At 52.9% G+C, this 57,671-nt stretch carries 48 protein-coding genes and 2 tRNA genes (2 of these 50 running past the window's edge); 23 read left to right on the top strand and 27 right to left on the bottom strand.

The features are described 5' to 3' along the window. From FH871_RS22165 to FH871_RS22155, 3 genes are all read right to left on the bottom strand, one after another. A protein-coding gene (locus FH871_RS22165) for a TonB-dependent receptor (protein WP_138993617.1) crosses the window boundary here: on the bottom strand, window positions 1-227 show its 5' portion. It extends 3,238 nt beyond the left edge of the window; the window shows 227 of its 3,465 coding nt (coding positions 1-227); the start codon lies at window positions 225-227; its stop codon lies off the left edge, out of view. Between the two features lie 247 nt (window positions 228-474). After that, the gene (locus tag FH871_RS22160) at window positions 475-1,548 is read right to left on the bottom strand and encodes a FecR family protein (protein WP_138993616.1); all 1,074 of its coding nucleotides are present in this window, start codon (window positions 1,546-1,548) and stop codon (window positions 475-477) included. A 93-nt stretch (window positions 1,549-1,641) separates the two neighbouring features. Continuing rightward, entirely contained in the window at window positions 1,642-2,205 is a 564-nt protein-coding gene (locus tag FH871_RS22155; protein ID WP_138993615.1) for an RNA polymerase sigma factor, read from the bottom strand. Between the two features lie 572 nt (window positions 2,206-2,777). Between FH871_RS22155 and katG the strand changes: the two genes are divergently transcribed. Continuing rightward, entirely contained in the window at window positions 2,778-5,051 is a 2,274-nt protein-coding gene (katG, locus tag FH871_RS22150) for a catalase/peroxidase HPI (RefSeq protein ID WP_138993614.1), read from the top strand. Between the two features lie 202 nt (window positions 5,052-5,253). On the opposite strand, the gene FH871_RS22145 is transcribed toward katG, so the two are convergent. The 3 genes from FH871_RS22145 to FH871_RS22135 form a co-directional block, all read right to left on the bottom strand. Then, window positions 5,254-5,339 (bottom strand) — tRNA-Leu (locus tag FH871_RS22145). A 49-nt stretch (window positions 5,340-5,388) separates the two neighbouring features. Continuing rightward, window positions 5,389-5,461, bottom strand: a tRNA-Gly gene (locus FH871_RS22140). A 118-nt stretch (window positions 5,462-5,579) separates the two neighbouring features. After that, the gene (locus FH871_RS22135; protein ID WP_138993613.1) at window positions 5,580-6,458 is read right to left on the bottom strand and encodes a UbiA family prenyltransferase; all 879 of its coding nucleotides are present in this window, start codon (window positions 6,456-6,458) and stop codon (window positions 5,580-5,582) included. Between the two features lie 113 nt (window positions 6,459-6,571). Between FH871_RS22135 and FH871_RS22130 the strand changes: the two genes are divergently transcribed. Beyond that, the gene (locus FH871_RS22130) at window positions 6,572-7,741 is read left to right on the top strand and encodes a type III polyketide synthase (protein WP_138993612.1); all 1,170 of its coding nucleotides are present in this window, start codon (window positions 6,572-6,574) and stop codon (window positions 7,739-7,741) included. Here the strand turns inward: FH871_RS22130 and FH871_RS22125 are convergent. Then, window positions 7,716-8,456: a glycosyltransferase family 2 protein gene (locus FH871_RS22125; protein WP_138993611.1), complete on the bottom strand. Its 741-nt coding sequence runs from the start codon at window positions 8,454-8,456 to the stop codon at window positions 7,716-7,718. The two genes, FH871_RS22130 and FH871_RS22125, sit on opposite strands and share 26 nt — an antisense overlap. A gap of 190 nt (window positions 8,457-8,646) precedes the next feature. Here FH871_RS22125 and FH871_RS22120 point away from each other — a divergent pair, with 190 nt between their 5' ends. Both FH871_RS22120 and FH871_RS22115 read left to right on the top strand, forming a co-directional pair. Further along, window positions 8,647-9,720, top strand: a complete 1,074-nt coding sequence (locus FH871_RS22120; RefSeq protein ID WP_138993610.1) for a TerC/Alx family metal homeostasis membrane protein — start codon at window positions 8,647-8,649, stop codon at window positions 9,718-9,720. Window positions 9,721-10,530: 810 nt separating this feature from the next. Further along, on the top strand, window positions 10,531-14,664 hold the full coding sequence (locus tag FH871_RS22115) for an AAA domain-containing protein (RefSeq protein WP_138993609.1): 4,134 nt from the start codon (window positions 10,531-10,533) through the stop codon (window positions 14,662-14,664). On the opposite strand, the gene FH871_RS22110 is transcribed toward FH871_RS22115, so the two are convergent. Together FH871_RS22110 and FH871_RS22105 are read right to left on the bottom strand one after the other, a co-directional pair. Continuing rightward, window positions 14,633-16,021 (bottom strand): APC family permease, encoded by a 1,389-nt coding sequence (locus FH871_RS22110; RefSeq protein ID WP_255516951.1) that lies wholly within the window; start codon window positions 16,019-16,021, stop codon window positions 14,633-14,635. The two genes, FH871_RS22115 and FH871_RS22110, sit on opposite strands and share 32 nt — an antisense overlap. Window positions 16,022-16,087: 66 nt before the next feature. Next, window positions 16,088-16,996, bottom strand: a complete 909-nt coding sequence (locus tag FH871_RS22105; protein ID WP_138993608.1) for a LysR family transcriptional regulator — start codon at window positions 16,994-16,996, stop codon at window positions 16,088-16,090. A gap of 95 nt (window positions 16,997-17,091) precedes the next feature. On the opposite strand from FH871_RS22105, the gene FH871_RS22100 reads away from it, so the two are divergent. Then, window positions 17,092-17,493, top strand: a complete 402-nt coding sequence (locus FH871_RS22100; protein WP_138993607.1) for a hypothetical protein — start codon at window positions 17,092-17,094, stop codon at window positions 17,491-17,493. 342 nt (window positions 17,494-17,835) lie between these two features. On the opposite strand, the gene FH871_RS22095 is transcribed toward FH871_RS22100, so the two are convergent. Continuing rightward, window positions 17,836-18,717 carry a hydroxypyruvate isomerase family protein gene (locus FH871_RS22095; RefSeq protein WP_138993606.1) on the bottom strand — a complete coding sequence of 294 codons (882 nt, stop codon included), beginning with the start codon at window positions 18,715-18,717 and terminating at the stop codon, window positions 17,836-17,838. Window positions 18,718-18,827: 110 nt separating this feature from the next. Next, a complete protein-coding gene (locus FH871_RS22090; RefSeq protein WP_138993605.1) occupies window positions 18,828-19,541 on the bottom strand; it encodes a DUF1080 domain-containing protein in 714 nt (237 codons plus the stop codon). A gap of 175 nt (window positions 19,542-19,716) precedes the next feature. On the opposite strand from FH871_RS22090, the gene FH871_RS22085 reads away from it, so the two are divergent. The 3 genes from FH871_RS22085 to FH871_RS22075 are packed head-to-tail and all read left to right on the top strand — an operon-like array spanning window position 19,717 to window position 22,012. Further along, the gene (locus FH871_RS22085) at window positions 19,717-20,271 is read left to right on the top strand and encodes a GNAT family N-acetyltransferase (RefSeq protein WP_138993604.1); all 555 of its coding nucleotides are present in this window, start codon (window positions 19,717-19,719) and stop codon (window positions 20,269-20,271) included. Continuing rightward, on the top strand, window positions 20,268-21,200 hold the full coding sequence (locus FH871_RS22080) for a hypothetical protein (protein ID WP_138993603.1): 933 nt from the start codon (window positions 20,268-20,270) through the stop codon (window positions 21,198-21,200). The genes FH871_RS22085 and FH871_RS22080 overlap by 4 nt, the downstream gene beginning before the upstream one ends. After that, window positions 21,197-22,012 (top strand): helix-turn-helix domain-containing protein, encoded by an 816-nt coding sequence (locus FH871_RS22075; RefSeq protein WP_138993602.1) that lies wholly within the window; start codon window positions 21,197-21,199, stop codon window positions 22,010-22,012. Before FH871_RS22080 ends, FH871_RS22075 begins: the two co-directional genes overlap by 4 nt. Before the next feature lie 53 nt (window positions 22,013-22,065). Here FH871_RS22075 and FH871_RS22070 read toward each other — a convergent pair whose 3' ends face one another. The 8 genes from FH871_RS22070 to FH871_RS22035 form a co-directional block, all read right to left on the bottom strand. Beyond that, window positions 22,066-22,584 carry a hypothetical protein gene (locus FH871_RS22070; protein WP_138993601.1) on the bottom strand — a complete coding sequence of 173 codons (519 nt, stop codon included), beginning with the start codon at window positions 22,582-22,584 and terminating at the stop codon, window positions 22,066-22,068. 45 nt (window positions 22,585-22,629) lie between these two features. Continuing rightward, window positions 22,630-23,403 carry an SDR family NAD(P)-dependent oxidoreductase gene (locus FH871_RS22065; RefSeq protein WP_305036507.1) on the bottom strand — a complete coding sequence of 258 codons (774 nt, stop codon included), beginning with the start codon at window positions 23,401-23,403 and terminating at the stop codon, window positions 22,630-22,632. A 99-nt stretch (window positions 23,404-23,502) separates the two neighbouring features. After that, the gene (locus tag FH871_RS22060; protein ID WP_138993600.1) at window positions 23,503-25,500 is read right to left on the bottom strand and encodes an FAD-dependent oxidoreductase; all 1,998 of its coding nucleotides are present in this window, start codon (window positions 25,498-25,500) and stop codon (window positions 23,503-23,505) included. Between the two features lie 107 nt (window positions 25,501-25,607). Then, window positions 25,608-27,365, bottom strand: a complete 1,758-nt coding sequence (locus FH871_RS22055; protein WP_138993599.1) for an FAD-dependent oxidoreductase — start codon at window positions 27,363-27,365, stop codon at window positions 25,608-25,610. A 295-nt stretch (window positions 27,366-27,660) separates the two neighbouring features. Further along, window positions 27,661-29,319 (bottom strand): RagB/SusD family nutrient uptake outer membrane protein, encoded by a 1,659-nt coding sequence (locus tag FH871_RS22050; protein WP_138993598.1) that lies wholly within the window; start codon window positions 29,317-29,319, stop codon window positions 27,661-27,663. Between the two features lie 42 nt (window positions 29,320-29,361). Continuing rightward, window positions 29,362-32,751, bottom strand: a complete 3,390-nt coding sequence (locus tag FH871_RS22045) for a TonB-dependent receptor (protein ID WP_138993597.1) — start codon at window positions 32,749-32,751, stop codon at window positions 29,362-29,364. A gap of 30 nt (window positions 32,752-32,781) precedes the next feature. Beyond that, the gene (locus FH871_RS22040) at window positions 32,782-33,777 is read right to left on the bottom strand and encodes a FecR family protein (RefSeq protein ID WP_138993596.1); all 996 of its coding nucleotides are present in this window, start codon (window positions 33,775-33,777) and stop codon (window positions 32,782-32,784) included. 49 nt (window positions 33,778-33,826) lie between these two features. Then, the gene (locus FH871_RS22035; RefSeq protein WP_229317471.1) at window positions 33,827-34,495 is read right to left on the bottom strand and encodes an RNA polymerase sigma-70 factor; all 669 of its coding nucleotides are present in this window, start codon (window positions 34,493-34,495) and stop codon (window positions 33,827-33,829) included. Between the two features lie 232 nt (window positions 34,496-34,727). Here FH871_RS22035 and FH871_RS22030 point away from each other — a divergent pair, with 232 nt between their 5' ends. After that, entirely contained in the window at window positions 34,728-35,318 is a 591-nt protein-coding gene (locus tag FH871_RS22030) for a hypothetical protein (RefSeq protein WP_138993595.1), read from the top strand. A gap of 46 nt (window positions 35,319-35,364) precedes the next feature. Here FH871_RS22030 and FH871_RS22025 read toward each other — a convergent pair whose 3' ends face one another. After that, a complete protein-coding gene (locus tag FH871_RS22025; protein WP_212768256.1) occupies window positions 35,365-36,771 on the bottom strand; it encodes a VCBS repeat-containing protein in 1,407 nt (468 codons plus the stop codon). A 308-nt stretch (window positions 36,772-37,079) separates the two neighbouring features. Between FH871_RS22025 and FH871_RS22020 the strand changes: the two genes are divergently transcribed. After that, a complete protein-coding gene (locus FH871_RS22020; RefSeq protein ID WP_306439248.1) occupies window positions 37,080-38,561 on the top strand; it encodes a gluconokinase in 1,482 nt (493 codons plus the stop codon). Window positions 38,562-38,585: 24 nt separating this feature from the next. Here the strand turns inward: FH871_RS22020 and FH871_RS22015 are convergent, their stop codons facing one another. Beyond that, the gene (locus tag FH871_RS22015) at window positions 38,586-39,140 is read right to left on the bottom strand and encodes an RNA polymerase sigma factor (RefSeq protein ID WP_138993593.1); all 555 of its coding nucleotides are present in this window, start codon (window positions 39,138-39,140) and stop codon (window positions 38,586-38,588) included. Between the two features lie 476 nt (window positions 39,141-39,616). Here FH871_RS22015 and FH871_RS22010 point away from each other — a divergent pair, with 476 nt between their 5' ends. The 10 genes from FH871_RS22010 (at window position 39,617) to FH871_RS21965 (ending at window position 48,618) form a co-directional block, all read left to right on the top strand. After that, entirely contained in the window at window positions 39,617-40,327 is a 711-nt protein-coding gene (locus FH871_RS22010) for a LytTR family DNA-binding domain-containing protein (RefSeq protein WP_138993592.1), read from the top strand. Between the two features lie 46 nt (window positions 40,328-40,373). Next, window positions 40,374-41,258, top strand: a complete 885-nt coding sequence (locus FH871_RS22005) for a trypsin-like peptidase domain-containing protein (protein WP_138993591.1) — start codon at window positions 40,374-40,376, stop codon at window positions 41,256-41,258. Beyond that, on the top strand, window positions 41,248-42,369 hold the full coding sequence (locus tag FH871_RS22000) for a M20 family metallo-hydrolase (RefSeq protein ID WP_138993590.1): 1,122 nt from the start codon (window positions 41,248-41,250) through the stop codon (window positions 42,367-42,369). Before FH871_RS22005 ends, FH871_RS22000 begins: the two co-directional genes overlap by 11 nt. A 3-nt stretch (window positions 42,370-42,372) precedes the next feature. Next, a complete protein-coding gene (locus FH871_RS21995) occupies window positions 42,373-43,350 on the top strand; it encodes a type I phosphomannose isomerase catalytic subunit (protein ID WP_138993589.1) in 978 nt (325 codons plus the stop codon). Window positions 43,351-43,431: 81 nt separating this feature from the next. Continuing rightward, window positions 43,432-43,875: a DMT family transporter gene (locus FH871_RS21990; protein WP_138993588.1), complete on the top strand. Its 444-nt coding sequence runs from the start codon at window positions 43,432-43,434 to the stop codon at window positions 43,873-43,875. 42 nt (window positions 43,876-43,917) lie between these two features. Next, window positions 43,918-44,496, top strand: a complete 579-nt coding sequence (locus FH871_RS21985) for a hypothetical protein (protein ID WP_138993587.1) — start codon at window positions 43,918-43,920, stop codon at window positions 44,494-44,496. A 93-nt stretch (window positions 44,497-44,589) separates the two neighbouring features. Then, window positions 44,590-45,228 (top strand): DUF1080 domain-containing protein, encoded by a 639-nt coding sequence (locus FH871_RS21980; RefSeq protein WP_138993586.1) that lies wholly within the window; start codon window positions 44,590-44,592, stop codon window positions 45,226-45,228. A gap of 67 nt (window positions 45,229-45,295) precedes the next feature. Next, window positions 45,296-46,552 (top strand): MFS transporter, encoded by a 1,257-nt coding sequence (locus FH871_RS21975; RefSeq protein WP_138993585.1) that lies wholly within the window; start codon window positions 45,296-45,298, stop codon window positions 46,550-46,552. Between the two features lie 104 nt (window positions 46,553-46,656). Further along, window positions 46,657-47,958 carry an argininosuccinate lyase gene (argH, locus tag FH871_RS21970; protein ID WP_255516952.1) on the top strand — a complete coding sequence of 434 codons (1,302 nt, stop codon included), beginning with the start codon at window positions 46,657-46,659 and terminating at the stop codon, window positions 47,956-47,958. A 48-nt stretch (window positions 47,959-48,006) separates the two neighbouring features. After that, window positions 48,007-48,618 carry a Uma2 family endonuclease gene (locus FH871_RS21965; RefSeq protein WP_138993584.1) on the top strand — a complete coding sequence of 204 codons (612 nt, stop codon included), beginning with the start codon at window positions 48,007-48,009 and terminating at the stop codon, window positions 48,616-48,618. Window positions 48,619-48,661: 43 nt separating this feature from the next. On the opposite strand, the gene FH871_RS21960 is transcribed toward FH871_RS21965, so the two are convergent. Continuing rightward, window positions 48,662-49,522, bottom strand: coding sequence for an SMP-30/gluconolactonase/LRE family protein (locus FH871_RS21960; protein ID WP_138993583.1), 861 nt, complete (start codon window positions 49,520-49,522; stop codon window positions 48,662-48,664). A 97-nt stretch (window positions 49,523-49,619) separates the two neighbouring features. Continuing rightward, window positions 49,620-50,864, bottom strand: coding sequence for an MFS transporter (locus FH871_RS21955; RefSeq protein ID WP_138993582.1), 1,245 nt, complete (start codon window positions 50,862-50,864; stop codon window positions 49,620-49,622). 146 nt (window positions 50,865-51,010) lie between these two features. Between FH871_RS21955 and FH871_RS21950 the strand changes: the two genes are divergently transcribed. Continuing rightward, entirely contained in the window at window positions 51,011-51,658 is a 648-nt protein-coding gene (locus tag FH871_RS21950; protein ID WP_138993581.1) for a phosphoribosylanthranilate isomerase, read from the top strand. Window positions 51,659-51,715: 57 nt separating this feature from the next. Here the strand turns inward: FH871_RS21950 and FH871_RS21945 are convergent, their stop codons facing one another. Next, window positions 51,716-52,153: an Hsp20/alpha crystallin family protein gene (locus FH871_RS21945; protein ID WP_138993580.1), complete on the bottom strand. Its 438-nt coding sequence runs from the start codon at window positions 52,151-52,153 to the stop codon at window positions 51,716-51,718. A gap of 398 nt (window positions 52,154-52,551) precedes the next feature. Between FH871_RS21945 and FH871_RS21940 the strand changes: the two genes are divergently transcribed. Further along, window positions 52,552-53,892: a tetratricopeptide repeat protein gene (locus FH871_RS21940; RefSeq protein ID WP_138993579.1), complete on the top strand. Its 1,341-nt coding sequence runs from the start codon at window positions 52,552-52,554 to the stop codon at window positions 53,890-53,892. Window positions 53,893-53,970: 78 nt separating this feature from the next. On the opposite strand, the gene FH871_RS21935 is transcribed toward FH871_RS21940, so the two are convergent. Continuing rightward, the gene (locus tag FH871_RS21935) at window positions 53,971-54,741 is read right to left on the bottom strand and encodes an AMP nucleosidase (RefSeq protein WP_138993578.1); all 771 of its coding nucleotides are present in this window, start codon (window positions 54,739-54,741) and stop codon (window positions 53,971-53,973) included. A 62-nt stretch (window positions 54,742-54,803) separates the two neighbouring features. Here FH871_RS21935 and FH871_RS21930 point away from each other — a divergent pair, with 62 nt between their 5' ends. Then, entirely contained in the window at window positions 54,804-55,247 is a 444-nt protein-coding gene (locus FH871_RS21930; RefSeq protein WP_138993577.1) for a type I restriction enzyme HsdR N-terminal domain-containing protein, read from the top strand. Here the strand turns inward: FH871_RS21930 and FH871_RS21925 are convergent, their stop codons facing one another. Next, window positions 55,248-56,966: an arylsulfatase gene (locus FH871_RS21925; protein WP_138993576.1), complete on the bottom strand. Its 1,719-nt coding sequence runs from the start codon at window positions 56,964-56,966 to the stop codon at window positions 55,248-55,250. It abuts the gene before it with no gap. Window positions 56,967-57,037: 71 nt separating this feature from the next. Further along, window positions 57,038-57,671: the 3' portion of a glycoside hydrolase family 2 TIM barrel-domain containing protein gene (locus FH871_RS21920; protein WP_138993575.1), read on the bottom strand. 428 nt of this gene lie beyond the right edge of the window; 634 of the gene's 1,062 nt are visible here — the last part of the coding sequence; its start codon lies off the right edge, out of view; its stop codon occupies window positions 57,038-57,040.

Raw genomic sequence — 57,671 nt, 5'->3', positions numbered from 1 at the left:
TTCTTAGCCTGGTAAGAGATTTTTCGTTTGGATTGGATAATCTCCCGGCTGAACAGAAACTGCACATCAGCCTGTTCTTCGATGCGTTTGATCACGGTCTCGACGTCCTGATTTTTGGCGGAGAGACTGATTCGTCGGTTCAGGATTTCCTGGCCCCGCACATCGAACGCCACGCTGATGTGAATGAAGGCGAGCGCAAGCAATAGTTGTAGGCTTGAAAATTTCATAATCCTGACCCAAGCATTGCGGTTTATAGAATAGGAATGCATAAGTTTGCGTGCTTTGTTGTTCTTCAATTAGTTAGGAATGGCAAAAGTGTTCCCGACCCCTCACCTAAAGGGATAATGTGTGGTGGAACGCACATGATTTGGGAAGCGTACAGGCGATGGTGTTGGAAGCACTGTCGCCTATTTCTGGCAGGAAAGAGATGGGTTTCTAGTTCATGTTACCTGGCTTTGGTTAAGAGTTAAAAAATCAATTACAACCCTGGCTGTGGATGACCACCTGATTGTCTACCAGTTCAAAGGTAGAAGCCGTCGTTAGGCAGATGAGCCGCACTTTTTCAAGGAAAGGCACATCATTGAGTTGTCCGGTAAAGGTGCAGTTTTTCAGCAGGCTCCGGTCATAGTGAATGGGCATGTGGTAACTCGCTTCCAACTGATCAAAGATCTCCGTAACGGGCGTGTAATTGAACGCGAATGGTTGAGCCAACGGGGCGGATGGTGGTTCTTTCTCCAAAAAGTGTTCGTGCCGGACCAACTTCTCCGCACTGGCATTCAGCCGAAGTTCTTCGTTTACCGTCAGCAGGACGGTTTTGCCCGGCGATTTAACGGAAGAAACCGCAACTTTACCCGTTTTCACTTTGACAAACGCCGTGGACTCTTTGTCAAAAGACCGTACCTGAAAACAGGTCCCCAGCACTTTGGTCGTTAGATTGGACGTGTAAACGATAAACGGTTTAGCCGGATTTTTGGCCACTTCAAAGAAACCTTCACCCTGAAGATACACTTCCCGAACCGCCGGATGTGTTTGTTTGCGAAACCGGATCTGGCTATCGGGCGACAGCAGAACCGAGGAATTATCGGGCAACACAACCACCAGCGACTGCTCCGTACCATTCTTCACCAGTTTCCAGTCATCCCCACTTGCCTGCTGTTTTTCCTGCCTGCCAACCACGCGGCCTGTCTGAAAGACGGGTTGATCCAATTGCCACCAGACCAGCAACATCACCACGGCCGCTGCGGTTGCCCAGCGCCCCCAGCGTCCACGAAAGAGCGGTTTGATAGCCGGGGAAGCGTCCGGCAATTGATCCAGAATTTCGTCCGCTTTCTCTTTCGCCTGCTTCCGCGAAGGCACAGCGGTTTTGCCCTGAATGGCCAGAAAAGTAGCCACGGCCTGCTCGTAGAGTTCCCGTTTATCCGGATTCTGAGCCAGCCACTCCCGCCAAAAAGCCTGATCTTCCGGTCGTTTTTCCAGCATCCAGCGCCGGAAAGCGTCGCTTTCCAGGAAATCCTCAACGGTCGAAAAACGTTCGAAAGGAAGGTACATTGGTACTATTCGGCTGTTTTTATTGATAGTATGAAGACTTGGCGCGTTGATACCCTTCTCAAAGCGAATTTTTTTGAGAAAAAATACAAAATCTCACGGCCATAGCTGGACAAACCACCGGCTCCGGAGTTTGCCGAGTGCTTTTTGCAAAAAATTGGAGACCGATTGCCGGTTTACGTGCATCACTTCGGCAATCTCGGGGATGGATAAGTTCTCGTAGTAGCGCAGATACAGGGCCTCCCGTTCACGGGCAGGTAGGGTAGCCAGTTGATCCTGAATGGTCTTTGTCATACCAGCCAGTGATTCCTGACGGATCAATAAAGTTTCGGAATCAACTTCGTCAATTCCGGAGTTGTCCCAATCCAACTCTTCGAATTTCCAGCGTTTCTGAACCCGTAAATACTGAAGGATGTGGTTCCGGAGGGCCTTCAATAAATAGTGCCTGATACAGCCCGTCTCATTGATCTGCAAGCGGTTTTGCCAGAGTTGCAGAAAAAGCTCCTGAATACAGTCTTCAACCACGGCTTCATCCACCATAAATTTCAGCCCATAGTGTTTCAGCGCGCCATAATAGCACTCGACCAACCGGCCCAAGGCCTGTTTTTCTCCCTCACGAAAGGATTGCCATAACGCTTGATCCTGGGCCTGAGAAGTCATGGAGCTTACTGAAATAAAGACTGATAAAGCAAAAATGAGTACGGGTTAGCTGAATCGTACGGTGGCGGCCTCACCCGTATCACGTGTCAAATTTCCTGCAGGAGATTTCCAGTCGATCCGGGAACTCCGGTAAATCATCCGACGGCGAGCAGCCTCATTCTGTTGAAGCGGAAAATTTAGCATGAGTAAAAGGTGTCGTACGAACGTAATTTAATAACTGTAAAGTTGACGTTTATTTTTTAATTGTCAATAAGACAATTAATGTTTTTGAAAAAAAATTTTCTTATTGGCACGAATAATAGAATTATACCAAGTTTTCCTGGGCGGCTTCGCAACGAATCAGGAATACCGTTCAACCAGGCAGGCACTGCATTTCACCCTCCATGATGCGGTAAAAAAAGCCTCTTCCGCTAGCTCCTTCTCCAGAATCGGCGGGGCAAATGCCGTAATAGATTTTACCTATGTAAATATAGAATATATCGATTGGTATTATTTCTCCCAATAACATAATTTTATCCCGCTGCACCCAATCCGGTGCAGGCATCTATCGATTAAACAAAGAATGTATCGAAATGGAAAAAGGATCAAACGACATCAGCAAGTGCCCGGTTCACAATGGCAGTCTGAAACACAACGTGGGCGGTGGTGGCACCCGAAACCGTGATTGGTGGCCCAACCAGTTGAAGCTCAACATCCTGCGTCAGCACTCGTCCTTATCCGACCCGATGGGTGAAGATTTCAACTACGCCGAAGCCTTCAAAAGTCTCGACCTGGAAGCCGTAAAAAGCGACCTTCACGCCCTCATGACCGATTCACAGGACTGGTGGCCGGCCGACTTCGGACACTATGGTCCTTTGTTCATCCGCATGGCCTGGCACAGCGCCGGAACCTACCGCGTGGGCGATGGCCGGGGTGGTGCCGGTGCCGGACAACAACGTTTTGCTCCATTGAATAGCTGGCCCGATAACGTGAGCCTCGATAAAGCGCGCCGGTTGCTTTGGCCGATCAAACAGAAATATGGCCGCAGCCTTTCCTGGGCTGATTTGATGATTCTTACCGGTAATGTGGCCCTCGAATCGATGGGTTTCAAAACCTTTGGCTTTGCCGGCGGACGGGCCGATGTCTGGGAGCCGGATGAAGACGTCTATTGGGGTGCCGAAACCACCTGGTTGGGCAACGACCACCGCTACGCCGATGGTTCGCCCGGTGTTGCAGACCATGGTGTCGTATCATCGGATGAAGATCCGGGACGCAACATTCATTCCCGCAACCTGGAAAAACCGCTCGGTGCCGCCCACATGGGACTGATCTACGTCAATCCCGAAGGTCCCGATGGCAATCCGGATCCCGTAGCGGCCGCAAGAGACATTCGCGAAACCTTTGGCCGCATGGCCATGAATGACGAAGAAACCGTTGCCCTGATTGCCGGTGGGCACAGCTTCGGTAAAACCCACGGCGCTGCCACTTCCGAGCACGTAGGCAAAGAGCCGGAAGCTGCCGATCTGGAATCGCAGGGATTTGGCTGGAGCAACAGCTATGGTTCGGGCAAAGGGGCCGACACGATCACCAGCGGGCTGGAAGTCATCTGGACCAAAACACCGACCCAGTGGAGCAATAATTTCTTCGAAAACCTGCTGGGTTTTGAATGGGAATTGACGAAAAGCCCCGGTGGTGCGCACCAATGGGTGGCAAAAGACGCCGGGAGCATTATCCCCGATGCGTATGATCCCTCCAAAAAGCATGCACCAACCATGCTGACGACCGACCTGGCGCTGAAGTTCGATCCGGCTTACGAAAAAATATCCCGCCGGTTTCTGGAAAATCCCGACGCCTTTGCCGATGCGTTTGCCCGGGCGTGGTTCAAACTAACGCACCGCGACATGGGCCCCCGCGCCCGGTATCTGGGTCCTGACGTACCGGCCGAAGTATTGATCTGGCAAGACCCCATTCCGGCGGTGGATCATGCCCTGATCGACGAAAATGACATAGCGGCCCTGAAAGCAAACATACTGGCCTCCGGCCTGAGCGTTTCGGAACTGGTTTCCACCGCCTGGGCTTCGGCTTCTACCTTCCGGGGCTCCGACAAACGCGGAGGTGCCAATGGCGCCCGCATTCGCCTGGCTCCCCAAAAAGACTGGAAAGTCAACAACCCCGTGCAGTTGCAAAAAGTGCTGGGCATTCTGGAAAGCATTCAGCAGGAATTCAACGGGACGCAGTCGGACGGCAAAAAAGTTTCACTGGCCGATCTGATCGTGCTGGCCGGTTGTGCGGGCGTTGAAAAGGCAGCGAACGATGCCGGACACCCCATCAGCGTTCCTTTCACCGCGGGTCGTATGGACGCGTCGCAGGAACAAACCGACGTGGAATCGGTCGGGTACCTGGAACCGATTGCAGACGGTTTCCGCAACTACCGCAAAGCAAAGCTTTCGGCTTCTACCGAAGAGTTGCTGATCGACAAGGCGCAATTGCTCACCCTGACAGCACCAGAATTAACCGTGCTGGTGGGCGGAATGCGGGTCCTGAACACGAATTTCGATGGTTCCAAAAACGGTGTGTTTACGCAACATCCGGGCAAGCTTACCACCGATTTCTTTGTGAACCTGCTCGACATGAACACCGCCTGGAAAGCCATTTCCGAAGACCGGGAATTGTATTTGGGCAGCGATCGGAGTAGCGGTCAACCCAAATGGACTGCCACCCGTGCCGATCTGGTCTTTGGCTCCAACTCCGAACTGAGAGCCATTGCTGAAGTGTATGGCAGCGCCGATGCGCAGGGCAAATTTGTCCGGGACTTCGTAAAAGCCTGGAATAAAGTGATGAACCTGGACCGGTTTGATCTAGCCTGATTTAAGTCCTAACGCTTCGAAAAAGCCCGTCTCAGGTGATCTGAGACGGGCTTTTTCTTGTTTTTCCAGGTCTGCTTTCCAGCGTCAAAAGAGTCGGAGTTATGCTTCCGGATGGTGGAGGCATCGCTGATTATGTCGCAGAAGAAAATCAAAAACACCTTATAAATAACTGGTAATTAGTCATTTGTAAGGTGTTTCAATGTACCGGGAGCGGGAATCGAACCCGCACGAACATTACTGCTCACAGGATTTTAAGTCCTGCGCGTCTACCTATTCCGCCATCCCGGCGTGGTAGCAACCACATTCTACAAAAAAAGCACCGCGGTGGGTGCTTTTGAGCGAAAGACGGGGTTCGAACCCGCGACCTCGACCTTGGCAAGGTCGCGCTCTACCAGCTGAGCTACTTTCGCGTTCTATGCCAGAACGTTGGCGTTTTGTGGATGCAAATATAAGGGGTCTGCGCCGTTTGGCAAGTACTTTCCTGAAAAAAAATTAGCATTATCATCAATAATGCCACTTAGATTCTGATTATGAATCGGTTAAAACCAACAAAAAAAGAAAGAAAACATTCAGCCCCGTGCCCGCCAGCAGCGTCATGCGCATCGCCGACCGAAAATCAGCCTGCCGCTCGTCCCGAAAAACCCGGTTTGCCCAGAACAGAAAATACAACACCCCCGGCAACAAACAGACGGGCAACAGCCAGAATACCGTCTCGCCCCGGAAATACACGTAAAAACCGGCCAGCGACAGCGTGAACCAGATCAGCGTATTCAGAAAGGTACAGCGAACCCCGAGCAAACGGCTCATCGTCAAATCGCCCCGACGGCCGTCTTCCTCGTGCTGATACACCTGCGTGATCGGGTAAATGGCCAGCAGGTTCAGCGTGCAAAGGAGAGCCGCCAGCAGAGGCCGGAAGGTCAGCAGGTTAAAAACCGGTAGCGCATCGATGGCTTGCAGGGACATCAGGTAGGTAAAACCGCCCTGAAACAATCCGATCACAAGCCAACTGGCAATGGGGTACTTTTTTAAGCGAATAATTGGATGACTATACGCTTTGGAAATCAATCCGTAAATGAGTAAATAGGCCACGAATGCCCACCCGATCCAGACGCCAATCGCCAACGCCAGCAGGTCCAGCGCCCAGGCGACGTAAAACAGGGTTTTATCGACCGGCGGGGGCGTTTCCAGAATGCCGATACTGCCTTCGTCTTTGTCGAAATAACTGTTGTAGGCATTGCTGGCCGGATAGAGCAAAAGGTGAATAACCGCCCCGATCACGGTCACCCGCCCCCAATCCAGCGTACCCTGACGAAGACTTTCCGACTGACTCAGCGCAAAGAGAAAAACCGGCAATAGAAAAAACGAAAACGGCACCCGCAAATGGAGCCAGACAGTCCGAAAGGTCATACCGGGAGAGGAAGGATAGAGGGTACAGATTTCATCATGCAAAGTCTAACATTCAAGTGAACCTTTGGTTATAGAAAAGTCCGGATCGCTCCGGCAACCCTGAATAGGACTAAATGGATAGCTACATTACTGCCATCGGCACGGCCGTTCCGTCATACGGCTTCTCGCAGTTGCAAATTGCTTCGTTCATGGCGCAGGCTCTCCAGCTCGATGAACACAACCGGCGAAAATTACAGGCCCTCTACCGACTGACCCGCATCGACCGGCGGCATTCGGTGCTGCCCGACTACGGTGCTTCACCGGGTGAATATACATTTTTTCCGAATACGCCTGATCTTGAACCGTTTCCGACCGTCGGAACCCGGATGGAATTGTACCGCCAAGAAGCCCTCCCGCTGGCGGTGGCGGCTATTCAGGATTTATACCGCGACGAAAAACGAACCGTGCAGCCCACGCACCTGATCACGGTGAGTTGCACGGGTATGTATGCGCCGGGGCTGGACATCGACCTGATCGAAGCCCTCGGGCTACCCACCACCACCCAACGCACCGCCATCAACTTTATGGGCTGCTACGGTGCTTTCAACGCGCTGAAAACCGCCGACGCCTTCGTCCGCGCCGATCCGTCGGCCTGCGTGCTGATCGTTTGCCTGGAATTGTGTACGATTCATTTTCAGAAAAAAACCGACGAAGATCATCTCCTGTCCAACGCGCTCTTCGCCGACGGAGCCGCTGCGGTGTTGGTGGAAGGTCGACCCCACCGGGAAAAACCGGCTCCCTCCTTCCGGATGCGGACGTTCTTCTGCGATTTATTACCCGATGGAAAAAACGACATGGGTTGGATCATCAACGACCATGGGTTTGAAATGACGCTGACGTCGGACGTGCCGACGGTGATCCGGCAGGGCATCGGCCAGGCACTTTCCCGCTTACTGGAACGCAGTGGACTGGCCATTGAAGACATCACGCAGTATGCCATGCATCCCGGCGGACGCAAAATTCTGGAAGTGATTGAGCAACAGTTGGGCATCGAACCGCACGAAAACCGCTTTGCCTACGAGGTGTTGCGAAAGTACGGCAACATGTCGTCGGCCACGGTTCTGTTTGTGCTGAAAGAAATCCGGAATCACCTGCTTTCGGAGTCGGGGGCGGGAAACATCCTGAGTTGCGCTTTCGGGCCGGGCCTGACGCTGGAGTCGATGATTCTGGAAATTATACCGGCGGTTTTGCCGGTCACCGATCAGGCAGTGCCCGAATCTACTGCAATACCTTCCAACGCATAAGCCCCCAGCGGTGCAGCCGGTAGCGTATCGACACTGCCAATACGCCCAAACCGTAGATGCTGCTTCGCCGGAAATTGATCGACGACGCTTCCTCAAAGTATTTCGTCGGGCAGGTCACCTCGGCAATTTCAAAGCCTTTGTGAAAGATTTGGGCGATCATTTCATTGTCAAAAATGAAATCGTCGGAGTTGTGCGTAAAATCCAGACTACGCAGCACTTCGCCCGAAAACGCCCGGTAACCGGTATGGTATTCCGACAGTTTCTGGTTCATCAGCACATTTTGCGTCAGTGTCAGGAAGCGGTTGGCCACGTATTTATACAGCGGCATTCCGCCTTTCAACGCCCCTTTGCCCAGAATCCGGGAGCCAAACACCACCGGGTACAAATCATTGCCAATCAGGCTGACCATTGCCACAATCAGCTTGGGCGTGTACTGATAATCAGGATGTAACATCACAACAATGTCGGCCTTCAGTTCCATCGCCTTGCGGTAACAGGATTTTTGATTGCCGCCGTAGCCTTTGTTTTTTTCGTGCCGGATCACATGCCGGATGCCCAGGCGCTTTGCTTCATCGACGGTATTGTCCGGACTGGCATCATCGACCAGAATGACCTCATCAACGATATCGAACGGGATTTCACGGTAGGTACGTTCCAGCGTCAGGGCGGCCCGGTAGGCCGGTAATACAACTACGACTTTCTTATCATGATACATATTTGCAAAAATAAGGAATCAACCGAAATCATAACCTGTTACTTAATAGAGCTATATTGCAATCAGTTTCACAATCCGATTTGTTTGGTTCTGCAACTCTCCGATCTTCCGGCGAATTTTGTGCCAAAAGCCAATTAAACAGTTCTATTTAAACACTCGTTATACGCTAAATTTCATTGTTTTTCGACTCATGAGTTACGAAACCATATTTTTCATCTGCTTTGCGCTCTTCGTTCTGTTGGTGATGGCCTTCGATTTGGGGGCATTTACGAAGCAGAAAAGCCATATTGTCAGTTTTAAAGAAGCCGGTACCTGGAGTGCGGTTTGGGTGGCGTTATCGATTGGCTTCTATTTTTTCATTAAAAATTTCGGTTACCTCGTTCACGGCATTACCGATATGGCGCGGCTGGAAGAAGTCCGCAGCCTGTATGCCGATCACCTCAAATTGATTCCGGGCAATTTCGAGCAGAGTCTGGCCATTTTCCAGAACAACATGGCGCTGGAATACATCACCGGTTATCTGGTTGAGTATTCCCTGTCGGCCGATAATATTTTCGTCTTCATCATGATTTTCGCGTCGTTCGGCGTACGTCAGAAGTTCTACAAAAAGATTCTGGTCTGGGGCATTCTGGGGGCCATCGTCCTGCGGTTTATCTTCATTTTCGTCGGCTCCGCCCTCTTACAGCGGTTCGAATGGATCATCTACATTTTTGGGGCTTTTCTAGTCTACACCGGGATCAAACTTTTCTTCGAAAAGGACGAAGATCAGCAGATGGAACCAAAAAACCACCCGGTGGTGAAGCTGACGGCCAAATACCTGAACGTCTACCGCCGGAACGTCATCGACCACTTTTTCGTCCGCCGGAAATCCGACCGCAAGCTGTTCGTGACGCCCCTGTTCATTGTCGTTATCGTGGTTGCTTTCACCGATCTGGTGTTTGCCGTCGACTCGATTCCGGCCATTTTCTCGATTACCAAAGACCCCTACATCGTCTTTTTCTCCAATGTTTTCGCCATCATGGGGCTGCGGTCGATGTTCTTCTTCCTCTCCAGCATCATGAGCCAGTTCCGTTTCCTGAAAACCGGTCTGGCGGCCCTGCTGACGTTCATCGGATTAAAAATGATCTTTCACAGTTGGCTGGAAGCGCACGGTTTCGAGACGGTTTACTCGCTCTATGTCATTCTCACCATTCTGGGCGTCAGTATTCTGGCCTCCTGGCTGATTCCGGAAAAGAAAAAGGAACCTGAGGAAGTAGAGGCTTAGATTTCGAGCAAACTTTCAGGGAGATTTCGACCCGGTAAGGAGGTTCACAACCGGATCAATGACTGATTGGTCCGGTTGCCATTGAATTGGGAATCGGCCGGGCTGCCTGACAACTCGCTTTTAGCGCGGGTTGTCAGGTAAGTAACAACCTGATTCCGCAACCTCAGGAATAACCAGGATTTAAATTCCGAGTCAGATTGAGGTTCTGATCCGTTATCCCGCAGCTCGCTGAAAACAGCGCAAACCATTTTCTCAGCTTCTGCCCTGTTTTTAATCAGGGACTCGCAAAATTTGAGGGAAACCGGTCGATACTGTACATAGAGAGCCTCGTCGGTCTTCGGCGACCGCCGGATCATTCCACCAGGCATATGCTTAGGAGTCGAAGCCATTGCGTTATCGGTGCGTCTACACGTCAAAAAGACCCATATTGAGGACCTTAGAATGAATTTAAGCGTACAGTATCTGTGATAACAAATGCTACTTATATAACTATATTGCAATATTATACTAATATTTTATTGTTTTAATATACATTTATAGCCATTTGATGTACGATTTTACCACAATGAAGCACCGGAGAATTCCTGACGAATCAGGGCGAACCTCAACCCTGATCGTTTAAGCCGGGCAACCCTTTTGAGGCCCCTGTGTTTTTACGGCTTTTTGGGTAGTTTTGTGGGGGCAGCGGGGAGAAAGGTGCTTCGTTTGATAGCACAACCAGGTGCATTCACTCTTCGGTGGCGTTTTCATTCGCGCCCTATTTTCTGACAGTTTCCCGGACAAAACACGGATTCAAATCCGTGGGTACGTATGCTATCCCCGACGGTTCTTAAAGCTTATCTCAAACGCCTGACCAACCTCAGCAGCCGCAACCGGTCGCTGCTGCTGACCAACTTGCCCGTCGAACAGTTTCTGGATCTGCACGAGCTTGATTTTCTGGACAACAAACCGTCGTTCGATCTCGTCCGTCAGTTGATGGCGCGTCGTCCGGCCATCCCGCTCTGCGATGTGATGGACAGCCGGCTGGAAAAAGGCAACGAGGTCAGCAAAAAACTCCGGAAAATTGCCCGAACCGACCGGTTTATTGAAGAAGAACGCGGTTCGGAAGATTTGTACGTGGGGTATCCCTTCGTGCGTGGCAAGCTGGCCGACGGAACGGTGATTCACGGGCCGCTGGTTTTCTTTCCGGTCCACCTCGAACCCCAGGGAAACAAATGGATGCTCGTTCGCCGGGCGGATGAGTCCATCATGCTTAACCGCAGCTTTTTGATGGCGTATGCCTACTACAACCAGTTCATTCTGCCCGATGCGGTTTTGGAACATACGCTGGATGAGTACGACAAAGACGCTACGGTTTTTCGCACCCAACTCTACGAATGGCTGAAAGCCAGTCCGTTGGAAATCAATTTCAATCAGAATCTTTTTACGGATCAACTCCAGTGGTTCGATCCGGTCAAAAAAACCGATCTGGATAAACTGGAGCGCAACGGCGAACTGAAGCTGTATCCCGAAGCCGTACTAGGCATTTTTCCGCAGGCGGGTTCGTATCTGGTCCCGGATTATGAGGTGCTGCTGGAAGGCGAAGCCGTGCAGTTTCTGCAAACGGACGAGCTGCCGGAGCCGCCCTCCGAAGCGTCGATAGCCGGTTTGCTCCCCAATTTTAGCCCGTCTCGGAAACCGATTCCGGTCCGGGAAGAAACGCTGCACACCCCCCTGGCCCTCGACGCGTCGCAGGAGGAAGCCATCCGGCGCATCAAAGCCGGGGAGTCGATGGTGGTGCAGGGCCCTCCGGGAACCGGCAAATCGCAGTTAATCGGGAATCTGATGGCCGATTTTGCCGCGCAGGGCAAGCGGGTTTTGCTGGTTTGTCAGAAACGGGCGGCTTTGGATGTAGTCTACGAACGACTGCGCCAGGTCGGTATGCAGCCTTTTTCGGCCCTGATTCACGATTTCAAGAACGACCGCAAGGCACTTTACGACCAGATCGCCGGTCAGATTGAGCGGGTGGAAGAATACCGCAAACAGAATTACGGCCTGGATGCGATTTTGCTGGAACGCAATTTCGATCAGGAAAGCCGCCGGATCGATCAGACACTGGCCGAATTACAAGCCTTCAAGGAAGCGCTGTTCGACGAAACAGAAGCGGGAATTTCCGCCAAACAGTTGTACCTGAGCAGCGATCCCACCGCCAAGACCATTCCGCTTGCGGATGTATACAGGCAGTTCCGGCCCGATTCGGTGGCCGGTTTTGTGGAAAAACTCCGGGAATACGGTGCTTATGTAAACCGCCTGGGTCCCGATCATCCGTGGGCCGACCGGATTTCCTTCGCTCCCTTCTCGTTTGGCCAACTCCCGGCACTCAAAAAACTGCTGGGAGAACTGCCGGTTTTCGTTAAAACCGTAACCGAACAGGCCCAAACGCTCACCCATCGTACCTTTTCGCTCGCCGACTGGGAAACCGTACAGGAAGACGAATGGGAAACCACGGCTTTGCTGACCTTGCTCAATGCCGACCCTTCGGCCCCCCGCTGGCAGTGGGTGCGCTGGTTGCAGCAACAGCCCGGCCATCCGCTGTTCCGGACCGAACCGGAGGAACTGGAACGAATGGAAACTGAACTCATTGACTGCCTGGGCGGAACCGGAATCGAAAAAAGCCTCCCGGTGACCGACCTGCCCAACATGGCCCAACGGTTGCAGGAAGCGATTCAAAGCCATTCGTCGTTTGTCGGGCGCACGGTTTGGGGCTGGTTCAGCAAAGACAAAACCGGGTTGCAGCAACTCGCGTCCACCAACGGCCTGGCCCTTTCTGACGAAACGCTGCCGGTTTTGCTCGAAAAAGTACAGCGTCGAATCCGTTTTGAAATCCTTCGTCAGCAAATCGAAAAGAATGTCAACCAGGACGTTACCGCCGAAAATGCCGTTCTGACCGTTCGTCTGGCCCGTCAGGCGCTCGAAGCGATCCGTCGGCTGAACGCCATTTCCTGGTTAAAGGCCCTGCCCGAATCCCGATTGGAAACCGTCGGCGTTTTTTCAAAAACCGTACAGCAATTGCTGGAAACCGGTCGTGGCGTGGCAGCCCAACGCAGCCGGTGGCAATCGTTTTTGAGCGAATCGCAAATCCAGCGGCTGTGGCCGGAACCTGCCCAAACCGATCGGCTGATTCAGGTGCTGGAGCAGGACATCGACCTGCTGATTGAAACCGATCGGCTGACCGAAAACTTCACACCTTCGGAACGGGAGATTGTGCAAAGGCTGGGCGATACCGGAACGGTCTGGCTGTTTTTAAACAGCCTGCACCTGGCCTGGATTGAACATCTTGAAGGTATTTACCCCATTCTGCGTGGCGTTTCATCCCTAAAAATCAGCCAGTTAGAAACCACTTTACAGGAAAGTGTCCGAAAAAAGCAGACGCTGAGCCGCCAGATTCTGCTGGTTAAACTCCGTGAAAAGGCGTACCAGAATCTGGCTTTCAACCGCCTGAACAACCTCGTGACCTACCGGGAATTGAGCCACCAGGTGACCAAAAAACGCAACATCTGGCCGGTTCGGAAACTGATGGAGCAGCATTCGGACGAAGTATTTCAACTGGTTCCGTGCTGGATGGCTTCGCCGGAGTCGGTTTCGGCCATTTTTCCGATGAAACCGGGGCTTTTCGATCTGGTGATTTTCGATGAAGCCTCGCAGTGTTTCGCCGAAAACGGCATTCCGGCGATGTATCGCGCCAAGCAGGTGGTCATCACCGGCGACAGCAAGCAGCTTCAACCGAGCGATTTGTACCGCATCCGCTTTGAAACCGAACCCAGTGAGGAAACGTCCGCTGCGCTGGAAGTAGAATCATTACTCGATCTGGCCACGCATTATTTCCCGCAAACGCAGTTGCGCGGCCACTACCGCAGTCGCTCGATTGATCTGATTGATTTCTCAAACCGCCTTTTTTACAAGAATTCACTGCATCTCCTCCCCGATTTTCACCAGCTCAACCGTCGGGAGCCTGCCATCCGGTATTTAAACGTGAAAGGAACCTGGGAAACGAACACCAATGAAACCGAAGCCCGCGCCGTGGTTGCCCTGATCGATCAACTGGCGAACGAGTTGCCGGGGCGTTCCATCGGCGTGGTGACGTTCAATTTCCAGCAGCAGCAGTTGATTCAGGAATTGCTGGAGGAACACGCGCTGGCTGGGCTGGGGGTGCGCGCTGTTCCAGCTTTGCAATCGCCGGGCGCCCCCGCTGGAACGAATGACATTTCGGATTACAACGGGGTCGCCCGGCGATCCGAAACAGATCAAGATGCAGCAGGGTCGCCCGGCGATTTGAAATCGGCATCAGCATCCCCCACTTCCACCGAAACTACGTTCGTCAAAAACATCGAAAATGTGCAGGGCGACGAGCGCGATGTGATTATTTTTTCCATCGGCTACGCACCCGATGTTCGCGGGAAGTTATCGGCGCAATTCGGCAGTTTAAACGCCAAAGGGGGCGAAAACCGCCTGAATGTGGCCGTGACGCGGGCGAGGGAACGCGTCTACGTGGTCACAAGCATTTACCCGCAACAGCTTTCCGTTGAAAATACGGCCAATGAAGGGCCGAAAGTGTTGAAGCAATACCTCGAGTATGCCCTCTCCGTGGCCGACGGTTCGTATGCCCCGCAACCCCGCCGAACCGACCGCGTTCCGGGGGCGCGTTTGCTGAAAGATGCACTGAAAGACACCAAAACCGGTCTGGTGGAAGAACTGCCCTTTGCTGATCTGACCCGTAAAACCGCCGATGTGTACGAGGGGCTGGTGTTGACCGACGACGATTTATACTACGAAAGCACGCTCAAAGACGCTCACGCATACACGCCGTTTGCGTTACAGATGAAAAGCTGGCCCTTCCAGCGGGTGTACAGCCGTGAGTATTGGCGCGGGCGAATTACGATTCCGCCGGATCTACCGAAGGCGTAGCGGGTTGGTTGACCGCATCGAACGGCCACTGTTTCCGGATGCGAGCCGTAATCAGGAAGACCACAATACCCAGCCCGATCACCGTCAGACCCGACAGCATAAACGTCCAGCCGGTGGAAATGAAGATGAAGGTCCAGATGGCAATGGCCAGCAAAACCGGCAACGGATAGAGCGGCATTTTGAACGGAAACGCACTGGTTTGTTTGCGTTTATGCAACAGCAGCAAGCCAACAGCCTGTCCGATAAATTGCACCACAATCCGCATCGCCAGAATGGCCGTGATGACGTCGGACAAGCGGAAGAGCAAACTAAAGCCGAAACCCAGCCCACCCAGAAACAGCAGCGAGACATACGGAAAATGCCGGGTGGGGTGCAATTTGGCGAAGATCCGGAAAAACTGGCCGTCAGCGGCTGCCGCGTAGGGAACCCGCGAATACCCCAGCAAAACCGCGAATAAAGACGAAAACGCCACAATCAATACCATAAACGTCGCGATCGTACCCGCCTGCGAGCCGTAGAGTCGCTCGATCACGGCACTGATGATAAACTCGCTGTGCTGGGCTTCCTGCCAGGGAATGACACGGACGACACTCCAGTTCATGGACAGATACAAAACCGCAATGCCGACCACCGAAATCAGCATGCTCAACGGAATGTTGCGCGACGGATTGCGGATTTCGCCACCCAGATGACAGACGTTGTAGTAGCCTAAATAGCAATAAATCGTTTTCACGGAAGCAATTCCCAGACCGGCGCCAAACAATCCGGACAGGGATTCGCCCGACGGCAAAGCGAACGAAACCGTCTGTTGCCCGCCCGTCAGCCCCCCCCAGATAATCCAGCCGAGTGTGGCCAGCACACAGACCCATAGCAAGATGCTGATGCGGCCAATGGATTCAATTTTGCGGTATAACAGCATGGTAATCAGAATCACCACACCACCGGAAACGGCTTTGCGTTCCCAGCCCTCCAGCGGGATCAGATACGAGGCATACTGTGCAAAACCGATGGCTCCCGAAGCGACTACCAGCGGGGCCTGAATCATGGTTTGCCAGACATACAGAAACGACAGCATCTTGCCCCAGCGTTGTTCTCCGTAAGCAATTTTCAGAAAGTTGTAGCTCCCCCCGGCCTGCGGATAAGCAGCTCCCAATTCGGCCCAAACCAGGGCGTCGATCAGCGAAATAACCGCTCCCAGAATCCACGCCCAGAGGAAATGCGGCCCGCCGATGATGTGAATAACCAGTGGGAGCACCACAAAAGGCCCGATACCGACCATGTCGATCATATTTAAGGCCGTAGCTTGCCACAATCCCAGCCGTCGGGGCAAAGGAGTCGAATCAGTAGAAGTAGACACAATCAGGTTGAGTAAGAAATCGGTTGTCTGATAAAATAACCCGGATCGGGCAAAAACCGGCTGGCTTTAGGCCGGGCAAAGAACGGCATAACCGTCAAGTTCTTTCATATACGACGCCAGTTTCTCGATGAACGCATCGGTATACGGGGCGTGTTGTTTGTTTTTCAGCGTCGCGGCATACCACGTCCGCAGGAACCGTTTCCGGGTGAGCGAGACGGCGGATAATTCGCCGGATTTCAGGTACGGTTTGACAATCCAGTTGGGCAGCAGCGCCACGCCCATTCCGGCTTTGACCATCTCCAGAATGGCTTCGGTCAACGTCATTTTATAAAGCCGCTGGGGTCGGCAGTTTTTGAAGATCATCTGAAAATTGGAGCTTTCCTCTTCCGGGATGTTGTACATGACGTAATTCTGACCGGCAAACTCCTCCAGATCTACCCACTCGCGCCCCGCCCATTCGTGGTCAGGCGCTACGATTACCATGAACTCGTCCTGAAAAAGTGGCGTGTAGGTCAATTTTGGATTTTCAGAATCTTCGAGAATCGCGACGTCGATCCTGTTTTCAAGCAGGTGTTGCTCGGCGTAGTGCGTGGCTTCGATGTCGATTTTTACATCCACTTTCGGGTAAATATCCCGGTAGGCCCGCAGAAATCCCGACAGCCAGTGGTAGGAGGTGTAGCATTCCGTGCAGAGCCGCACCTCGCCGGACTCCTTGTCGGTCAGGCACTTGACTCGGGCTTTGGTTTCGGCCACTTCCCGCAGAATTTTCTCGGCGGCCTCCAAAACCACCGTACCGGCATCCGTCAGCCGCATCTGCTTTTTGTCGCGGATGAACAACTGGGTATTGAAAAAGCCCTCAATTTCTTTCAACTGATGGCTCAGTGCCGATTGGGTCAGGTACAGCCGATCGGCGGCTTTGGTGAGATTGCCACAACTTGCGACCTCTTTCACCATTTGCAGATGCCGGATTTCCATGATGAATAATTTTCATGATTTCGACAAAAATAATTCGTTTTGCTAATATTCCAAAACGCTGCACCTTTGTCACAGAAACTAAACAACACAGACTCATGAAAACGATTGCACAACACGTACTGATGACCCTTTTAATCGGTTTACTCGTAACGGTATCGAATGCCCAGGTAACCGCAACCAACGATCCAAAGGCCAGCCAGTCGGCCTTTGATGTGAACATGTTTCTCGGCACCCAGGAGAAGATCAATGTGATGCTGGCCGTTCGGGAGCCCCGAAAAGTGACCATCCGGCTGAAAGATGCCAACAGCACGGTTCTTTACCGGGAAGCCCTGAGCAAAACACCCGCCAACCACTGGCGCAAATTTGATTTTGAAGGGATGAAAACCGGTGTTTACTACCTGGAAATCACCGACGGCAACCAGAAAATCGTTCGCCAGATTGAAATTGGTTCCTTGCCCGCGGTGCAATCGCAGCGGTTTATCACGTATGCGCAGTAAACAACAATTCTACTTTTATAACACCGGCTTCCTCATACGTGGAGAAGCCGGTGTTTGGTTTCATTAGCTTAGGCCGAAAGGGTCAGCCAAGTAATTTCTTCAGCGCTTCCGGATCAGGCAGCACATCACGCAAATGCGCCGGCAAATCCGAGTTCCTCGTCGCTGATGTCGCCCAGCAGCTTGCTCTACTGGTCTGGCGTTTCGGTGCTCATAGGTAGTGGATTTTCAGGGTACTCTATTCATTCAATACCCTAATCCTACATAGACACAAAAGGCTTCCCTGGTCACAGAGAAGCCTTTTTAAATCCTTTTATTCACGGACTTTAGTCCAAGACCCGGAAGCTACACGTCACAAATCGCAATACTCTCCTGCAACGACGTCAGCGGATCGCGCTTCGGAATAAACTCCTGCGCCACAAAGCCTTTGTAGCCCGTGTCAACGATGGCCTGCATAATGGCCGGGTAATACAGTTCCTGCCCGTTGTCGATCTCGTTACGACCCGGATTGCCGCCGGTATGGTAGTGAGCGAAATACTGGTGATCCCGCCGGATGGTGCGGATGATGTCGCCCTCCATGATCTGCATGTGGTAAATATCATACAGCATCTTGAAGTTTTCAGAACCGACCATTTTGCACAGTTCAACGCCCCAGGCGGATTTGTCGCACATGTAATCCTTGTGATCAACCCGGCTGTTGAGCAACTCCATCACCATCACCACGCCGTGTTTTTCGGCACTGCTCATGAGTCGTTTCAGGCCCACCGCGCAGTTTTCCATCCCCTTCTGATCGTCCATACCGCGCCGGTTTCCCGAAAAACAGATGACGTTTTTCAACCCCGCTTCCTTCAGTTTCGGGAAGATGGCCTCGTAACTCGCCACCAGTTCGTCGTGCAGTTTCGGATCATTGAAACCGTCGTTGATGCCTTTCCCGGCCCCCTGCGCCATCGAGCAGGTCAGACCATACTTTTTAACGATCGGCCATTCGTTCGGTCCCAGCAGATCGATGCCGGTCAGGCCGATTTCTTTGGCGGCTTTGGCAAAGTCTTCCAGCGGAATTTTTCCGTAACACCACTTGCAGGCGGAGTGGTTGATCCGGCCTTTCAGGGCCGGGAAAGCGGTTTTCTGGGTTTCTTCCATTTGAGCGGCTAAAGAGTCGATAACAGAAAAGGTCAGGGCGGTTCCGGCCAGGGTTTTGATGGCCGAACGGCGGGAAGGGGTTTTCATATAGGAAGGATTTTGATGCTAATATCGAATACTGAATAACGAATATTGAATGATGAAATAAACACGACTCGTTCGTTATTCAACATTCGTTATTCAGTATTCGATATTAACTATAATTCTTTGATTCGGATATTCCGATACCATACTTTATCGCCGTGGTCCTGAAGGGCGATGTGGCCTTTGCTGAACTGGTTGAAACCTTCCCAGCCTTTGAACTTGCTTTCGCTCACCATTTTATCCCATTCCGGACCGCTGGTGCGGTATTCAACCACTTTCTTACCGTTCAGGTAATGCTCGACTTTCCCGTTGTTGACCACCAATTTAACCTTATTCCATTCACCGGCTACTTTCTGAGCCGAAAAATCCGAGGGCGGCAGCATGTCGTAGAGCGATCCGGAGGTCCGGTTTCCGTTTTTACCCGCTTTGGCGTCCTTATGCCGCTCGTTGTCAAGCACCTGCATTTCCGGGCCGGAGTTATACGTGCTCTTGAATTTCGGATCTTCGTGAACGCGGTAGATGATTCCGCTGTTGCCGCCTTCCGAAATCTTCCATTCGAGTTCCAGTTCGTAGTTTTCGTATTCCTTGTCCGTTACGAGATCGCCCCCGCCCCGGCTGGTCAACACAATGGCCCCGTCTTCCACCTGCCATTTGTCAGACGCTTCCTTTTTCAGGTAGCTGTGCCAACCGGTTAATGTTTTTCCATCAAAAAGTTTGACCCATTTTCCTTTTTTGGGGCCTGATGCGTCGGTTTGAGACGAATTGACGACGTTTAAAACCAGAGCCAACAAAGCCACCCGGGCCAGCGTGTTGAGCGTAATCTTCATAAAAATGTAATTTGAGTTCACGATTGGTTTGCTGTAATGCTACAACGCAACAATATTAGAAAACCGGGACCGATGCGGCAACTTTTTTAGTAAAAAGCTTCCATAAAATGCGTTTTTTACAAGATGATCGATTTTTACACCTGAATTCAACCAGATTGCCACCAACTTTGCAGGTATGACGGAGCGAATCGAACTTGACTGCGAAAACGGCATCACACTGGCCAGCCTGAAAACCGGGGATGCCGAAACCATTGCCCAACTGGCCAATAACCGGGCCATCTGGCTCAATTTGCGGGATTCTTTTCCGCATCCGTATTCGCTCAACGACGCGGTGTATTTCATCGAAGCCGCTCAGGATGGTGCTATGGGCCTGGTTTTAGGAATCTATCTGGACGGAAAGCTGGCGGGGGTTAGCGGTGTGATTCCGCAAACGGACATTCATCAATTGTCGGGCGAAATTGGCTACTGGCTCGGCGAACCCTATTGGGGTCGGGGGATTGCCACGGTTGCCATTCGTCACCTCGTTCAGTATACGTTTGAAACCACCCGGCTGATCCGGCTTTTTGCGGGCATCATGGCCTACAATAAACCGTCGATGCGGGTGTTGGAAAAAAATGGATTTGTACGGGATGTCATTCAGAAAGCGGCTGTCTACAAGAACGGAAAAGTCGTGGATGAATACCGGTATAGCCTCGTCAACGAGGAGAAAGTAACCGCGCTGCTGTCATGACCATTGTCGAGAAAATCCTGAATCGAATTAACCGACCGGACCTTCTACAGGTGCTGTCGGACGAACTGACACCCTCGGAACTGAACTCGCTGCTGCTCGAGGTGTTCAATCGGCAAACCGGGCGGCTGGCACCGGCGGAATTGCTGCAACACTACCAGAAAAACCGCTTCGTCAAACCGGCCGACACCAATTTCCTGGCTTTGCGCGGTCTGGAAACCAAGCTTTTACAGCTATTCGAGACGTTTCAATTCAAAGCCATCGAACTGTCGCCGGTGGCACCTTTGGGTTCCTGCTCGGTGGTGGCAACCGCCGATCAGCAAAAAATCCTGTCGGCCCTGCGCGGCACCGAAGTGCTGGCCGACGCCACCAACGCGCTCGCGCTGCACGTTAGCGACTTGAAAAAGAGCGGACAATGGAAACCGGTTTCGCCCACCGACCAACTCCGGTTCAGCACCATTCAACGGCATGTCCGGACGCCGAAAGTGGCCGTTGCAGGGCATACCCAACACTTTAAAATCGGTTGTCTGGTCTCGTCGGGACGCGATACCGGCAGTTTTCAGTTTGAGCGCGAAAGTCTGGCCGAACACCTGGCCGTGGTGACCGCTGTTTTGCGCGACGCCCTGCGGATGGACACGCTGCGGTTTAAACTCATTCAACGAAGTGAGGACGGTCGATTGCTGGAACAGGCGAAAGACCATCTCCTGCAACGTCGGCCCGACCTCGTCATCGAAACCGAAACCGCCCCCAATCATGAAAACCACTATTACAAAGGACTACAGTACAAGGTATTGATTACAGTTGGCGGTCAGGACTATGAAATTGGCGACGGCGGTTTTGTCGACTGGACGCAGCAATTGTTACAAAACAAAAAAGAGCGGTTTCTGATCACCGGCCTGGGGGTCGAACTGCTGTTTCGACTGGTGTCATGAACAAGGGACGGGTTATTTATGAAGACGAAGCAGAACCGCATTTCCGGCTGGCCCACCCCAGCCCGGCACTGACGGTTTTTGTCGACTATTATTTTGAAGTGAATCAACCTGCGACCTTAGCGAATCCACTGTATTTGAATGGGTTACCTAACCTCTCCAATCTACTGTGCATTAGCCTGCATCCGCAGAACTGGCTTTCGATCAACCAGAAAACCGGCGCGGTTAAAACCGGACACGGTTCCCGGCTGCTCGGAAATCTGACGGATCTGCACACGTCCATCTATCCCGCTGGCGTTCACGAATTTTACGTCAAATTCAAACCGGGAATGCTGGGTAAACTGTTTCATTTCCAGACTCAGGAAATAGAAAACACCCATGCGGACTTAAGTATTTTGATCCGCCCGGACGAACTGGAAGAGCAATTACAAACCGTTCCCGTGTTTCACGAACGCGTCCGCCTGGTGGAAACTCTGTTGCTGAAGCGAATTCAGCGGGTAGAAGTGAATTACAAGCTCAAAATTGTGCAGGCGGTTTTGCAGAAATTTGGGCCAAAAACCGCAAACCGGGAGCAACACTTGAGCAAAATCTGCCACGAACTAGGCGTTTCGTACCCTTCATTACACCGGTATTTCAACGAAACCCTCGGCTATTCGCCCAAATATTGCCAGAAACTGCTTCGATTCAAGAACGCTCTTCAGTTGTATCAACGGTATGGAAGCCGGTATCCATTTGAAGAGGTTGGCTACACCGATTTCTCTCATTTTGTGAAAGACGCTCGTCAGTTGACGCAGCGTTCGCCATCCGAATTATAAAAAAACGGCCTGCTAAGATCAGCAGGCCGTTTTCGCAAAGATTCAACTTTATTTTACGACTTATCTTTTTTCTCATCATCGTCGCCATCGCCATACCCCATGTGGTGCGGGTCGTAGTTCTCGGAAGGCTTGTCACCTTCTTCCAGATACGTGGCACCTTTGCGGACAAACAGCGCTTCGTCCGACGGATTATCGGGCAGACCTTCAATGCTGCTGGGCAAACCGCTTTCGACGCTATCCGGCGCATGGGCCGCATCCTGCCGGTTTTCGGCAATCACATTGGGATCTACATCCCATTCCTGTGTCGATCCGTGGCTATCCGGGCGGGCTTCATGTTCAAAATTACCCCGGTTGTCTTCCCGGTCGGCACTGATGTCGTGGGCGACGTCGCCCCCATCAGCCGATGGAACCACCATTTCGCCGGTTCCTACGCCCTCACTCGGTTTCCCGTAATCGGACGTACCGTGCTGGTATGGATTTTTAGAATAATATGATTCGTCCCGGGCCTGCGGGTCGAAGATTTCCTGATTTTCGTTTTCGTTCGTGTCCATCATGGTGAGGGTTGTTTCCATCCATAACTGCGAAACGGATCCGAATGTTTACGATTTTCGGTCGACCTATCTACCCATCCACCCGCCGTCGACGGTCAGAATCGTTCCCTGCACGTAGTTGGAAGCCTGCGACGCTAGATAAACGACGGCTCCCTGCAAGTCGTCAGCTTCGCCCCAGCGTCCGGCGGGAATACGCGCCAGAATGGCCGGATTGCGGTCGGCATCGGCCCGGAGCGCGGCCGTGTTGTCGGTGGCGATGTAGCCCGGCGCAATGGCGTTGACGTTGATGCCTTTCGACGCCCATTCATTCGCCAGGGCTTTGGTCAGCGACCCGATGGCACCTTTGCTGGCGGCATAGCCCGGCACCGTCATGCCACCCTGAAAGGTGAGCAGAGAAGCAGTAAAAATGATTTTTCGGTTGTAGTCCACCTCCCGCGCCAGCATCTCGCGACCGATTTCCCGGCTGATAATGAACTGGGCGTTGAGGTTGATGTCGATGATTTCGTCCCAGTATTCGTCCGGATGTTCGGCCGCCGGTTTTCGGCGAATGTTCCCGGCATTGTTGACCAGAATATCGATGGGCGGACACTCGTCGCGGACGGTTTCGAGAAACGTGTACAACGCGGAGCGATCCGTAAAATCGACCGGAAACGGATAAAACTTGCGGCCCAGTGCGGTTACGGCGGTTTCCACCTCGCTACCCGGTTCGAGCGTGGCCGAGACCCCGATGATGTCGGCACCGGCTTCGGCCAGCGCGATGGCCATCGCTTTCCCGATACCGCGTTTCGCGCCGGTTACCAGCGCCGTTTTGCCCTGAAGGGAGAAAAGATCAAGAATCATGAAGGAATGAAATGAAGATTGCTAACCGTTAAAGCTCCGATCAGGCTTTCCTCTACTGTCAACCAGCCACCAAATTGAAATTAAACGTACCCACGGATGTTAAAACGCCGGTACGAACAAAACCGCATCGGCCACCACCGGCCCGTCGGTTTGCTTGACCGCAATTTCAACCGAGGCCGTTTTCCCTTTTGGCAGGTCGTATTCCCCAAGCGACACCCATTCGCCGGACGTTTGGCCAACCACCACAATATCAGCGGGTTTAATCGGAATAGCCTTCTGGCTTTTTCCGTCCGAAACCGTTACCCCCAACTCGGAAGCACTTTTGGCCAGGCGCGGGAAATAGGTATAGATCCGGTATTTACCCGCCTTGACAATGTTCGGCGTAAACCGCACCGATGCAGCTTCGGTGCCCTGTCCTTCGTGGATCAGATACGACGGGCCATAGCCGCCCTTGCTCTTGCTTTCCAGCCGCCAGGGGCCGGTTGTCGTTGTCAACGCCTGGTCGTCATTATCGACCAGGATTTCAGGTGTACTTTTGTCCGCTAACGGATTCATTTTCAGTTCCTGCTGCAATTTAGCAATGTCCACTTTCTGTACACTGGTTTTCGCATCGATGGCCATCGAAGCCGCCAAGGCCGTCGATTGGCCCAGCACCATAAAAACCGGCTCCATCCGAATCGATCCGTAGGCAATGTGCGACGCCGACAGGCAAACCGGCACCAGCAGATTCCGGCACTCGGTTTCTTTCGGAATCAGGGCGCGGTAGGCAATCGGGTACGGCCCGAAACCGCCCACCTCAACGTTCCCCTCGTTCTTCGCCATTTTCTTGCCGTCTTTTTCGATCACAATCCGCTGAATGTTGTGCGAATCCATCGTGTAAGCCGCCATGCCGACGCCATCGGTCACGACCTCTTTTCCCTGGCAATTGGCCTGCGTCATCACATACGCCCCCACCATCCGGCGCGCTTCCCGAACGTAAAGCTGCGGAGACCAGTTGCCGGTATCGGTGTATTCGTCTTTCGGATAGCCCCACTTCAGCATCTGCTCCCGAAGCTCCTGCGGAACCCGCGAATCGTGGCCGAAGAAATACAGCAATCCCTTGGTATACAGCTCGTGATCGCGAATAATCTGCGCCCGTTTCCCGTAGCTTCCGTCCGGATACTCGTAATTCATGCCGATCATATCCGTCGAAAAACCGTTCCGGTTGTTGATGTCGGTTTTCTTGTTGGGCATTCCGCTCCAGATAAAATAGTCGTTGAGTGTGCGCTTTTGCGGCTGGGCTTCAATCAGCCGGGCGAGCAGGTCATACATCGTAGAATCGTAACCCGCCGGGCGCGTAATGGGTACCTGATTGGCCGGATCGGACGACAGGCAGATGCGGTAGTTATACGCCTGAACTTTGGTATCGCCGGTTCCATCCGGTTCCAGTTTCGCCGGACTAATGCCCCAGAGCAGGCCGGATTCCGGTTTGCCGGGGGTCTTGAACGGGTCGATGCCATCGGGAAGCTGGTGGCCTTTCATGAGCTGCACCCCACTGATGGTTTCGTTGTACTTCGAATTAGCCTCCCGGCCAACGGTGTACGAAACACCGGCTTTCGCCATCAAATCGCCCTCATACGAGCAGTCGATGAACATTTTGGCCCGAACGGTGCGCTTGGCAGCCGGTTTTTCCGAATCTTCCAGCACAATTTCCTGAATGGTTCCGTTCGTCTTTTTTACACTCGAAAGCCGGTGCGACAACAGCACATCGACCTGGCCTCGTTTGACGTAGTCGTTGAAAAGATTTTCGGCTACGTGCGGTTCAAAAATCCACTGCTCGAACTTGCCGTAGTGCTGCCCGATGCGCCGGTAATAATCGCGGGAGATGCCCGTAATGGCGTATTTATTGCCAATGTCGGTGAGGCCCAAACCGCCGGAGGTCATGCCGCCGAGGTGTTTGCCGGGTTCGATCAGCAACACGGTTTTTCCCAGTTTCCGGGCCGTGTAAGCCGCAATGACGCCCCCGGATGTGCCGCCGTAGACGCAGATGTCCACCTGCTGCTGGGCAATGGCGGAGGTAAAGAGAAGAAGATTGAGGCAAAGTAGTAGGTATCGCATGTTTTTCTAAAGAGTTGTTACACAGAGTTGATCAAAGTATATCAGAGATACACAGAGAAAAACTCTGATTAACCCAGATTTCCTCTGATCAACTCTGTGTAATAGTTTTATTTTTTCAAAGCGGCCAACTGGTTGGCTTCAAAATTCGGGTCGGCTGTTGAAAGTCCCTTCTCATACACCAGAATGGCCTTTTGCTGCAACAACGACTTCTGCAATTCCGGTACCGACAGGTCATGTACCGACTGTGATTTCTGGACGCACAGGGCCGCAGCGGTTCCGGCGGCTTGCCCGAGGGCCATCCAGCACGGTTCCATCCGGAGCGTCGAAAAACCGATGTGCGTGGCCGAAGCCGGAACCGGCGCCAGCAGGTTTTCCAAAGGCGAATCCGGCACAATGACCCGGAACGGAACCGTATAGACCGCCGACGGATAACTGATAAAACCGTCCAGGTGAATTTTGCCCGCTTCCCGTTTCCGAACCGCGTGCGAGTCGAGGGCGTAGTGGCTGGCCGTGATGCTGTCGGCGTGGAGCGGAGGTCGGCCGCCCGGTTTGACCGGCTGCGCATCCTGGGCTTTGAAGATGTATTTTCCCTTCATCCGGCGACCTTCCCGAACGTACAACTGCCGGGGAAAATTTCCGTTGTCGGTGTATTCGTCTTTGGCCCAGCCCCATTGTGCGCACTCGTTCCGAAACCACTCGGGTAATTCGGGGTCATTCTGGGCGAAGTAAAACAGGCCTTCCGTGTATTCCCGCAACCGTTGAGCAAACCGGTCGCGCCACTCCCAGCCGGAGGTCGGATAGGGCCAGTTTTCTTCCGGTAAATCGGTGGAAATGAAGGCGTGGTGCTGGTTATTGCCATCGTTTTTCCCGTTCGGCAGTTTGACCATGTTCGTCAGCCAGGCGATGCCTTTCGGCATTCCGGGAACGTCCGGCGACACGCCCGCTTTTGTCTTGCGCTGAATTTCAGCCTTCTGCGCATCGGTCAGTTTCGTCATGGCGACGCCGGTATAGGTGCCGGTTTTGACGTCATTGATCAGCGACACATATTCTTCGCGGTTATATCGCGCCGGTTTCTGGATTTTGACCCGGATTTTCGGATCGTTGGTCACGCACAGGCGGTAATTGTACGACTGAACGGCATTGTCGCCCTGAAACGTCGAGCCTTCGCCCTCCGGCCCGGCCCAGTATTTATACACCCGACCGGCTCCCACTTCGTTGTATTCCGATTTGCCTTCCCGGCCCAGAAAAAACGGAACGCCCGCAGCCGCAATCAGGTCGCCTTCGTAGGTCGCGTCGATAAAAAACCGCCCCTGGTAGGTTTCCGTTTTTTTCGTCGTTCGGTTGATGACGCGAATGCCCCGAATCCGGTTTTTCTCAATCGTCAGATTTTCGGGTTCAAAATCGAACTGCCGCAGGGTCAACACCGTCGCATTCGGGCTGTCTTTTAAAAAGCCATCGAAGATTTTGGCGGCTACCGACGGCTCAAAATGGTAGCCATTGGCACAGTCGGTGGCCTGCTGCGAATCCGCTCCGTATTTTTCGACGTAATAAGCCTTGATGCGCTGCACAAATTCCAGAAACAACCCGCCCGTTGCGCCCCGGGTGGCGATATCGGTGGCCCCCAGACCGTTGGCGGGCAAACCGCCGATGTAGGCCGTCCGCTCCAGAATCAACGATTTTTTGCCCATCCGGGAAGCCGAAACGGCGGCCATGATTCCGCCGGGCGTGGCTCCAACGATGATCAGATCATACTCAGTCTCCGCCAGCTGAGCGCTTGTGCTGGCGTACAGTTCGGGGAGTCCGGCGGTGAGGGCTAGACCGCTCAGGCCGGATAGTTTCAGAAAGTGGCGTCGGGTTGCAGGCATTAGTTTTAGTTTCAGGCAGGTTTATTACTCCTAAATCTCCTTTAAACTGCTCTAACAGGAATTACCCCGGAGGGCCGATCTGTCAATAGGCAGAGTCCAGAAGTCCAGATTCCAAGCCCCGGCTGGGGCGGACTTAGCGTAAGGGCATTCCTTAGAGCGCCCCAGCCGGGGCTGACGGTCACTAACTGGGTTCCTATTGACTATTAACAGACCACCCCTCCGGGGTAACTGTAACTCCCTCCTATCAGAGCCGCTCAAAAGCAATTTAGAGATGATCAGACATCCGTTTTATAATTTAATAACCAGCGTTTTGAGTCAGTACTTTATTCGTAACGGTTTCGATGTACGGAATCGGCCACAGGTAATCGCGGTTCGGATTAAAAATCCGGAGTTCGACCACCCGCATGTCGGCTTTGTTAGGCACATTGCTGTAATCCGGCGTTCCGTTGGCGTCGATCACCGGCGCTGTCGCCAGCAACCCTTTCGGAATCCGGCCCAGGAAATTTCCGTTCATCAGCTTTTCAGCGATTTTCCAGCGACGGATGTCAAATAAACGAAAGCCTTCATTGGCCAATTCATACTTCCGTTCCTTGCGAATAATCGAGCGAAGTTCAGCCTGCGTTTTGCCGGTTTTGATGGCCGGCATGTTGACCCGCTGCCGCACGGCATTGATGGCGTCATAAACCGATTGGTCGATCTGGTTGGCTTCAATTTTAGCTTCCGCGTAGATCAGTAACACTTCGGCGTAGCGGATCAGAATGATGTTGAGTTCCGAATTGCTCCGGTCGTCTTTGTCCGTCAGGTCGGTGTATTTCCGCCAGCAGTAGCCGGTGTAGGTCGCAAAGGCGTGAATGGCATCCTGGTTGTCAACCCGCGCGCCCGTGGCATAATTGATCGTTTTGACGCTGTCTTTGTGGGTTTCAAACTTGAAATTGAAGTAGTTGGAACCCGGTACGGCCAACGTAAAATCCAGGCGCGGATCGCGGTTTTTGAACGGATCTTTCGGGTTATACAAAGGCGACTTATCGATCGACAAACCGTCCGTACACTCGTACGAATCCACCAGCATTTGCCCCGGCACCTTGTTGGAAGCGCCCTGCGCATTGCGTGACAGAAAATTCTGCGGGGTGCTGTGTGTCAGCGTTCCTTTCAGGTATTGCAACGAGAACATGATTTCACTGGAATTCTGGCCTTTATATGAAAACAGCTCTCCGAAATTCGGGTGTAGTTTGTTGATATTCAAATCCATAACGGCTTTGGCAGCGGTGGCCGCAACGTCCCATTTCTCGTTGTATAAGGCCGTCCGGGCTTTGGTAGCCAGAGCCGCCTGCCGGGTGGCCCGACCGGTATTTCTGGCGTCATAGCTGGTTGGCAACGCCTTGGCCGCTTCGTCCAGTTCATTCATCACGAAGGTGGCGCATTCGTCTTTTGTGCTTTTCGGAACCTGCGCATCGGCCAGTCCCAGCGTTTTGGTCACCAGCGGAACCCCGCCAAACAGTTCGATCAGATAACCGTATTGGTAAGCGCGGATGAAACGGGCTTCGGCCTGGTAGCGGGCATACAGCGTCGCATCCATTTTGCCGTCCAGCTTGTTCATGTTGTCCAGGATAAAATTACAGCGGCCAATAATTTTGTAGGACTCATTCCAGACCGAGCGCACAAAACCGTTGTTGCTGTCGTGGCTTCCTTTGCCGATTTGCTGCATGGCACTGTTGTTCCGGTCCCAGTTGATATCGGTGCAAACATCCAGCAAAAGCTGGGTCGGCATCCCATCGCTGGGGTGAAAATTCATGCCCTTGTAACAGCCGTTGACGGCCAGTTCCAGCTCACTGGCGTTGGCAAAATACGATTGGTCGGCGGGGCCTTCCAGCGGAAAGCGTTCCAGATAATCCTCGCAGGAGGTCGTACTCAGGATCAGGCAGACGGACAAAAACCAGTAGTGTATCTTTTTCATTCGAGTGATTCAGTTGAAAATGGGAAGGAAAACCGGCGGTTTTTAGAAGCTGACATCAAGTCCGAAGCTGACCATTTTGACCTGCGGATAGCTGCGTCCCGAACCGACCGGCGATTCGACATCGTAGCCGTCCCAGAACTTATCCCAGGTCAGCAGATTCTGGCCGTTGGCAAAAACCCGCACGTTGTTGATGCCCGCGCGCTGGGTCAGGTTTGTCGGCAGCGTGTAGCCAATCTGAATATTTTTCAGACGCAGGTAGGCGGCATTCCGCATCCAGAAGCTGGAGTTTTTTTCGTTGTTGGCTTCGCTGAATGCCAGCCGGGGAAAAGTGGCATTTGGCGTTTCCGGCGTCCAGTGGTCTTTGTGTTGTTCCTGCACGGTTCCACCCAGAAAGAACGGCATGATGCCCTGCTCATTCAGATAGCCGTCAGCTTTGCCAACGCCCTGAAGAACAATGTTTAAGCTAAACCCTTTGTAATACGCATTCAGCGTGCTGCCGTAGGTGAAGCGGGGAATGGTATTTCCAAAAACCACGTTATCATCGTTGTTGATGAGACCGTCGCCGTTCTGATCCTTGTATTTGATATCACCCGGTTTGATCACCCCAAACTGCTGGGCGTGGGCGGCCACTTCGTCGGCCGTCTGGAAAAACCCTTCCGACTCCAGACCGAAGAGGGAATTGATGGGGTAGCCTTCCCGGTTGGCAGTCAGGCCCGTCAGGTTGACACCCCGCATGTCGATCACCTTGTTTTTAACATCCGATATATTGAATCCGATATCATAGCGAAAATTCCGGACGGCTCCTTTGTAATTGATGCCAAGTTCCCAGCCTTTGTTTTCCACCACGCCGGCATTTTGTGAAGGCTTTCCCAAACCGATGATGGCCGGGATATCCAGTTCCAACAGAATATCTTTGGTACGTTTCGAAAAATAATCAGCGGTAATCGACAGGTTGGAAAACAGCGTCATGTCCAGACCAATGTCCGTCATTTCGGTGGTTTCCCAGGAAATATCCGCGTTCGCCAGCGTATTGAGGGCAACAACGTTGACAATCTGTTTATTGAACGTGTAAGGGCCGAACTGCAGCGACGACATAAACGGATAATTTCCAATGAGCTGGTTACCCAGTTGTCCCCACGAAGCCCGCAATTTCAGCTCGTTGACCACGTTGGAAACCGGCAGCATAAACGGTTCCTGTGAAATCCGCCAGCCGCCCGATACCGAAGGGAAAAAACCGTATTTACGCCCCGTCGCAAACCGGGAAGATCCGTCGTAGCGGGCATTGGCCTCCAGCAGATACTTCTGTTTGTAATCGTAGTTGATTCGTCCGAAAACAGATTGCAACGCCCATTCCGAGGCTCCTCCCGAAGCCCGCTGGATGTCCGAAGCCCCGGCGTTCAGCACCTGATAATCGGGCAATAGAAAGCCCTCCCGGTAAGCCGATACATTGTCATTTCGAAAATCTTCCCGGGAAAAACCGGCTAATATTTTCAATCCATGATCACCGTACGCTTTATCGAACGTCAACGTTCCGCGCAGGGTCGTATAGAGCGATCTGTTTTCTAATTCCGTCAGCGTGCTTCGGGCCGGTGCCAGAAAGCTCAGTGCACCATTGGGTTTATACGCCTGAATCGCTTTGTTGAAATTTTTCTCGATCGACAGGGCATATTTGGGCGCATAGGCGATTTCGGCCGTCAAAAAGGAAGTCGGTTTGTACACCAGGGCCGCATTCAGGAAAGCATAGGGGCTGTTGTTCTTCCGGGTTCCGCCGTCGCGTGACATCGCAATCGGGTTGTCGCCGTTCCAGCCATCGCCCCAGGTTCCGTTGGAATTGATGCCGATCTGATTGGCCGGAATCCGGTTCATCCAGTGGAATACTTCCTCGGAACCCCGGCCCGGTTCGAGGGTCGTGGCTGCCACGAGCTGGAGATCGACCCGCGCGCTGAATTTTTTAGAGAGCTGAATGTCGGCATTGTTCCGGAGCGTGTACCGTTTGAACGTCGAATTCTCGATGACGCCTTTCTGGTCAAAGTAACCTACCGACGTCAGAAAGCGGATTTTATCACTCCCACCGTTGATGCTCACAAAGTGGCTCTGTTGCAGACCGGAACCCGTCAACACTTCTTTCTGCCAGTCCGTATCGGGATACAAATCGAGGTTGGAAGCGCCTTCCGTACGGTATTTCTGGATTAAATCATCGGAGTACAGCGGGGAACGGCCCACGTTCACATACGCTTCGTTGGTGAGCAGCATGTGGTCGATGGCGTTGGCCATTTTGGGCAAATTCGTAGGCGTTTGCCAGCCGACATAGTTGTTGTAGTTGACCGAAATCCGGTTGCCCTTGGCCCGTTTGGTGGTGATCAGAATCACACCGTTGGCCGCCCGCGACCCGTAAATGGAAGACGAAGCCGCATCTTTCAGGACCGAAACCGTCTCGATCAGGTTGGGATCGATGCTGTTCATCGACCCTTCAATGCCGTCGATGAGCACCAGCGGGTCCGAGTTTCCCAGCGTTCCAACCCCGCGAATCCGGATGGAACCGCCGTCGGCACCCGGACGCCCGGAGCGCTGCGTCACCGTCACCCCCGGCATCATGCCCTGCAAAGCGGCTGAGGTCTGGCCCACGGGGCGTCGCACCAGTTCCTCGTTCGAGATGGACGATACGGCCCCCGTCAGGTTCACTTTTTTCTGCGTACCGTAGCCCACCACGACCACTTCCGAGAGCGACTTGGTATCGTTTTCCAGTTTAACCCCTACCGTGGAACGGTTTCCGACGGTCACTTCCTGGGAGATGTAACCGACAAAGCTGAAGACCAAAACCGCCTTTTCGTCGGGCACATTCACCTGGTAGAATCCTTTGCTGTCGGTGGTCGTACCGCGGGTCGTGCCTTTCAACACGACGCTGACGCCCGGTAATCCCGCCCCGGATTCGTCGATAACCGTGCCGCTGATGCTGAGGTCGGCCACAACGGGCTGGTGGTTGGCAACGGGTTCGGGCGCATTGCCATCGGCACGCTCATCAACCGGCGTGGTGGCGGGCATTGAAGCTTCCGGCTGCGTTTCCGGGGTCCGGTTCGACAGGTCGTTTTTCGTTTTCCGCTCTTCGGTGATCACAAACGTGTCTTTCCGGATTTTCTTCACCCGCAAACCCGTATTCTTCAACAGATTGTGCAGATTTTTCTCGACAGAAACGTTCAGGTTGACCGGTTCGGAAGGCCCGTTTTTCCCGGCCATGATCCGGTCTTCAAACACAATTTCAACGCGGTAATGGCGCTGCAAATCGAGCAAAACGTTTTTGAGTTGCATTTGCGCGCTTCGTCCGGCGGAGCGTTGCAGGTGTTGGGCAGACGCCAGCGTCTGGCAAAAACCGGTAACCGGATAGCCGATCAATAGCACTGCTAACAAGCCCAGGTGGTGTACAGCTTTCTTCATTTGATCTGAAATAAAAAGGAATGGGAACAATCAGTTGTTTTTTAGCAGGAGACCCGTGCCGGTTTTCTCGGTTTTGATTTCAAGGGTTTCGGTCAGAACATCAAGCAGTTCGTCGGCATTGTCGGCGTGGTAATTTCCGGAAATGGTTCGTTGCGCCAGTGAGTCATCGACGATTTCTACTTTCAGGCCAAAGTTTTCGCGGAGCAGGTAGCACACTTCCCACACGGACGTTTCCTTGAAGGTCAGCCCGGTTTTGCCCCGGGTTTCGGCCGGTGGAACCGCCGGAAGCTGGCGCAGATGGAGATTGCCCTGGTGGCTGAGCGTCAGCAGATCGCCCGGTTTCATCGTCAATTGGTGTTTATCGGCGCCCCGGCTGTAATCGACCCGGATTTTGCCCCGGCCCAGCGCCACGTTCGTGCTTTGCTTCCGGGCATACACCGTGAACTCCGTACCCAGTACTTCAATCTGAAACTGGTCGGACGTTTTGACCACAAAACGCTGGTGATCGGGTTTATGCGTCACCGAAAACCGGCCCTCTCCCGTCAAAAAAACTTCCCGTATGTTCGTGTAAAAGCCAAACCGGGGGACCTGCAAGGATGAATTGGATTTCAATACCACGCCGGTTCCGTCTTCCAGCCGGAGGGTTTTCGTTTCCCCGTAGGTCGTATAATGTGTCTGATAAAACAGTTTATTCCGCAGAGGAATGAGCAGCGCCAGCAAAACCGTTGCTGCCACCAGATACGGTTTCCAGCCGCCCCAAAAGAACAGCGGTTTGCGAATGGGCATCGGTTCTTCGTCTGCTTCCGGCCTTTCGGTCTGGTCCAGCCGCTGAACCATTTTTTCAAAGGCCGCTTCCTGATCCGGCACAAATTGCAGGGAGCGGATCTCCCATTCGAGCAGCCATGCGTGGAACGTCGGGGTATTGGCCGGATTTTTCAGCCATTCCTCCACGGTTTGACGCTCGATCGGGGTTGCCTGTCCGGCCAGATAGGTAAACAGGGTATGTTTCGATACCGAATGATTCATGGTTATGGCATTTGAACGAGAGACTTGAAAAGCTACTTTTCCCCTTAGTTCAGCAGAAAAATAGATTGATGAGGCAGACGAGCACCGCCCATTCTTCCCGCAGGGTCTGGCGCAGGTGTTTGAGCGCTTTGGAGATATGCACCTCAACGGTTCGGGGGGAAATCTGCAATTCGGTGGCAATCTCTTCGTACTTTTTATTCTCGAACCGGCTCAGCAGAAACACCCGCCGACACTGCGCGGGCAACTGGCTGATGGCGTCGTTGACGGCCAGAAACAGGTTGTTGAAATGGACTTCCGAATCGGGCTGCGGCTGATGTCCCGTCAGGTGATTCTCGGTAGTGGCATCGATGGAGTCGGTTTTGCCAAACTCCCGGCGCAGGTGCGTATAAGCTTCGTTCCGAACCGCCGTGAACAGGTAGCTGATGTAGGAGGAGTGCACTTTTCGGTACGCTTCCGTGCGGTAGAACTGGTAGAACACCTCACTCACCAGGTCTTCGGCCAGTTGCCGGGAATAGACGAACCGGACAGCATGGCTGCACAGCGGGGTATAATAGTGCCGGAACAGCAGTTCAAACCCTTTCCGCGGCTCCTGTTCAAAGGCTTTCCGCAAAAAAAGCTCGGAATCATACACCGTCGTCACCGGTTTCTCTCCGGCAATGGAAGGCGTAGGGCGGTTTTCGGGCGATATCGAAGGATTCAACAGGGTAAAGGTAGCCATTAGCGCAGATCTCTAAAACGAATTAAAGACTTTATTGCACTATTTTACCCTTAGTGATTTTTGAAAAAAGTTGACTTTTTTTTGACCGCTGGTCAATTCAGTTATGGTTTTTAGCAATTCAGTCACCGGTTTGACCTTTTGAGACACCCGGTTTTTGGGTGATGACGCACACTTGCCTTGCTTTGTACCCATTCTGGCAAACAGAATCACAAACAACAAAAACGACTGAACAATGGTAAAAATGCGTTTTCTGGCGCTACTGGCGCTGGTACTCCTTTCGATTGCCTGTAAAAAAGGCGGCAATGAATCCGTTGATCCGGCGGATCATTCATCCGGCGACGGAAGCGGCCAAAATCCGAATTCCGGTAATCCGCCCCCGGCAACCGGAAAAATACCGGCAGAACTCGTCGGCAAATGGTCGTATGGAACGTTCTCACCGACCAATTTCTGGGATTACAATGGCAAATACACCGGCAACGCCTACGAGCAGGCCCTGGTGTTCGAATTTCACGCCAATGGCACCTACGAAGAGTACGTCATTAACTCCACCACGAGCTACAATTGCCGGACGGAAGCCTACACGTTTTTTAAAGGAACCGTCAAGGTTAACGAAGCGAACCGTTCGTTTGTCATCACCCCCACCAGCGGCAATTACCGGGGCTTTTACGGCTGTGCGCCCAGGAGCAACATCAACCGCGATGCGCGAAAGGAAGAATTGAAGCAGGAAACCATGAATTACCAGGTTGAAAGTGGCAAAACCGCCCTCAAACTCTCGGATGCCGAAAATCCGCAGGGAGTGCGCCTGAAAGCCATTACGTGGTAAATTAACCGACATCAAACAGATCGGCTGGATGGCTTTCCGTAGGCCATCAGTCGATCTGTTTTGATGTTTTCGACTGATTTTCCAGCAGAATTACCCCGGCTTTCGACTGCCGCCAGCGGTCTAGCAACGCCTTGGGCGTGGGTGTTACCCGGAAGGCAAACGAACCCAGCAGCAGGTCCTCGTCGCCATCCTGATCGACGTCGGCGGCATCCATCGTCAGCCACGCGCCCTGATCCGCATCGGGAAATGATTTCGGCCGAAACCGGTTATTCCCCCGGTTTTCCAGAAACACAAAGTTCTCCAGCGGTTTGCGCACCACATCCGGGAAAAACGCAATGGCCGCAACATCCAGATCACCGTCGCCGTCGAAGTCGCGGGCGAGGGCTTTCGTGGCCCCGTGCAGGGGATAAAACCACACCTGCCGAAATTTAAAATTGCCGTCGTTGCGGAACAGCCGAACGCCATGGTACCGCTTCAGGGTGTTGGAATAATCCGCATTATCACCATTGGTATAGAGCAGATCCATATCACCATCTTTGTCAAAATCAACCACATCCAGGTAACTGGACCCAAAGACCGGCGGAAAACGCAGCACGGTTTTCTTCCAGAACCGCCCCCCGCCTTCGTTGTTAAAAATCGCAACTTGCTCATCGCTCTGCGACAACAAAACGACAATATCCGCCTTGCCATCGCCGTTCATGTCGGTCACCACGGTTCGAACCGCACCCGGCACCGGTTCCAGAACGTGTTCGGTGTAGGTCGACCCGGTATTTTCAAACCAGGTCAGTTGTCCGGTATAAAATCCGAACTGACTCACGAGAATATCTTCTTTCCCGTCGCCGTTCAGATCGGCATAGGTGGCATCGACCGGGCGTTGCAGTCGCTTCAGCAACACCGTCCGATCAATCTTTTGCGTCGCCGGATTTCGGTCGATGTGCAGCAGTTCGCCATTCAGGAGGTCGTTGGGGTCCATCGTTCCCATCGCCAGCACATCGAGACTGCCGTCGGGACGGGTGCGCAGGCTGGAAGGGGGCGAAAAGGTCACCACTGAATCGACCTTTTTCAGGCCATTATCCAGAAAATACAGCCTTCCGCGCCGACTCCCCACCGCAATCCGCCGACTCGTCGGCTGGTAGGCCAGCAGGGTTACCAGATTATCGACGGGCTGGGCAGGTTTGCGAGTTTTGAACAGCGGCAAATCGTATGAAATGGCGGGGCGGGGGGCTTGTGGCAACGGCTTTTCAGGCGCGTTTTTTACGTAATAGTCGGTAATTTTCTGCCAATCGTCGGGATGCACCATCGGCGCGTTGGCAAAGGCTGTCGATTGCAGCACCCGCTGAATTTCGTCGGGGTCGCTCAACTGCCGAAACGGCGAGAGGGAATCGGCCGAAAAGCCCATCCGAAGTGCCATTTGCGGCAACACTTTCCGTTTCCAGATGTCTTTTTCCAGCAACTCCGGTGATGGAAAAGCGTGGCAGCCTGTGCAGTACTGCCGGGCTAGTTCCGGTCCACTTAAGCTTGACGGTTCGGTTGGCGTGGTCGACTTTGGGCTTTGATTACACGCCACTACCCAAAAAACAAAAAACAAAAAGACGAAAAACGAAATTGATCTATTGAAAGACATCGTATGATAAAAAACAGAACAAACTTATCACAAAACCGCCTGTTTTTCAACTGGTGGCAGACTGTCGTTTGACCTTTTCCGAAATCGCTATCACTTTTTCCCATTTCTTTGCACTGCATTAGCCGCCCTTTACTTTTATGATGAATTGCATTCTCGGCGTCGACATCGGCACGACTAACGTTAAGGCCCTCGCTTTTCAGCCGGAAACCGGCGATATTGTTGCCCACGCTTCCGTCCCCCTGACAACGCTCCACCCCCAACCCGGTTATGCGGAACAGGACCCGGAGGAAGTCTGGGCGAACCTGGTCGACGTGCTGGACGAAGTTTGCCGGGAAGTGAAGCAGCAGAACGGGCGCATCGAAGCCGTTGGATTCAGCTCGGCCATGCACAGCAGCATGGGGGTCGATGACGCCGGAAAACCGCTCACCAACGCCATTTTGTGGTCCGACAACCGGGCCGAAAAACAGGCGGCTTCCCTGCGCCACGACCAGGCCGCTCTCGGCAAAGACATTTATGAGCGAACCGGCACGCCTTTGCATCCCATGATTCCGCTTTGCAAACTGGCCTGGTTCCGCGAACACCATCTGCGGCTGCTCCGCCGGGCCACGGGCTGGATTTCGATCAAGGAATACATCTGGCACAAGCTGACGGGGCAATACCAGATTGATTATTCGATTGCCACCGCCACCGGTTTATTCGACAGCCAGCGGAAAGAATGGTATTCGCCCGCGCTCGAGTTTGCCGGAATCCGGATCGAGCAGTTGTCGGAACCGGTGCCTACTACCTACGCCGGCAAGCTCACGAACTCCGCGCTACCAGACTCCGTTACCAACGGGTTGGCGGAAGCGGCCCTGTACATCGGGGCGTCGGACGGCTGTCTGGCAAATCTGGGAGCCGGGGCCATTGAATCCGGCATCACCACCATCACCATTGGCACGAGTGGAGCCATCCGCCGGACGGTTCAACGGCCTTTACGCGACGAAAAAGGGCGGTTATTCAGTTACATCCTGAACGTGAACGATCCGACGGACAAAAATTACTACGTGGTCGGCGGCCCTACCAACAACGGGGCGAATGTCCTGCAATGGGTCTCCGAAAAGCTGACGCAAACCGAGACCACCGACGTTCTGGCCGAAGCTGCCACCGTGGAAGCCGGTTCCGACGACCTGCTGTTTTTGCCTTATTTGCAGGGTGAGCGCGCTCCGCTTTGGGACGCGGGCGTGCGGGGCTCCTACCTGAATGTCGACTGGCACCACGGGCGGGCGCATTTTGTGCGGGCTGCGCTGGAAGGCGTGTTGTTCAATCTGCTCCGCATTGAGCGCATTTTGTCGCGGCACACCGGCCCCACGAGAGTGATTCACGCCAACGGCGGTTTTGCCCAGTCCGCGTTCTGGGTGCAGATGATGGCCGATATTTTTGGCGTTCCGGTTCGGCTCAACGAGAGCAACGAAAGTGGCGCCATTGGCGCTATCTTACTGACAATGAAGGCCACCGGGCGGGTTTCGTCCTTGTCCGAAGCCACCCGCCACGTGGGTTTTGGCCAGACGTTCGAGCCTGACACCGAACGTCACCGGCGGTATCAGGCGGTGTACAAACGGTTTGAACAGGCTTTACCCTAGAACCACCCGGCGGCACCCCCACAATCAGTCCATCATAAACTGCTTTTGATACGCATCGATCACCTGTTCACGCGTCCGTTTCAACCGCATCTTGACGGCGCTATGGTTAATATTGTACTGCCGGGCAATTTCGGTTACGTCAACATTATCCACGTATTTGAGTTGTAGCAACGCCATTCGGTCCGGCGAAATTTTTTCCATTACCACCGCCATTTGGCTCAGCATGGCATGGGCGGTATCGCTGCCTTCCGAATCGGGAATGTTGTCGATATCAACTTCATCCATAGCCACCAACACCATGCGGTTTGCCACCCGGGTTTTTTGACGGCAATAATTTTGTGAAATGGAAAACAGCCAGGTCGAAAAAGCGGAGCGTCCCTGAAACTGATCGATCTTGATGAAAACCTGAAGAAAAATGTCGTGCGTATAATCTTCCGCCTTGACCGGATCGCGGGTAAATGTCAGACAACTACCATACACTTTATGCACATAGCGCTTGTACAAAGTCTCCAAACAATCCGCCCGGCGGGTGTTCAGATATGCACCGATGAGTTCTTCGTCTTTCAATACACGTTTCATAAGGCAGAGAAATAAATATCCAATAATGAACTGTTACGTTTAGGTCCGACAGAAACAGGTCCTCCCAAACCGGCAACCTCGGAAATGGCGTTAATTTTTGAGTCTAAAATCAACAGTGATGTTACTGATTTTACATGATTGTTAAATACAATTATCCCGCCACAGGGCCCAGTTGACAGGGATAACAGCATGAACAAATAGATTAACATTATAAACCGAATCATATAGAGTATAAATACTTATATTTGGACCTATCAACTTATTGTAAAGGATTTCTGACTTTAAAAGTGAGTATCCGCGTCACTAAATAGTGGCCCAATAGGACTTTTTAGGGCATGAATGCTCTTTAGAGTACGATGAGTAAAAATTGTTCGTTAATATCGGCTGGGTTGCTTGCTCAAAAAACTTGTTTACTTATATTTACCGGCTTATCGTTATACCGTAACAACACTCCTCTACTTATATAGCTCAATTTCATGAAATATCGTCAATGTCTGATTGTAGACGATTCTGATTCGGCAGTAGCCATCCTGCAGGAGTACCTGGCACGGCTCCCTTTTTTTATGCCCCCCCAGGTTAGCGGAACGGTTCGGGATGCCACAAGCCTCCTCCAACAGCAGCATTTTGACCTTATCTTGCTGGATATCAGCCTTCCAGACCAAACAGGGCTGGATCTGTTACGCTCGTTTTCCAAACCCTTAACGGTGATTGTTACCACTGCCAACCCCGATTTCGCCGTTGAGAGCTACGATTTCGATGTAGCAGATTACCTGCTCAAACCCTTTTCTTATAGTCGATTTATCCGGGCCGTCAACCGCGCCCTGGGGGTTCAACTGGCCCAAAACAGCCTGACCGAAGATCGTTTCATCTTTTTAAAAGTGGGCCACGCCATGCAACGCTTCGATTACGACGCCATTGAGTACATACAGGCTTTTGGCACGTACTGCAAGGTGGTTATCAACCAAAAAGTGGTGGTGGTAAATGAAATAATTTCCAATTTGGAAAATCTGCTCCCCAGGCATAAATTCCTCCGGATTCACAAATCGTACTTATTGAATTTATCCAAAATCAACAGCTACAATTATCGGACAATCCTTGTAGGCACGACCAAGATTCCGCTGGGTGCTTCCTACCGGGATAAGTTCGAAGGTTTCCTGAATCTGCTCGATAAAAAATCAGAACCGTAAAATCAGCGGATTTGCTAACTTGCGCGACCGTTTTACCTCCCAATTTATGTTTGTTGAAGCCATTGAGCGGGTCGACCCTTTTGTACGTCCTATTTTATCGATTGTCCGGCGGTATGGCAGCAGCGAAGTAATTCCGGCCTGTTCGACCATGTTCTTCGTCAATGAACAGGCCTGCGCCGTCACCTGCAAGCACGTGGCCGAACAACTGATCAGTTCGGATACGATCCATCAAAATTACATCCAGTTTCAGGGCGAGCGCCGTTCCATTCCGCGGGACAAAAACCAGACCCGGCGGCAGGAAGAACTGGAAAATAAATACAACCTGCGCCGGGAAAGCATCATCCGGATCAAGAACCAGTTTGTCAACTCGGTCGATCAGTTTTCGGAAATCACCTACCACCTCCACCCCACGCAGGACCTGGCCGTTATTCAGTTCAAGGGATACAGCCAGATTAAGTACAACGCCTGTGCGGTTTTTCTGCGCGATAGCAGCAAAATCAAGCAGGGCCGGAGCCTGTGCCGACTGGGGTATCCCTTCCCCGAATTCACCAACTACCGTTTTAACCCGGATCTCGACGACATCGAGTGGACCGCCGACGGACGCAGCAACACCCCGCGTTTTCCCATCGACGGCATCGTGACCCGGCTGCGGGCCGAGAACGGCGAAATCGTCGGCGTTGAAATGAGCACACCCGGTTTGCGGGGACAAAGCGGTGGCCCACTTTTCGATACCAGCGGGATTATTTATGGGATGCAAAGCTCCACGCGCCACCTCCACCTCGGTTTCGACATCGAAGACCGGGATGTGATTGTGAACGGCCGCCAGACCCGCGTGTCCAATTATCCGTTTCTGAACGTTGGCCAGTGCGTTCACGTTGACATCATCAAGAAGTTCCTGCGAGATTTGAGAATTAAATATTATGAAGAATAACGCACCCAAAGACCGGTCCGCAGGCACAAAAACGAAACCACTCACGGCCTATTCGCTGGAGACACAAACGGAAGCCGCTATTGACCTCTTAAAGCAGCTCATTGCAACCCCTTCGCTCAGCCGGGAGGAAGACCGTACGGCGGTTCTCATCGAGCAGTTTTTCCGCCAGCGCAGCATTCCCTACAAGCGAACCAAAAACAACGTCTGGACCCACAACCGGTTTTTCGATCCCGCCAAACCAACCTTATTGCTCAATTCACACCACGATACCGTTAAACCGAATGCATCGTGGACGCTCGACCCCTTTCAGCCCATCGAGCGTGAAGGCAAACTTTACGGATTGGGCAGCAACGACGCCGGGGGCTGTCTGGTGTCGCTCATGGCCACGTTTTGCCATTTCTACGACAAAAAAGACCTGGCTTACAACCTCGTAATGGCCGCTACGGCCGAAGAGGAAATATCCGGTCGCGAAGGGCTGGAAATGATTCTGCCCGAACTGCCGCCCATCGACTTTGCCATTGTGGGCGAACCCACGCAGATGCACCTGGCCATTGCCGAAAAAGGGCTTCTGGTGCTCGACTGTACGGCCAAAGGAAAATCCGGCCATGCTGCCCGTGACGAAGGCGACAACGCCATTTATTACGCCATCAAAGACATTGAATGGCTGACCAGTAACCCCTTTCCGAAAGTGTCGCCGACGCTGGGACCGGTCAAATTGTCGGTGACGATCATCAACGCGGGTTCGCAGCACAACGTCGTTCCCGACACCTGCACGTTTACGGTCGATGTCCGCGCCACGGAACAGTACACGCTGGAAGAAATCATCGAGACGATTCGCAAAAACATCCGCTCGACGGTTCAGCCGCGTTCGATTCGCCTTAAACCGTCGAGCATTCCCCTGGACCATCCGATTGTGCAGGCGGGTATTGCCCTGAAACGCGAGACCTACGGTTCGCCAACCACCTCCGACCAGGCCCTGCTCGATTGCCCCTCCCTGAAATGCGGTCCCGGTCACTCCGAACGATCGCACACCGCCGACGAATTTATTTATTTGCGGGAAATTGAACAGGGAATTGAGTTATATATCCGAATGTTAGAACAAATCCTGTAAATTATGTTGCACCCACTCACGTTTGAAACGATTTTCAAAGACAAAATCTGGGGCGGCCAGAAGATCAAAACCGTTCTGGGCAAAGACTTTTCTCCCCTGCCCAACTGCGGAGAAACCTGGGAAATTTCCGGCGTTTCGGGCAATATCTCCGTGGTGGCCGAAGGGCCATTGAAAGGCCAAAGTTTGCAGGAACTGCTGGCGCATTACAAAGACGAACTGGTTGGAAAACACGTTTACGAGCGGTTTGGCAACGAATTTCCGTTGCTGGTCAAATTCATCGACGCCAACGACGACCTCTCGATTCAGGTCCACCCGAACGACGAACTGGCCAAAAAACGGCATAATAGTTTTGGAAAAACCGAGATGTGGTACATCCTCGCAGCCGACGAAGGGGCCACGCTGAACTCCGGTTTTAACCGGGAAGTGACGAAAGATGAGTACGTAAAAGCCGTCGCGGATAACACGCTGATGGACCTTCTGAACATCGAACCAGTCAGCGCCGGGGATGTGTTCTTTTTGCCGGCCGGTCGGGTTCACTACATCGGAAAAGGTATTCTGCTGGCCGAAATCCAGCAGACGTCCGACATCACCTACCGGATTTACGATTTCGACCGCACCGACGACCAAGGGCAGAAACGCGAACTCCATACGGAGCTGGCCGTCGATGCCATCGATTATACGCACTACGATCAATACAAAACGCCGTATGATTCCCAGCCGAATCAGAGCGTCAATGCCGTCACCAGCGACTATTTCGTCACCAATGTCCTGAAATTTGATCAGGAAGTGCTGCACGACTATACGCACCTGGACTCGTTCGTGATCCTGGTTTGCGTCGACGGTTCGCTGACCGTCGAAACCGGCGATGGTTACCGCATCCCGCTGAAAATGGGCCAGTGTGTGCTGCTCCCGGCTTCAACCACGCAGGTAACCCTGCTGCCGAATGGCAACATGACGGTTTTGGAATCCTACGTACCCTGAAAAAATGATGAACGATGAATGATGAACGATGGATGACGCGTCCGCCACTTCATCGTTCATCATTCATAATTCATCATCCCTATGAATTTCATCTACTTCATTTTTGCCTTTCTGGTTGGAACGGCGACGAGCATTCAATCGGGCGTGAACTCCCAGTTGCGGCAGAGCATTGCCCATCCGATTCTGGCTGCTCTCATTTCGTTTGGTTCCGGTTTTGTGGTGCTGGCGTTGATGTGCCTGGCGTTCCGGACGCCCATACCAGCTCTCGAAACCATGCGGGGCATCAGTTGGTGGAAATGGACGGGCGGTTTGCTGGGGGCCATTTATGTAACAACCGTCATCATAACCGTTCCGCGGATTGGCGCGGGAAACCTGCTCAGTCTGAGCGTTGCCGGTCAATTGCTGGCGGCCGTTGTGCTGGATCATTACGGTCTGCTCGGGTTTAAAGAACACGGTCTGACGTTGTGGCGGCTGGTAGGCGTTCTGCTGATCGTGCTGGGTGTTGTGCTGGTGGTAAAGAATTGAGGAAAAACGAACAATTCGGGTTCCAATCGGTGTTCAGTAGGCATGGTCAAATACCGCTTTTATCCGACGCTGCTCAACACCTTTTCCCGGTATCTTTCCGGAGGCAACTTCAGCCTGCAGCAATTGCTCGACACCATCAACCGGGTTCCGGCCCCAACGACGGTGGCGCAGGAGCGCGGCACCCGGTTTGAAGACGCCGTGATCAAGGGCGAAGACGAAGAACGGTTCAACGCCGACATTCTGGAAAAATTCCGCCGGCACTTGCCCCGGCCCATCATCGAAACCCAGGTCTATTGCCAGTACGAGATCGACGACGTGCTGTTTTACGGCTACGTCGATCTGATCGGAAAATACAAAGCCGTCGATATCAAAACCACGGCGTCCTACCAGCATCCCCGATTCACTTTCAACCACCAGAATCTGTATCTCCACGCGCTGAAAAAACGCGGCATCCGGCTGATGGAATACCTGATCACGGATTTCAAGGAGGTGTACGTCGAAAGTTATTCCCTCACGCATCCGATTGATAAACAGCTCGAAGAAATCCGGCTTTTCAAGCAATTTCTGGAAGAACACCGGGCATTGATCTCCGATCCGAAGATTTTTGTAACTCCAGAGTGAGTAGAAAGGGTTGTTTCGCAGAGTTTATCAGAGAAAATCAGAGGTAAGCGGAGAAATCTCTGATAAACTCTGCGAAACAACTTTTGAATTCCCATGAAAAAACTCATCATCGCCATTTCTTTCACCCTCGCTTTCTGCTCGTTCCAGAAAGAAAAATGGGTTAAACTCTTCAACGGGAAAGACTTCACCGGCTGGACCATTCGCGGAGAACAGGTCAAGAATGATTACCGCATCGAGAACGACGAAATCGTCGGAATTTCGAAACCCAATTCGCAGAATACCTTCCTGTGTACCACTAAAAATTACGACGATTTCATTCTCGAACTGGAAGTAAAAGTCGATACGGGCATGAATTCGGGCATTCAGTTTCGCAGCGAAAGCCGCCCGGATTTCAAAAATGGCCGCGTTCACGGTTACCAGGCCGAAATCGATCCGGCGGCCCGCGCCTGGAGTGGCGGTTTATACGACGAAGCCCGGCGCGGCTGGCTGGTGGATCTGAAAAACAACCCCGAAGGCCGTCAGGCGTTTAAAAAATTCGACTGGAACAAATACCGGATCGAAGCCGTCGGCAAAACCGTCAAGATTTTCCTGAATGGCGTCAAAACCACCGACTATACCGACACGCTGGCGACCCAAGGGTTTATTGCCCTCCAGGTTCACGGCACCAAAGTGCAACGGCCCATGGAAGTCCGCTGGCGCAACATCCGCTTGCAGGAATTGGCGAAGAAATAACGGCAAATCGCGTCCACACCCGAAATCCCTCTTTTTTATTCCCCGTTAACCGGTGACCTTTGCGGCTATGATTGGCCGCAGTTTACGTCTGTATCGGGATGCGTACCGGGGTTTACCCGCGCCCGTGTGGCTGCTGGGGGGCGTGATGCTCATCAACCGCAGCGGCACGATGGTGCTGCCGTATCTGACGCTGTATCTGACGCAACACCTGCACTACAGCGTGACGGAAGCGGGCCTGGTGATGGCCATTTACGGGGCGGGGGCGCTGGTCGGTACGTTTCTGGGCGGGCGGCTCTCCGACCTGTTCGGTTTCTACCCGGTTCAGTTTCTGAGCCTGTTGATTTCGGGCTTCTTCCTGATTTTCCTGCAATTCGCGCAGGATTTCTACACCATGTGCGGGGTCGTTTTCGTCTACACCCTACTGGGGGATGCCTTTCGTCCGGCGGTTTCGTCGGCGGTTGCCTATTACAGCGTTCCCGAAAACCGCACCCGTGCCTATTCGCTCAACCGGCTGGCGATCAACCTCGGCTGGTCGCTCGGGGGCGGTTTGGGCGGCTATCTGGCCGGCATCGACTACCGGCTTTTGTTCTGGGTCGATGGTGTCACCTGCATCGTGGCCGCAATCGTGCTGCGGGCCTACCTGCCCGTTCCGGAGCGATCCAGTTCAACGGTTGACAAAACCGACGCCCCCGCAGCAGGCATCCGATCAGCCTACCGTGACCGGTTGTTTCTGATTTTTGTCGGGGCTACGATTCTTTTCGCAATCGGCTTCTGGCAGTTGTTCGGCATGATTCCGCTGTATTTCAAACAGGTGTTGCACCTGAAAGAAACCCAGATCGGGCTGCTGATGACAATGAACGGCCTGATGATCGTCTTCATCGAAATGGCGCTGGTGTACGCGATTGAAAAGCGGTATGCGCACCTGAAAGTCGGCATCATTGGGTTTGGCGCGTTGCTGGTTGGCTTGTCCTACCTGCTCCTGAATACCGGTTTGTGGCCGGTTTTAGCCATTGTTGCGATTTTTATCAACACCTTTGGGGAAATGCTGGCCATGCCGTTCATGCAGTCGTTTACGGTGGAACGGGCCAATCCGCAAAACCGGGGGCAGTACCTGGCGTTGTATTCGATGGCCTATGCCGTCGCCCAGATTACGGCACCCGCCTTCGGGTCGCAGATCGTCGCCTGGGCGGGTTTTCCGACGCTCTGGGTAGTGGTGATGGGATTTTGCCTAACCTCGGCCTGCATATTCTGGTGGATAGCCACTCAGGTGAGGAAAACCACTCTTTTAACAGATTTACTAAATAGTCCGGGAAGAACCGCTTAATTTTGCGGCTTTCTAACTGACTCCTTACGCGCTTGAAACTCTGGCAAAAAGCAAATACCGACCCTCATTCCAAAGCAACCGCCGATTCTACGGCCTCCGAAAAAATCGAACGGTTTACGGTCGGTCGCGACCGCGAGATGGATTTGTACCTCGCTCCTTTCGACGTTCTGGGCAACCTCGCCCATGCCACCATGCTCGAAACCATCGGCCTTTTGTCGAGTGATGAGTTAAGAGTTTTGAGTGAAGAGTTAAAATATATACATCGCCAAATAGAAGCCGGCGAGTTTGTGATTGAGGACGGTGTGGAAGATGTTCACTCGCAGGTGGAACTGATGCTGACCCGCAAACTGGGCGATGTTGGCAAGAAAATTCACAGCGGACGGTCGCGCAACGACCAGGTGCTGGTCGACCTCAAACTGTTCACCCGCGATCGGCTCTGGAAAGTGACCGAAGCCGTTCGGCAGGTGTTCGACCGGCTGATTGCCCGTTCGGAGCAGCACAAGGCCGATTTGTTACCGGGCTACACGCACCTGCAGATTGCCATGCCGTCGTCGTTCGGACTGTGGTTTGGTGCCTACGCCGAAGCCCTGGCCGATGATATGCTGCTGTTGCAAACCGCTTACCGGTTTGCCAACCGGAATCCGCTCGGTTCGGGCGCAGGCTACGGTTCCTCGTTTCCGCTCAACCGCACCTTAACCACCGAACTGCTGGGCTTTGAAGGCATGCACGTCAACGTGGTGTATGCGCAGATGAGTCGCGGAAAAACCGAACAAACCGCTTTGACGGCGCTGGCCGCCGTGGCCGCTACGCTCTCGCGAATGGCGATGGACATTTGCCTCTATAACAGCCAGAACTTCGGGTTCCTGACGCTGCCCGACGCCCTGACGACCGGTTCGAGCATCATGCCGCACAAGAAAAATCCCGACGTGGCCGAACTGCTCCGGGCCAAAACCAACCGCCTGAAAGCCCTGCCGATGGAGGTGACGCTGGTGATGAGCAACCTGCCGTCGGGTTACCACCGCGACATGCAGATTCTGAAAGAAATTCTGATGCCGGCTTTTGAAGAAATCCTGGATTGTCTGGAAATCACGGATTTTATGCTCGAAAACATTCAGGTGAAACCCAATTTGATGGACGATCCGAAATACGATCTGATGTTCAGCGTCGAGCGGGTCAATGCGCTGGTGCTGGAAGGCGTTCCGTTTCGGGAAGCATACCTGATGGTCAAAACCGAAGTAGAGGATGGAACGTATAAAGCGTCACGCGAACTGCATCACACCCACGAAGGCAGCCTTGGCAATTTGGGGAACGACCAGATTGTGAAGCACATGGATGCAAACATGCAGGGATTTGGCGCGGAGAAAGTGGCCGAAGCCGTGGAGCGACTTCTGGCAAAAGCGCTTTAATTTTTCTAAAAATTTGCCTACATTGGTTATCAAATCTGCTTAACGATTATGGTAGCAACTGAAGAAACCGTACAAACAAAACCGGAAACTCCGCCCGTGCCTTCGTACCTGATCTACGAAGTGCTGAACGGACAGCCGGTTTACTACCGGGGGTACCGGGATGTACTGGCGGGCAAACTCGATTTCAACGCTATTATGGGCAGTAGTTCGCTTCAATCGTTTCTGGTATCGTTCATTTACGGCTTTATTCTCAACAACCGGGATAAAAAACGCTACGTCCCTTTCACCAATGAAGCAGGCCTTCATCTTGAGATGAATGACAATCTGGCCGCCGACATTGCCATCTACGAGAAAGGAACCTTCGAACTAACGACGAAATACTTCAACACACCCCCTAAAATAGTCATTGAGGTGGACATCAAAGCCGATGTCAGCGAACGACTGGGTGCCGAGATGGAATACATTGCCGAAAAAACGCAGCGACTGTTCGATTTTGGCGTCGAAAAAGTCTTCTGGGTGTTGAGCAAACCACGTCGGGTATTTGTAGCGGTACCCAATCAGGACTGGATTTTTACGGACTGGGGCAACGATGTCCCGATTATGGAGGGCTGCGTTCTAAACGTAAAGAAAATACTCGAAGACGAAGGAATTCCGTACTAAAAGGTGCCAGGCTCAATGATCTGACACCTTTTAGTTAATCTGCTTACTCAACCCGGTACGCGACCAGCTTGTTCTTGAAAAACGTCGGAACAACGATCATTTCCTTGCCCGGAATGTATTCAATATCAGCGGTATTCATTTTTTCAGGCCGCGAATCTAGCATCAATTGTTTCTGCCCGTCCGCACTGATGTAGAAAAGCCGGCCACTCCAGTCCGAAACGATGAAGTCTTTCCCGACGGCCACAATACCGTCGGTGTTTCCCATGCCATCGGCCAGTTTCGTAATGGCTTTGGTTTCGACGTCGATGGATTGCAGGGCCCCGATTTTGGTGCTGCCAATCATCATTTTCTTCGTGCCGACTGCCAGCAAACCGTTCGGATTGTTCAGGTCGCCACCATCCATCCAGATTTCCCACTTGCTGTCTTTCAGGCGATAAATCTTGCTGTTCCGGCTGTCTGATACATAAACCGTCCCCTTTTTATCAATCGTCACATCGTTCAGAAACGCCTTTTTGTCCGTGGCATCCCAGGTTTTCTCGGCCTGCCCGTTCGACAGATTAATGGCAATCAGCCGGTAGACATCCGTGACATACAGGCGGTTTTTGTAGATGCCCATGCCCTTGGGCGCGTTCAGGCCCGTGGTCCACTTGAGGTTTTCGATTTTGCCGTCGAGCGAGACTTTCGAAATAAAACCGTCCCCATCGAGGGAGTCGGATTTGCCAACGATGTTGGCCACGTAGAGAACTTTCCCTTTCGGATCGTAAAGCACCGATTCCGGCACGCGCAGCGTGGAGTCGGTTTCCCAGACTTTCACGAGTTTTTTTTCTTTTTTCGGCGATTCAAACGCCGACAAGGCAACGGTCAGTACAATACTGCCGCTTAACAGTAGATTTAGCAAACGCATAATTCGGGAGCAGATGGTTTTGTAATGTTTACCTTGTAAGTAACGACACGGAGGGCGTTATTCCAACGGTTTGGCCGGTTTGTTACCGTACAACGCGCTAACTTAAGCGAACCGCAAACAGCTCCTTGGAATTGTAATAGACATAGGCCACGACGAACAGCGTGACCACCCCGCCCAGCGCCACCGAAGGCACCACGCCCAGCAACCGGGCCGCCACCCCCGACTCGAAAGCCCCAATTTCGTTGGAAGAGCTGACAAAAATACCGTTGACAGCCGCCACCCGGCCCCGCATGTGATCGGGCGGGAAAATTTGCAGAACCGTGTTTCGGATCACCACACTGACGCTATCGAACGCACCCGTTACGAACAGGGCAAAAACCGACAGCCAGAAGTGGGTCGAGAAAGCGAACACCAGCGTAAAAACCCCGAAGCCCAACACTGCAATGAGCATGTTCCGCCAGGCGTTGTGGGTGGGCGGAAACCGCGTCAGGAGCAGCATGGTTCCGATGGCACCGATGGCCGGTGCCGCCCGCAGAATCCCCAGCCCCTGAGCGCCTACCTTCAGAATGTCTTCGGCAAAAATGGGCAGCATGGCCACCACACCGCCGAACAGAACCGAAAACAGATCCAGCGAAATGGAATAGAGAATGATCTTGGTTTTGAACACAAACCGGAAGCCTTCACGCCCGCTGTTCCACAGGCTGTCTTTCGGGCCTTCAGTCACCGGAACCGGTTTTTTCTTAATCATCGAAATCAATATCAGACAAACCAGCAGCAAACCGATGACCACCAGCAACGAATAATCCAAGCCCAGCCAGACGTAGAGAAAACCGGCAATGCCCGGCCCGGCAATGGCACCGGCCTGCCAGAACGACCCGCTCCAGGTGGACGAGTTGGCATACAATTCCCGTGGAACCAGGAACGGTTTCAGCGACGAACTGGTGGGCGAATAAAATCCCTTGGCCGTCCCGATCAGCACGAACGCGCTGTATATCACCACCAACTGCGTGGATTTGGAAAGATGTCCGACTACGGAAGGTTGAAAAACCAGGTACAGAATGACGGACCCCAGAATAATCACCGACAGGCTGACCTGCAAAATGGACCGTTTCTCCCGCCGGTCGGCGAGGTGACCGCCAAACAGCGACATGGCGATGAACGGCAGCGCTTCGGCCAGGCCAACAAGACCCAGCGCCAGCGGATCGTGCGTCATCTTATACAATTCATACCCCAACAAAACCTCCTGAATCAGAAGCGTGGCCGTAAACAGAAAGCTATTGGCAGCAAAAAAGCGAAATTCGGGATAACGAAGGGCTGCGTAGGTGTCAACCTTTTTATTCATACGGCAAAAATAACGGTTCGATCAGGATTCTGCTGCTTATTAAGTGGAACTGTCATTTCTTTGTTTTTGTAAATGAGCCGCCGAGCAGCCCCAACCCACGACCGGGCTACCCGTCGTCCGCTTAATGTCTTTCAAAAGAATCGGTTATGCGTGTCAAAATTTGTTGCATCAGCAGTGTGGAAGAAGCCCGGCTGGCGGTTGGAGCCGGGGCGTCGGCGGTGGGTCTGGTTGGGCGGATGCCCAGCGGGCCGGGCGTGATCGGGGATGATCTCATCCGAACGATTGCGCAAACCGTGCCTCCCCCCATCGCCACGTTTCTGCTGACGAGCGAGCCTACGGCCGAAGCCGTGATCGAACACCACCGCCGGGTTTTTACCAACACCATTCAGTTGGTCGATGCCCTGCCGCCGGGAAGTTACCGGACCCTGCGGGCGGCTTTACCGGGCATAAAACTCGTGCAGGTGATTCACGTTTTGGATGAACTCAGCATCGACGAAGCCCTGGCGTCGGCCGAGGAAGTGGATGCGTTGTTGCTGGATTCGGGCAACCCGAAACTGGCCGTGAAGGAACTGGGCGGAACGGGTCGCCGGCACGACTGGACACTGAGCCGCCGGATTGTGGAGCAAAGCCGGGTGCCGGTTTTTCTGGCCGGTGGCCTGAATCCGGAAAATGTTCGGCAGGCCATCGACACTGTGCAGCCCTTCGGTCTGGATATTTGCAGCGGTGTTCGAACCAACGGAAAGCTGGATTCGCATAAACTGACCCGGTTTTTCACCCAAATCCACCGAAATTAGATACTAAAAAACCCCGACCAAACCGGCCGGGGTTTTCTTTCTATGCGTCGACTCACCTTACGCTACTTCAATTTGTTTGGGTTCGATCACCGGTTTTTCAACTTTCGGCAGATCGATTTTCAGAATACCGTCGGTGTAGGCAGCCTGAATTTGTTCGTTGTTCACGTTTTTCGGTAAGCGGAAGCTCCGTTCGAAGGAACTGTAGCTGAACTCTTTCCGGGTATACTTTTCGGTTGTTTCTTCTTTGGCTTCTTCCAGTTTGGCCGAGATGGTCAACTGGTTGTTGGTCAGGTTGATCGCGAAATCTTCTTTCTTCAAACCGGGGGCCGCCAGTTCAATGTGATAGGCGGTTTCATCTTCTTTCACATTCACCGCCGGAACGACCGAGCTAGCCGCTTTGGCAACCGCTGGCGTGTGGAAATGACGGTTGAATTCGTGGTTTACCAGATTGTTAAAAAACGAGGGTAATTGGTTGTATTGAACTAAGGTTCTCATGGCTTTATGTTGGTTATCTTTTTAATTTCTGAACTACAACTCCCTTTGTTCAACTTGTGTACCAATCCAAAAACAGAACACAAACCAGCCATTTTGTCACTAAAATTATATATATTGAAAGAAATGATGACATTTTGTCTTGCTTAATCGGCATTTTTGTCTGAACGACTGCTCAATGTGCCCGGGCGTTCACCTGTGCTGTTCCCTAACCACTTATTCAGGCCGGACGGTTATGGATTAAAAGTGCGGGATATGGAGCAGAAATACGGACACAAAAGGGTTAGCGTGGCTTTTCAGTATGAGTAAGCAAGAAATTTAATGTAACTGATAGTTGATGTATCGACAATCAAACCTTATTTTTAGCCTTCTGTACCTTCCTCTCAACCGTACTATTACTTATGTTCCAGTATTACCGTCTTCTATCCTTCATTTTTTGCGTCTTCCTGAGTACCACGATCCTACAGGCGCAGCAGACCGCGGCCACGTTTTTTGAAGCCGGCATTGTGAAAAGTAAATCGGGCGATTTCATGGGTGCTTTGCAGGCATTCAGTATGGCCATCGGGGCAAATCCCGAAAACGCACCCAGCTACTACAACCGCGGACTGGCCAAAGCCAATCTGAAAGACCACCGCGGTGCCATCCTGGACTACGACCGGGCCATTGAACTCAATGGAAAAGATGCCCTGGCCTATCTCAGCCGCGGGGTCAGCAAGAGCAAACAGGACGATCACCGCGCGGCCCTCATGGACTTCAGCCGGGCCATCGAACTGGCACCCGACGACGCTCAGGCGTATTATTACCGGGGCGTGAGCCGCAGCCGTCTGGAACAATACCGGGGTGCCTTGCAGGATTTCACCAAAACCATCGAACTGGACCCCAACAACGTGCAGGCGCTATACGCCCGCGGCATCACCAAACAGAAGCTGGACGACTATGCGGGCAGTCTGGCCGATTTTTCGAAGGTGATTGAACTGAACCCCAAACGGGCGCAGGCTTACGCCGGTCGGGGGGCATCGCTGGTGAAACTGGGCCAGTACCAAAAAGCCGCTGAAGATCTTAACAAAGCCATTGAACTGGCGCCCGAAGATGGCGAATCGTTCTACAACCGGGGCTTTGCCAAAAGCAAACTGGAAGATTACAAAAGTGCGCTGAATGACTATGACCGCGCGATTGTTCTCGAAGCAACCAACTACCGGGCCTTTTATGGCCGCGCCTTCTGCCGTGGCAAACTGGGCGACCAGCGCGGAGCCATTCAGGATTACAATACGGCCATTGAAATCAATAATGCCAACGTGGAAACAAAAGTGGTCTATAACGGCAAAATTTCCAGGGCGGTTCTGGACAATTTGCGGAACGCCGTGCAGCAGAAAAACATCATCGACGCCCTGTCGACCGAACGCTCGGAAGCGTATTTTAACCGGGCCATCAGCAAAAGTAAAGTCAACGACATCAAAGGAGCCACGGCCGATTTGAACAAAGCCATCGAACTGAACCCGACCTACTCCGAAGCCTACTTCACCCGCGGCCTCATCCGTTCGCAGCAAGGCGACCAGAAAGGGGCGATTCTGGACTGCAACAGTGCGCTGCAACTTGATCCGAAATACGCCGAGGTCTACTACGTGCGCGGCATCATCCGCCATAGCCTGGGCGACGAAAACGGCGGCTGTCTCGACCTCAGCAAATCCGGCGAACTCGGCTACACGCCGTCGTATAAGGCGATTAGTGACTATTGCAATTGAGTTAGGAATTAAGAGTTATGAGTGAAGAGTTAAATGCGTCAGCCAACTCTTCACTCATAACTCTTAATTCCTAACTCTTTACTCAAACCGCAGGTGCTTGACCGACTCGCCCGATGTGGCTAGTTCGCGGAGGGAGTCGATGCCGATCTGAAGGTGTTTTTCGACGTACGAGCCGGTGACGCGTTTGTCACTTTCTTCGGTTTTGACGCCTTCCGGCACCATCGGATTGTCGGAAACCAGCAGCAGGGCGCCGTGCGGAATGGCGTTGGCGAAACCGACGATGAAGATCGTGGCGGTTTCCATGTCGATCGCCATGGCCCGAATCTCACGCAGATACTCCTTGAACACTTCGTCGTGTTCCCAGATGCGCCGGTTCGTCGTATAGACCGTACCGGTCCAGTAATCCAGTTCGTGTTTCTTGATCATGGACGAAACCGCCCGCTGCAACCGGAACGACGGCAGGGCCGGGATTTCGGGCCGCATGTAATCGTTGCTGGTGCCGTCGCCCCGAATGGCCGCAATCGGCAAAACCAGATCACCAACCAGCGTTTTTTTCAAACCACCGCATTTTCCCAGAAACAACACCGCCTTGGGACTCACCGCCGTCAGCAAATCCATGACCGTTGCCGCCATGGCACTGCCCATTCCGAAGTTGATGATTGTGATGTTGTCGGCAGTTGCCGTTTGCATGGCCCGGCCCAACCCATAGATTTCCGTATCGTATTTTTTTGCAAACAGCTCGACGTAATTGATAAAATTCGTCAGCAGAATATACTCACCGAACTGCTCGATGGGCGTTCCGGTATACCGGGGCAGCCAGTTTTGGACAATTTCATCTTTGGTTTTCATGGTTTGAAGTGTATCGTCGATCGATGGCAGCATTACTCCGTCAGATTCCGTATTTTTGACGAATGGAATCGTTAAACCTACCGGTTTTTGATTACAATACGAAGCAGATCGAGGGGAAACCGTATATTTTCGACGTGTTGCGGAAGAAGTATGTGCTCATTACACCGGAAGAATGGGTGCGACAACACGTCGTGCATCTGCTGCTGAATCAGTATGGCTATCCGAAATCATTGATTCGGACGGAGGGCGGTTTGAAACTCAATCAGTTGCGAAAACGAACGGACATTCTGGTGTTCGACCGATTGGGAAAACCGTTTCTGCTCGTCGAATGCAAAGCCCCCCAGGTGGCCGTCACGCAACAGGTTTTCGACCAGATTGGCCGCTACAACCACATTCATCAGGCGCCGTACATCGTGATCACCAACGGCCTGACGCACTACTGCTGCTGCGTCGACTACCAACTCCAAACCGTTGATTTTCTGGACGATCTGCCCCGGTTTGAATAATCAATTCGCTTTGTTCCCCGGTTTAGGAAACACCTGATGGGTGTTTGCCCACTGACGCCATAGCCCTTCCAGTTCACGCACTTTATCGGGATACCGGGCCGCGACATCGTTCATCTCGGTTCGATCCGTTGCCAGATCAAACAGCCGCCAGGTGGTGTCGCGGCTGGCCGAAACCAGTTTCCAGTTGCCGGACCGGGCATACCGCGCGCCAAAATGTTCATTAAACAAGGTCGAATGACCCACTGCGCTTTTTCCCTGAAAAGACGGTACCAGGCTGACGCCCGTGGTGGGTGTGATCGCGTGGCCCTGGTGGGTTTTGGGGTACGTCGCACCAGCCAGTTCGACAAATGTGCTCATGAAATCCATTACGTGTCCTGTCTGCGCACTAAAACTGCCTTTTTTCGCCGTCATCCCGTTGGGCCAGAAAGCCACCAAAGGCGTATGAACGCCCCCTTCCGACGATTCGGCTTTCCAGAACTGATACGGCGTGTTGGCGACATTGGCCCAACGCTGTCCAATCGAGGAATAGGACGTTTGCGCGCCCGGCATGATTTGCTTTTTGAGGTCGTAGGCAATCGGTCGGCCATCGCGCGTCTGGTTGGGCCGGTCGAAACCGGGGCCGTAAGCCGCACAATTTTCGGGACTGGCTCCGTTGTCCGACAAAAACAGAATCAGCGTATTGTCCAGCTGACCGGTTTCGCGCAGGGCTTTCAGCATCCGGCCAATGCCCTGATCCATCCGGTCGATCATGGCGGCATGAACGGCCATCGCGCGGGCATCCCACTCTTTATCCGGGTTGGCTTCCCAACTCAGGTCATTCTGCCAGCGATCGGAAAGTTTTGTTTTCTTCGGATCGATCAGGCCCAGTTTGACCATTTTCTCATACCGGTTTTTGCGAATCACATCCCAGCCCGCTTTGTAGGTATCCTTGTATTTCGCGATGTCTTCGGGCAGCGCCATTAGCGGCCAGTGCGGGGCCGTGTGGGCCACATACAGGAAAAACGGTGCCGATCCCTTCGCAAACGACTGAATATAGGCGACCGTTGTATCGCTGATGGCATCCGTGTGGTAGTAGTTCTTCGGTACGGACTTGACCGGTTTGGTGCCGTTCACCAGGCTGAAGGGGTCAAAAAAATCGACGACGCCCCAGATGTTGCCAAAATACCGGTCAAAACCCCGGTTGGTCGGATATTGGTCGATGGGCGCAAAATCGCCGTAGTCTTTCTGGTGGTTCAGCCAGGCCAGTTGCTCCTTCGGGTCTTTTTGCACAGTGGTGTTCGAAACGTGCCACTTGCCGGTCATCGCCGTCTGATAACCGGCGGTTTTGAGTACTTCCGCCAGCGTTACGGTATTGTCAGTCAGGTGTCCGCGGTAGCCGGGCTGGTCTTCCGCTTCGGTCATTTTGCCAATACCGGCCTGCTGGTTGTATAAACCGGTCAGCAGGCTGGCCCGCGTCGGGCAGCAGCGCGAGGTGTTGTAAAACTGCGTATACCGAATACCATTTTTGGCCAGGTAATCGATGTTCGGGGTATGAATTTCACCGCCGTAGCAGCCGACATCCGAAAAGCCGAGGTCGTCCGCCATGATCACAATGATGTTGGGCCGGGCGGGCGCTTTGGACGACGGGGTAACGAGCGGTTTCTTCTCAAAACTGCCCAGAAACAGGATGGCAAAAACGGCCAGCAAAGGGATCGACAGCACCAAAAGCCCCTTCTTCATAACGCAACGAGTGAATTTGAACCAATATGAATGCAACCTACGGATAATTTATGCCGGATTGATCGACACGTTTATTTTTTACCGGTCAATGTTTTGATCGTCTTCACCTCCTCCGCGCTGAAGGGCGTTCCGTCTTTCCGCAAAATATCGTGAAACCACAATTCCGGCTCTTTGCCGTCGGGCATGGGCGTTCGCCAGGCATAGATGGTGTTGGTCTTACCCGCCACAAATCCCCAGTTGATCGCACCGATGTTTTCCTGTTTCAGCAGCGGCATAATGGTCTGAAAAATACTGCCGTTGGAGCGCGCCATGTATTCGGTGCAGATCAGCGGTCGCTTGTGTTGCCGAAGGTCCGCAATCCGCTTTTTATGATCATCGATATACTTGTAATGGTGGTAGGTGATCACATCCGAATTTTCGAGCTGAAACTGGTTTAGTTCGGTAAATTTTTCGTCCCAGTTCCACAAACCGGCACTCACCGGCTGCGAAGGATCAACGGCCCGCGCCCAGCTAAAAACCGCTTTCAGCAACGGCAGGCTTTTGCTGAAATACTGGTTGTTGCCCGGTTCGTTATACAGATCCCAGAGCAGAATCCGCTCGTCGTTTTTGAAGGTGATCATCACATCTTTCACATACCGCTCCAGCATCGCCAGGCTGTCTGGATGGGTGTGGATCATGGTGCCGGGATCGCGCACCCAGCCGCTG

It is taken from the genome of Larkinella sp. C7, assembly GCF_006149005.1.
Classification (GTDB): domain Bacteria; phylum Bacteroidota; class Bacteroidia; order Cytophagales; family Spirosomataceae; genus Larkinella.
Note: the sequence above shows the minus strand (reverse complement) of the source record. Positions and strands in the feature narration are given on the sequence as shown.

Excerpts from the sequence above, each read along its gene's own strand:
- FH871_RS21975 (WP_138993585.1), top strand. The coding sequence starts at position 45,296 with ATGATTGGCCGCAGTTTACGTCTGTATCGGGATGCGTACCGGGGTTTA.
- FH871_RS22070 (WP_138993601.1), bottom strand. The coding sequence starts at position 22,584 with ATGGAAACAACCCTCACCATGATGGACACGAACGAAAACGAAAATCAG.
- FH871_RS22135 (WP_138993613.1), bottom strand. The coding sequence starts at position 6,458 with ATGACCTTTCGGACTGTCTGGCTCCATTTGCGGGTGCCGTTTTCGTTT.
- FH871_RS22015 (WP_138993593.1), bottom strand. The coding sequence starts at position 39,140 with ATGAAACGTGTATTGAAAGACGAAGAACTCATCGGTGCATATCTGAAC.
- FH871_RS22155 (WP_138993615.1), bottom strand. The coding sequence starts at position 2,205 with ATGACTTCTCAGGCCCAGGATCAAGCGTTATGGCAATCCTTTCGTGAG.
- FH871_RS21950 (WP_138993581.1), top strand. The coding sequence starts at position 51,011 with ATGCGTGTCAAAATTTGTTGCATCAGCAGTGTGGAAGAAGCCCGGCTG.
- FH871_RS21935 (WP_138993578.1), bottom strand. The coding sequence starts at position 54,741 with ATGAAAACCAAAGATGAAATTGTCCAAAACTGGCTGCCCCGGTATACC.
- FH871_RS22160 (WP_138993616.1), bottom strand. The coding sequence starts at position 1,548 with ATGTACCTTCCTTTCGAACGTTTTTCGACCGTTGAGGATTTCCTGGAA.
- FH871_RS21945 (WP_138993580.1), bottom strand. The coding sequence starts at position 52,153 with ATGAGAACCTTAGTTCAATACAACCAATTACCCTCGTTTTTTAACAAT.
- FH871_RS22030 (WP_138993595.1), top strand. The coding sequence starts at position 34,728 with ATGGTAAAAATGCGTTTTCTGGCGCTACTGGCGCTGGTACTCCTTTCG.
- FH871_RS22130 (WP_138993612.1), top strand. The coding sequence starts at position 6,572 with ATGGATAGCTACATTACTGCCATCGGCACGGCCGTTCCGTCATACGGC.
- FH871_RS22090 (WP_138993605.1), bottom strand. The coding sequence starts at position 19,541 with ATGAAGATTACGCTCAACACGCTGGCCCGGGTGGCTTTGTTGGCTCTG.
- FH871_RS22040 (WP_138993596.1), bottom strand. The coding sequence starts at position 33,777 with ATGAATCATTCGGTATCGAAACATACCCTGTTTACCTATCTGGCCGGA.
- FH871_RS22095 (WP_138993606.1), bottom strand. The coding sequence starts at position 18,717 with ATGAAAACCCCTTCCCGCCGTTCGGCCATCAAAACCCTGGCCGGAACC.
- FH871_RS21980 (WP_138993586.1), top strand. The coding sequence starts at position 44,590 with ATGAAAAAACTCATCATCGCCATTTCTTTCACCCTCGCTTTCTGCTCG.
- FH871_RS22000 (WP_138993590.1), top strand. The coding sequence starts at position 41,248 with ATGAAGAATAACGCACCCAAAGACCGGTCCGCAGGCACAAAAACGAAA.
- FH871_RS21930 (WP_138993577.1), top strand. The coding sequence starts at position 54,804 with ATGGAATCGTTAAACCTACCGGTTTTTGATTACAATACGAAGCAGATC.
- FH871_RS22105 (WP_138993608.1), bottom strand. The coding sequence starts at position 16,996 with ATGGAAATCCGGCATCTGCAAATGGTGAAAGAGGTCGCAAGTTGTGGC.
- FH871_RS22115 (WP_138993609.1), top strand. The coding sequence starts at position 10,531 with ATGCTATCCCCGACGGTTCTTAAAGCTTATCTCAAACGCCTGACCAAC.
- FH871_RS21995 (WP_138993589.1), top strand. The coding sequence starts at position 42,373 with ATGTTGCACCCACTCACGTTTGAAACGATTTTCAAAGACAAAATCTGG.
- FH871_RS22085 (WP_138993604.1), top strand. The coding sequence starts at position 19,717 with ATGACGGAGCGAATCGAACTTGACTGCGAAAACGGCATCACACTGGCC.
- FH871_RS22075 (WP_138993602.1), top strand. The coding sequence starts at position 21,197 with ATGAACAAGGGACGGGTTATTTATGAAGACGAAGCAGAACCGCATTTC.
- FH871_RS22010 (WP_138993592.1), top strand. The coding sequence starts at position 39,617 with ATGAAATATCGTCAATGTCTGATTGTAGACGATTCTGATTCGGCAGTA.
- FH871_RS21960 (WP_138993583.1), bottom strand. The coding sequence starts at position 49,522 with ATGCGTTTGCTAAATCTACTGTTAAGCGGCAGTATTGTACTGACCGTT.
- FH871_RS21955 (WP_138993582.1), bottom strand. The coding sequence starts at position 50,864 with ATGAATAAAAAGGTTGACACCTACGCAGCCCTTCGTTATCCCGAATTT.
- FH871_RS21965 (WP_138993584.1), top strand. The coding sequence starts at position 48,007 with ATGGTAGCAACTGAAGAAACCGTACAAACAAAACCGGAAACTCCGCCC.
- FH871_RS22020 (WP_306439248.1), top strand. The coding sequence starts at position 37,080 with ATGATGAATTGCATTCTCGGCGTCGACATCGGCACGACTAACGTTAAG.
- FH871_RS22120 (WP_138993610.1), top strand. The coding sequence starts at position 8,647 with ATGAGTTACGAAACCATATTTTTCATCTGCTTTGCGCTCTTCGTTCTG.
- FH871_RS22045 (WP_138993597.1), bottom strand. The coding sequence starts at position 32,751 with ATGAAGAAAGCTGTACACCACCTGGGCTTGTTAGCAGTGCTATTGATC.
- FH871_RS21985 (WP_138993587.1), top strand. The coding sequence starts at position 43,918 with ATGGTCAAATACCGCTTTTATCCGACGCTGCTCAACACCTTTTCCCGG.
- FH871_RS21940 (WP_138993579.1), top strand. The coding sequence starts at position 52,552 with ATGTTCCAGTATTACCGTCTTCTATCCTTCATTTTTTGCGTCTTCCTG.
- FH871_RS22065 (WP_305036507.1), bottom strand. The coding sequence starts at position 23,403 with ATGATTCTTGATCTTTTCTCCCTTCAGGGCAAAACGGCGCTGGTAACC.
- FH871_RS22035 (WP_229317471.1), bottom strand. The coding sequence starts at position 34,495 with ATGGCTACCTTTACCCTGTTGAATCCTTCGATATCGCCCGAAAACCGC.
- FH871_RS22050 (WP_138993598.1), bottom strand. The coding sequence starts at position 29,319 with ATGAAAAAGATACACTACTGGTTTTTGTCCGTCTGCCTGATCCTGAGT.
- FH871_RS22055 (WP_138993599.1), bottom strand. The coding sequence starts at position 27,365 with ATGCCTGCAACCCGACGCCACTTTCTGAAACTATCCGGCCTGAGCGGT.
- FH871_RS22060 (WP_138993600.1), bottom strand. The coding sequence starts at position 25,500 with ATGCGATACCTACTACTTTGCCTCAATCTTCTTCTCTTTACCTCCGCC.
- FH871_RS22125 (WP_138993611.1), bottom strand. The coding sequence starts at position 8,456 with ATGTATCATGATAAGAAAGTCGTAGTTGTATTACCGGCCTACCGGGCC.
- FH871_RS22005 (WP_138993591.1), top strand. The coding sequence starts at position 40,374 with ATGTTTGTTGAAGCCATTGAGCGGGTCGACCCTTTTGTACGTCCTATT.
- FH871_RS22080 (WP_138993603.1), top strand. The coding sequence starts at position 20,268 with ATGACCATTGTCGAGAAAATCCTGAATCGAATTAACCGACCGGACCTT.
- FH871_RS22100 (WP_138993607.1), top strand. The coding sequence starts at position 17,092 with ATGAAAACGATTGCACAACACGTACTGATGACCCTTTTAATCGGTTTA.
- FH871_RS21990 (WP_138993588.1), top strand. The coding sequence starts at position 43,432 with ATGAATTTCATCTACTTCATTTTTGCCTTTCTGGTTGGAACGGCGACG.
- katG (WP_138993614.1), top strand. The coding sequence starts at position 2,778 with ATGGAAAAAGGATCAAACGACATCAGCAAGTGCCCGGTTCACAATGGC.
- FH871_RS21925 (WP_138993576.1), bottom strand. The coding sequence starts at position 56,966 with ATGAAGAAGGGGCTTTTGGTGCTGTCGATCCCTTTGCTGGCCGTTTTT.